Origin of the sequence: Nostoc sp. DedQUE08, from assembly GCF_034530895.1 — a bacterium.
Classification (GTDB): domain Bacteria; phylum Cyanobacteriota; class Cyanobacteriia; order Cyanobacteriales; family Nostocaceae; genus Nostoc.
This window is the reverse complement of the sequence record NZ_JAVRCD010000059.1, coordinates 1-51,491: the sequence shown is the minus strand read 5'-3', so window position 1 is coordinate 51,491 and position 51,491 is coordinate 1. Positions and strand designations below refer to the sequence as shown.

37 protein-coding genes, 2 pseudogenes and 2 CRISPR repeat arrays are annotated in these 51,491 nt (G+C 40.2%); of the genes and pseudogenes, 21 read left to right on the top strand and 18 right to left on the bottom strand.

All coding sequences use genetic code 11. The features are described 5' to 3' along the window. Both RMY64_RS29340 and RMY64_RS29335 read right to left on the bottom strand, forming a co-directional pair. Positions 1-623, bottom strand: a pseudogene (locus tag RMY64_RS29340) (hypothetical protein); the annotation flags it as partial. A gap of 360 nt (positions 624-983) precedes the next feature. Beyond that, positions 984-1,163: a hypothetical protein gene (locus tag RMY64_RS29335; RefSeq protein ID WP_322701847.1), complete on the bottom strand. Its 180-nt coding sequence runs from the start codon at positions 1,161-1,163 to the stop codon at positions 984-986. Positions 1,164-1,719: 556 nt separating this feature from the next. On the opposite strand from RMY64_RS29335, the gene RMY64_RS29330 reads away from it, so the two are divergent. The 5 genes from RMY64_RS29330 to RMY64_RS29310 all read left to right on the top strand — a co-directional run bounded on the left by RMY64_RS29330 (position 1,720) and on the right by RMY64_RS29310 (position 6,616). Then, positions 1,720-2,217, top strand: a complete 498-nt coding sequence (locus RMY64_RS29330; RefSeq protein WP_322701846.1) for a hypothetical protein — start codon at positions 1,720-1,722, stop codon at positions 2,215-2,217. Positions 2,218-2,541: 324 nt separating this feature from the next. Then, positions 2,542-4,992: a phenylalanine--tRNA ligase subunit beta gene (gene pheT / locus RMY64_RS29325; RefSeq protein ID WP_322701845.1), complete on the top strand. Its 2,451-nt coding sequence runs from the start codon at positions 2,542-2,544 to the stop codon at positions 4,990-4,992. A gap of 290 nt (positions 4,993-5,282) precedes the next feature. Beyond that, the gene (locus RMY64_RS29320) at positions 5,283-5,552 is read left to right on the top strand and encodes a YciI family protein (protein ID WP_289799149.1); all 270 of its coding nucleotides are present in this window, start codon (positions 5,283-5,285) and stop codon (positions 5,550-5,552) included. 28 nt (positions 5,553-5,580) lie between these two features. Then, positions 5,581-5,841 (top strand): hypothetical protein, encoded by a 261-nt coding sequence (locus RMY64_RS29315; RefSeq protein WP_322673793.1) that lies wholly within the window; start codon positions 5,581-5,583, stop codon positions 5,839-5,841. Then, positions 5,822-6,616 carry a Tab2/Atab2 family RNA-binding protein gene (locus RMY64_RS29310; RefSeq protein WP_322701844.1) on the top strand — a complete coding sequence of 265 codons (795 nt, stop codon included), beginning with the start codon at positions 5,822-5,824 and terminating at the stop codon, positions 6,614-6,616. The genes RMY64_RS29315 and RMY64_RS29310 overlap by 20 nt, the downstream gene beginning before the upstream one ends. A 102-nt stretch (positions 6,617-6,718) precedes the next feature. Here RMY64_RS29310 and RMY64_RS29305 read toward each other — a convergent pair whose 3' ends face one another. Then, complete coding sequence (locus RMY64_RS29305; protein ID WP_322673791.1) at positions 6,719-7,618, bottom strand: aspartoacylase; 900 nt, start codon at positions 7,616-7,618, stop codon at positions 6,719-6,721. 236 nt (positions 7,619-7,854) lie between these two features. Between RMY64_RS29305 and RMY64_RS29300 the strand changes: the two genes are divergently transcribed. Both RMY64_RS29300 and RMY64_RS29295 read left to right on the top strand, forming a co-directional pair. Then, entirely contained in the window at positions 7,855-9,057 is a 1,203-nt protein-coding gene (locus RMY64_RS29300; RefSeq protein ID WP_322673790.1) for an AGE family epimerase/isomerase, read from the top strand. A 107-nt stretch (positions 9,058-9,164) separates the two neighbouring features. Continuing rightward, the gene (locus RMY64_RS29295; RefSeq protein ID WP_322701843.1) at positions 9,165-10,562 is read left to right on the top strand and encodes a serine/threonine-protein kinase; all 1,398 of its coding nucleotides are present in this window, start codon (positions 9,165-9,167) and stop codon (positions 10,560-10,562) included. A gap of 1 nt (position 10,563) precedes the next feature. On the opposite strand, the gene RMY64_RS29290 is transcribed toward RMY64_RS29295, so the two are convergent. From RMY64_RS29290 to RMY64_RS29280, 3 genes are all read right to left on the bottom strand, one after another. Continuing rightward, on the bottom strand, positions 10,564-11,892 hold the full coding sequence (locus RMY64_RS29290) for an ATP-binding protein (RefSeq protein ID WP_322701842.1): 1,329 nt from the start codon (positions 11,890-11,892) through the stop codon (positions 10,564-10,566). A gap of 94 nt (positions 11,893-11,986) precedes the next feature. After that, a complete protein-coding gene (locus RMY64_RS29285) occupies positions 11,987-13,324 on the bottom strand; it encodes a tellurite resistance TerB C-terminal domain-containing protein (RefSeq protein ID WP_322701841.1) in 1,338 nt (445 codons plus the stop codon). A 290-nt stretch (positions 13,325-13,614) separates the two neighbouring features. Then, positions 13,615-14,994 (bottom strand): ATP-binding protein, encoded by a 1,380-nt coding sequence (locus tag RMY64_RS29280; RefSeq protein WP_322701840.1) that lies wholly within the window; start codon positions 14,992-14,994, stop codon positions 13,615-13,617. A gap of 87 nt (positions 14,995-15,081) precedes the next feature. On the opposite strand from RMY64_RS29280, the gene RMY64_RS29275 reads away from it, so the two are divergent. Next, positions 15,082-15,402 carry a TMEM14 family protein gene (locus RMY64_RS29275; RefSeq protein WP_322688837.1) on the top strand — a complete coding sequence of 107 codons (321 nt, stop codon included), beginning with the start codon at positions 15,082-15,084 and terminating at the stop codon, positions 15,400-15,402. A 642-nt stretch (positions 15,403-16,044) separates the two neighbouring features. Here RMY64_RS29275 and RMY64_RS29270 read toward each other — a convergent pair. Further along, positions 16,045-16,689 carry a hypothetical protein gene (locus RMY64_RS29270; RefSeq protein ID WP_322701839.1) on the bottom strand — a complete coding sequence of 215 codons (645 nt, stop codon included), beginning with the start codon at positions 16,687-16,689 and terminating at the stop codon, positions 16,045-16,047. 82 nt (positions 16,690-16,771) lie between these two features. Further along, positions 16,772-17,008: a DNA-directed RNA polymerase subunit omega gene (locus tag RMY64_RS29265; RefSeq protein ID WP_094351515.1), complete on the bottom strand. Its 237-nt coding sequence runs from the start codon at positions 17,006-17,008 to the stop codon at positions 16,772-16,774. A 150-nt stretch (positions 17,009-17,158) separates the two neighbouring features. Here RMY64_RS29265 and RMY64_RS29260 point away from each other — a divergent pair, with 150 nt between their 5' ends. Continuing rightward, positions 17,159-17,578, top strand: a complete 420-nt coding sequence (locus RMY64_RS29260; protein WP_322683713.1) for a fasciclin domain-containing protein — start codon at positions 17,159-17,161, stop codon at positions 17,576-17,578. A 91-nt stretch (positions 17,579-17,669) separates the two neighbouring features. On the opposite strand, the gene RMY64_RS29255 is transcribed toward RMY64_RS29260, so the two are convergent. Next, entirely contained in the window at positions 17,670-19,133 is a 1,464-nt protein-coding gene (locus RMY64_RS29255; protein ID WP_322701838.1) for a glycoside hydrolase family 13 protein, read from the bottom strand. 632 nt (positions 19,134-19,765) lie between these two features. Between RMY64_RS29255 and RMY64_RS29250 the strand changes: the two genes are divergently transcribed. Together RMY64_RS29250 and RMY64_RS29245 are read left to right on the top strand one after the other, a co-directional pair. Further along, entirely contained in the window at positions 19,766-21,493 is a 1,728-nt protein-coding gene (locus tag RMY64_RS29250; RefSeq protein ID WP_322701837.1) for a S8 family peptidase, read from the top strand. Between the two features lie 114 nt (positions 21,494-21,607). Continuing rightward, positions 21,608-21,907 (top strand): hypothetical protein, encoded by a 300-nt coding sequence (locus RMY64_RS29245; RefSeq protein ID WP_322701836.1) that lies wholly within the window; start codon positions 21,608-21,610, stop codon positions 21,905-21,907. Positions 21,908-21,950: 43 nt separating this feature from the next. On the opposite strand, the gene RMY64_RS29240 is transcribed toward RMY64_RS29245, so the two are convergent. After that, positions 21,951-22,322: a CU044_2847 family protein gene (locus RMY64_RS29240; RefSeq protein WP_322701835.1), complete on the bottom strand. Its 372-nt coding sequence runs from the start codon at positions 22,320-22,322 to the stop codon at positions 21,951-21,953. 146 nt (positions 22,323-22,468) lie between these two features. Between RMY64_RS29240 and RMY64_RS29235 the strand changes: the two genes are divergently transcribed. From RMY64_RS29235 to RMY64_RS29215, 5 genes are all read left to right on the top strand, one after another. Next, complete coding sequence (locus tag RMY64_RS29235; RefSeq protein WP_322701834.1) at positions 22,469-25,912, top strand: caspase family protein; 3,444 nt, start codon at positions 22,469-22,471, stop codon at positions 25,910-25,912. A gap of 251 nt (positions 25,913-26,163) precedes the next feature. Next, positions 26,164-26,361, top strand: a complete 198-nt coding sequence (locus RMY64_RS29230) for a hypothetical protein (RefSeq protein WP_322701833.1) — start codon at positions 26,164-26,166, stop codon at positions 26,359-26,361. A 450-nt stretch (positions 26,362-26,811) separates the two neighbouring features. Next, the gene (locus tag RMY64_RS29225; protein WP_322688831.1) at positions 26,812-28,101 is read left to right on the top strand and encodes a glucose-1-phosphate adenylyltransferase; all 1,290 of its coding nucleotides are present in this window, start codon (positions 26,812-26,814) and stop codon (positions 28,099-28,101) included. Between the two features lie 71 nt (positions 28,102-28,172). Further along, positions 28,173-28,742 (top strand): AAA family ATPase, encoded by a 570-nt coding sequence (locus RMY64_RS29220; RefSeq protein ID WP_322673775.1) that lies wholly within the window; start codon positions 28,173-28,175, stop codon positions 28,740-28,742. Between the two features lie 120 nt (positions 28,743-28,862). Continuing rightward, positions 28,863-29,876, top strand: a complete 1,014-nt coding sequence (locus RMY64_RS29215; RefSeq protein ID WP_322688830.1) for a DnaJ C-terminal domain-containing protein — start codon at positions 28,863-28,865, stop codon at positions 29,874-29,876. A 767-nt stretch (positions 29,877-30,643) separates the two neighbouring features. On the opposite strand, the pseudogene RMY64_RS29210 reads toward RMY64_RS29215, so the two are convergent. Beyond that, positions 30,644-31,147 (bottom strand): annotated as a pseudogene (locus tag RMY64_RS29210) (DNA-processing protein DprA); the annotation flags it as partial. Positions 31,148-31,366: 219 nt separating this feature from the next. Here RMY64_RS29210 and RMY64_RS29205 point away from each other — a divergent pair. The 3 genes from RMY64_RS29205 (at position 31,367) to RMY64_RS29195 (ending at position 35,007) form a co-directional block, all read left to right on the top strand. Further along, positions 31,367-33,457, top strand: coding sequence for a transposase family protein (locus RMY64_RS29205; RefSeq protein WP_322701832.1), 2,091 nt, complete (start codon positions 31,367-31,369; stop codon positions 33,455-33,457). Positions 33,458-33,463: 6 nt separating this feature from the next. Beyond that, positions 33,464-34,429 (top strand): ATP-binding protein, encoded by a 966-nt coding sequence (locus RMY64_RS29200; protein WP_322701831.1) that lies wholly within the window; start codon positions 33,464-33,466, stop codon positions 34,427-34,429. A 65-nt stretch (positions 34,430-34,494) separates the two neighbouring features. Continuing rightward, positions 34,495-35,007 (top strand): TniQ family protein, encoded by a 513-nt coding sequence (locus RMY64_RS29195; protein WP_322701830.1) that lies wholly within the window; start codon positions 34,495-34,497, stop codon positions 35,005-35,007. Positions 35,008-35,167: 160 nt separating this feature from the next. On the opposite strand, the gene RMY64_RS29190 is transcribed toward RMY64_RS29195, so the two are convergent. Then, positions 35,168-37,363, bottom strand: coding sequence for an ATP-binding domain-containing protein (locus RMY64_RS29190; RefSeq protein ID WP_322701829.1), 2,196 nt, complete (start codon positions 37,361-37,363; stop codon positions 35,168-35,170). 243 nt (positions 37,364-37,606) lie between these two features. On the opposite strand from RMY64_RS29190, the gene RMY64_RS29185 reads away from it, so the two are divergent. Next, positions 37,607-37,972: a hypothetical protein gene (locus tag RMY64_RS29185; protein WP_322699952.1), complete on the top strand. Its 366-nt coding sequence runs from the start codon at positions 37,607-37,609 to the stop codon at positions 37,970-37,972. Between the two features lie 2,375 nt (positions 37,973-40,347). On the opposite strand, the gene RMY64_RS29180 is transcribed toward RMY64_RS29185, so the two are convergent. From RMY64_RS29180 to RMY64_RS29155, 6 genes are read right to left on the bottom strand one after another with little or no spacing between them, the layout of a single operon-like run. After that, positions 40,348-41,886, bottom strand: coding sequence for a hypothetical protein (locus tag RMY64_RS29180; protein WP_322701828.1), 1,539 nt, complete (start codon positions 41,884-41,886; stop codon positions 40,348-40,350). A gap of 2 nt (positions 41,887-41,888) precedes the next feature. Beyond that, positions 41,889-43,496, bottom strand: coding sequence for a hypothetical protein (locus tag RMY64_RS29175; protein ID WP_322701827.1), 1,608 nt, complete (start codon positions 43,494-43,496; stop codon positions 41,889-41,891). Further along, complete coding sequence (locus tag RMY64_RS29170) at positions 43,489-43,899, bottom strand: hypothetical protein (protein WP_322701826.1); 411 nt, start codon at positions 43,897-43,899, stop codon at positions 43,489-43,491. The genes RMY64_RS29175 and RMY64_RS29170 overlap by 8 nt, the downstream gene beginning before the upstream one ends. A 4-nt stretch (positions 43,900-43,903) precedes the next feature. Next, positions 43,904-44,740, bottom strand: coding sequence for a type III-B CRISPR module RAMP protein Cmr4 (cmr4, locus tag RMY64_RS29165; RefSeq protein ID WP_322701825.1), 837 nt, complete (start codon positions 44,738-44,740; stop codon positions 43,904-43,906). Between the two features lies 1 nt (position 44,741). Beyond that, positions 44,742-45,734 (bottom strand): type III-B CRISPR module-associated Cmr3 family protein, encoded by a 993-nt coding sequence (locus RMY64_RS29160; RefSeq protein WP_322701824.1) that lies wholly within the window; start codon positions 45,732-45,734, stop codon positions 44,742-44,744. Continuing rightward, positions 45,719-47,284 (bottom strand): Cas10/Cmr2 second palm domain-containing protein, encoded by a 1,566-nt coding sequence (locus tag RMY64_RS29155; protein ID WP_322701823.1) that lies wholly within the window; start codon positions 47,282-47,284, stop codon positions 45,719-45,721. The genes RMY64_RS29160 and RMY64_RS29155 overlap by 16 nt, the downstream gene beginning before the upstream one ends. Positions 47,285-47,920: 636 nt before the next feature. Next, positions 47,921-48,316: a CRISPR direct-repeat array (repeat unit 36 nt; unit sequence CCCTACCGATTGGGTTAAATCGGAATTAATGGAAAC). 216 nt (positions 48,317-48,532) lie between these two features. On the opposite strand from RMY64_RS29155, the gene RMY64_RS29150 reads away from it, so the two are divergent. Then, positions 48,533-50,608 carry a WYL domain-containing protein gene (locus tag RMY64_RS29150; RefSeq protein ID WP_322701822.1) on the top strand — a complete coding sequence of 692 codons (2,076 nt, stop codon included), beginning with the start codon at positions 48,533-48,535 and terminating at the stop codon, positions 50,606-50,608. 140 nt (positions 50,609-50,748) lie between these two features. Further along, positions 50,749-51,446: a CRISPR direct-repeat array (repeat unit 36 nt; unit sequence GTTTCCATTAATTCCACTTCTCCGAAGAGAAGCGAC). Positions 51,447-51,491 lie beyond the last annotated feature (45 nt).

Genomic DNA, 51,491 nt, shown 5'->3' with positions numbered 1-51,491 from the left:
CCAGTAAAGGGGTTGCCGCTACCACCAGATGCATTACCACTAGATGCGCCACCAGCAAAGGAGTTGCCGCTACCACCAGATGCATTACCACCAGATGCGCCACCAGCAGATGCATTACCACCAGATGCGTTCCCACCAGATGCGCCACCAGCAAAGGGGTTGTCGCTACCACCACCTAATGCACTAATATCACCGCCAAGGACTCCGATGAGTTGATTGAACGGATTATTGGTATCAGTTAAAGCCCGCTCGTCAAGTGGTCGCTCGTAATTATATTTGTACTTTCCATCTTCACTGGTTGTGGATGAGTTACCACCACCGATGAAGGAAGTGAAAGGATTACTACCGCTAGCAGCACCACCAAAGCCATCGCTACCAGAGCCACCGCCACCAGAGACACTGCTACCGGAGGCACTGCCACCAAAGCCACCGCTACCGGGGCCACCGCCACCAGAGACACTGCTACCGGAGGCACTGCTACCGGAGCCACCGCTACCATCTAAACTGCTGCCATCGCTGGACTGCCATTTGCCATCACTGAAAGAAAAATTGCTATTACCAGTTAAATTGTTACTAGTACTTTGTGACCCAGTTGTTTGATTGCTATTGCCAGAAGTTGCCATTAGAATTAAACTCCTATTACTCAAACTGAAATACCTCTATCAAGAGGAAGATTAACGACATGAATGAAAGCATTTTTTTTACTTTTATTTTCAATAAAAATTACTAATAAAAACAGCAATCACCACATTTAGTAAAAGTATATAAAATCAGATTTACATTTAAAATGAACAAAATTTCGATTGGATTGCCTATTCTTTAGATTGGATTGTCTATTCTTTCGATATTGTTGAGATAAATTTCAGCAAATTGTCCGATAATCCTGATAGTGAATGCTTTAGAGGCAGTTTGTACAGTAATTTGTTCGGCTCAAAGAGGGGCAAATTTATCTCTTTGGAGTTCGACAACACAATGCAATATAATTACACTACAAAAAAGAGAAAAGTGTAATTTTTGTAGTCTATTGAGTGAGAAAATATTACTTGTGAGGTTTTATCGAGTTTTAAAGATTCAAGTTCTGCGATCGCTCTAGCGATCGCATCTAAATTACTCGCGATCGCAACCAATGTTAAGAACCAACGAGAAAAATCAGCATTTCTCATTTGATTTATTTTCCAAGTCTCAAAGCCATATCTCCGATGGGCTACGCCTTGTGAAATCGCGATCGTTGCTCATTTCAATAAGCTGGGCTTGTTGAGAATAGAGAAAAAATAATGTCCCTTTTACATAATGTAATAATTGCTAAACTATGCACTAATAGTGCTAGAAAGTAAAACTAGAGTGAATTCTCAAGATAAATTAAGCAACGAATTGTTGAAAAGCGCTGTTGAAGTTTTTGAAATCAGAAAAAAGCTTGTGTATTTAGATTGCTCGATTTATGGTATTTTAGCTCAAGCGTGAGAAACCAAATGGTTCTCAATCGTAATGGTTATCCAAGAAGCAATGTCTAGACGGGCGCTTCCTGAGCGCACCCGTATCCCTCCGGGGAAGCAAGCTAGCAAGAGCGTCTACGATAGGAGAAGGGCTGCGCCTACGCACAAAAGTTAGCTAATTGCGTTTTATCTTTTAAAGCTTCACTCTAGCAGAACATAGAACAATTTATCAGCCTGCTTTCTGGCTCAACTAATAATAAAATTTCCTAATTATGGAGTATAAAAAATGAAAAGTGTAGTAAGCGCAGCAGTTATATTAACATTGATTGGTGGAGCAAATTGTCTTCCTAGCTATGGAATATTATCAAATATCAAGCCTTCAAGCATAGAAGTTAAATCAATTGCTCAAGGTAATCATCAACAATTGATGGCTAGAGTTGGAACTACTTTAAATACTCCATTTTATCTGAGATATGGAAGGACAGCTTACCTCCCCACTGACAATATTGAAATCAAATTTTCAAAAGTTATCCAGGATTCTCGGTGTCCTTCTGATGTAACTTGTATTTGGCAAGGGCAAGTTATTATTGGATTAGACATCATAAAAAATGGTCAGCAAGTTTCAACATTAACGCTAACTCTTGTCCCAGGTCGTGATGCTTTACCAATTCAATTTTTAGATAAGTATTCGGTGAGATTGATAGGGGTTTCCCCGTACCCAAATAGCAAAAAGGCGATCGCGCTCAAAGACTACATTGCTAAAATTGTTGTTAGTAAAAATTAGATGACTAAATAATTCGTAATTCGTAATTCGTAATTCGTAATACTCGCCTTTGGCGAGAAGCAAGCTACGTAATTCGTAATTCGTAATTAAAAAAGTTAGATTTAATCTGGATTTTCAGCTTTACATCTATAGCCTGATTTTGGATAATCGGTATTTCTTGCCTGCGTAGATAGATTCTCAGTATTTACTTATTTTTACATTGCCTGTCTAACGTAGTAGGATTGTTCAAGTGAAAGGGTGTGCCTTGCGGGGCGAGTAGCCATCGATCGCTAGCAGGCATCCTAAAATAAGAGCAAAAGACGATTCCTAAAACAAGCACACTCCATGCGTATTTCTCTAAATTGGCTGCGCGAACTAGTAGAGATAAAACTTAGTCCAGAAGAATTAGCCGAAACCCTGACAATGGCGGGGTTTGAGGTTGAAGAGATTGAAGACCGCCGCACTTGGGCAAATGGCGTAGTGATTGGCAAAGTGCTTGAGCGTCAACCCCATCCCAACGCCGATAAATTGAGTGTTTGCCAAGTGGATATCGGTACAGGTGAAACTTTAAATATTGTCTGTGGCGCTGCCAATGTGAAGGCAGATATCTATGTACCTGTGGCAACTACGGGTACTTACTTACCCAAAATAGATTTAAAAATTAAACCTGCAAAACTACGTGGTGTCCCATCTCAGGGCATGATTTGTTCTTTAAAGGAACTTGGTTTGCCTACCGATGTAGACGGAATCCACATTTTTACCCAGGAAAATTTACCATTGGGTAGTGATGTGCGGCCGTTGTTGGGTTTAGATGATGTAATTTTAGACCTGACGGCAACTGCAAATCGCGCTGATGCTCTGAGTATGGTAGGTGTAGCCAGAGAAGTAGCAGCTTTAACGGGTGGAAAGTTGAGCATTCCTGAACCTGCTGAAGTATCTATTCCCAAAAATGCCGGAAATTTAGCTTTAAAAATTGCCGATACCCAAGCTTGTCCTGCATACATCGGTACGGTAATTGAACAGGTGAAAATTGCTCCATCTCCCGAATGGCTGCAACAGCGTTTGCGGGCGGCTGGGGTACGTCCTATCAGTAATGTGGTGGACATTACTAACTACGTTTTGTTGGAATGGGGACAACCACTGCACGCCTTTGATGGCGATCGCCTAAAATCTATTGCAAGTAGTGAAAATTTAACCATCGGCGTTCGCTTCGCCAATAATGGAGAATCGCTCAAAACCCTGGATGGACAAACTCGCACCCTGATAACCCAAAATTTGTTAATCACCGCTAACGACAGGCCCGTTGCCCTGGCGGGAGTCATGGGTGGAGAAGAAACAGAAGTCCATCAAGGTACTCAAAGCCTAGTTTTAGAAGCAGCTTTATTTGATTCTGTGGCAATTCGCCGTTCTTCCCGGAGTGTGGGGTTAAGAAGTGAGGCTTCTGGCAGATACGAACGGGGAGTTAATCGGGCTGAGTTGGAAATAGCTAATCGCCGCGCCTTATCCTTAATTAGCGAATTAGCGAGTGGAATTATAGTCCAGCAAGAAATTGCCGACACCCGCCCCGATCCGTCTACCTGGAGTCGTTCTATCGCCCTGCGTTTAGAGCGAGTTAATCAGATATTGGGGCCGATAGATTTAGGAGAAGATACAGGCGAACTGCAAAAACAAGATGTTGAGCGCATCCTAACTGCATTGGGGTGTCAGTTGACTTCTTCAGGAGAAGATAGCAGCCATCAACCTAGATGGTCAGTTTCCGTACCGCCCTATCGTTACCGCGACTTAGAGCGCGAAATTGATTTAATTGAAGAAATCGCTCGTCTTTATGGTTACAACAAATTCTGCGATACCTTACCAGAAAAAGCGGAAGCTGGCTATCTGCCTTTAGATGAAGAAGTGATTCGCAAATTACGAGCTTTCCTCCGGGCTGAAGGATTGACAGAATTAATCCACTATTCTTTAGTCAAACCAGGAGAAGACAGAAATATAGTACTGTCCAATCCCTTATTTGTCGAATATTCAGCGCTGCGAACCGATTTGATCTCTGGATTAATTGATGCCTTTCAATACAATTTAGAGCAGGGTAATGGTGCCCTTAACGGTTTTGAAATCGGGCAAATTTTCTGGCAAGAAGAAGACGGTTTGCAAGAAACAGAAGCGCTGGCGGGAATTATCGGAGGCGATCGCACCCTTGGCAAATGGTCAAAAAGTGGACGCGAAGAACCTATCACCTGGTTTGAAGCCAAAGGCATTTTAGAAAGTGTATTTCGGCAACTTAGCTTGCAAATCGAATTTCAACCCGATCGCCGCGACGATCGCTTACATCCAGGACGCACCGCTTCCCTGTGGATTCGGGGTAACAGACTAGGGATTTTTGGGCAACTCCATCCCCAACTGCGACGAGAAAAAGGTTTACCAGATTCCGTTTACGTTTTTCAGTTGGATCTAGATGTACTTTTAGATTCTCTGGGAGAAGATGAAGTTCTCGTCCCTACATTCCAGCCTTATTCTACATATCCAGCTAGCGATCGCGACATCGCCTTTTTCGCACCCGTGAAAATCTCAGTTGTCGAAATTGAAAAAGTAATTACCAAAGCTGGTAAAGATTTACTCGAATCGGTGGAATTATTTGATGAATATCGCGGCGAAAACGTCCCCGAAGGACAACGGAGTTTAGCATTCCGCTTAATTTATCGGGCTAGCGATCGTACTCTGACTGAGGCTGAAGTCGAACCAGTACATAATAAAGTCCGCGAAGCTTTGGTGGAAAAATTCGGTGTTAACTTGAGAAGTTAGTCATTTGTCATTTGCTAGGAGTGAGAAATTAATAATATCAAGTCCGGGTAATTAGTTTGATTTCCACAATTATTACACCCCACCCCCAACCCCTCCCCGCAGGCGGGGAGGGGAGACAAAGCGTAGCTTTGGCGGGGTGGGGTTCTTGAAGTTTAATAAGTAACCAAGCGAACATGATATAATTCCTCACTCCCCGATGCACTGGCTGCAAAATCTAAAATCCAAAATCCAAAACTTGTACTGAGCGAAGTCGAAGTATCCAAAATCCAAAATCCAAAATAGTCTTAACCATGCCTAAATATGTACTCTGGGGAACTTACTGCGAAGACGTTATCGAAAAACGCGCCCCCTATCGTCAAGCTCATTTAGACGGATTAGCAAAACAGAAAGAATCCGGTGTGCTGATTACTATCGGCCCCACCAAGGATGTTACAAAAGTTTTTGGGATTTACGAAGCCGAAGACGAAGCCACTGTGCGCCAGTTAATTGAAAACGATCCTTACTGGAAAAATGGCATCTGGACTGAATATTCAGTCAAAGAATGGATTCAGGCTTTATAAATTGGTGTTGGGCATTGGGCATGGGAAGATGAGCTTGAATGTTGAACCTTTGAACTCGGAAGTTGAACCTCTGAACTCGGAAATTATACCTTTGAACTCGGAAGTTGTACCTCTGAACTCGGAAGTTGCACCTTTGAACTCGGAAGTTGCACCTTTGAACTCGGAAGTTGAACCTCTGAACTCGGAAGTTGAACCTCTGAACTTAAAACTTTCAGCTATTTCTCCCATCTCCCCATGCCCAATGCCCCATGCCCCATCCCCCCATAATTATGAAAACTTGGCAGGTTGATTTTTATCGTCGTCCCTCACAAGATACGTCTGGACAAATTTTATGGGAATTGTTGATTTGTGACGCAACTCGCAGCTTTGAATATGAAGCCACCTGTCTCCAGTCAGCAGCAAATTCTAATTGGGTTGCGACTCAACTTGAGCTAGCTGCTGGTGAAAAATTGCCAGATGTAATTCAGGTGTTTCGTCCTCAGTCTCTAAACTTAATTGAGGCGGCTGGACGCAATTTAAGTATAAATGTCGAACCTACCCGCCACACCTTGGCGTTAAAGCAGTGGTTAGAAGAAAAGCAATATCCCTCAACCCTGGATAAACCACCCCCAACACCATTACCAGAAAACCTTTGGGGAGAACAATGGCGTTTTGCAAGTTTAGCTGCTAGTGATGTAGAAACGAGATTTAGCGATCGCCCCATTCCCATTTTGCACATTCCAGAACATTTCAAACCCATCAATTTAGGTTTGGCATCAACAGTCCCCGTTCCTGGTGTCGTAATTTATGGAGGACGGCAATCAATGCGCCTAGCACGGTGGTTGCAGCAAGCCCGTGCCGTCAGCTTGAACTACATTTCTGGCGCACCGAATGGCTTAATATTAGAAGCTAGCTTGGTAGATAGGTGGATTGTTGCCACATTTGAAGATCCAGAAGTTACAACAGCAGCCCAAGCATTTGAACAACGCAAAAAACATTGCCGAGGATTGCATTTTTTGTTAGTTCAACCCGATGATTCTGGTATGACTTATAGCGGCTTTTGGTTATTGCAGACAGAAAATTGATATTAATTGCCAAAAATATTTGTCTGTAGTTCTGGGATTTGTGGTTTAGAGGTGTTAGAGAATAAAAATAGAGATAAAAGTGAGACAAAGGCAATGAACAACTTAAACTATTTCTTCCTGCTTTTGACTTAAATACATCGCAATTCCTTTCTCGTAGTAAGCTGCTTCATTAATAAAAATAGGATAAACAGTAGACGCTCCCTCATAGAAAATATCTTTTCCTTCAAAAGTCAGAAACATTGGATCGCCTGGATGCAAAGGTTCATAATCCCTAAACTGAAGCTGGGGGTGAATCATGGCTTGAATTTCCCCGCGTAGGCGCAGCCCACCGTAGGCATCGCTTCTCGGATAATCGATAGTCTGAATGTATTTATAAAGTGTAAGGTGATTGCTTGTCTGCGGAATATTACCCTGATTGCACCTTTCAAAATAATCTAAAACTGCATAAATAAGCTGTTCTGTCTCCTGAAATAATTTAGCGTTTAAAACATTTTGAGCTACAGCACCAACTTCTATAACAAAACCCAATTCGCACAAAGAACGGAGAAAACCATTTTCTTTGGATTCCTGATTAATAAAGACTTTCACCAAAGGATTGATAGAACTTAAATAAGCGCCTAACCGGAGCAAGAAAGGATGCATATCACAAAAAATCAGACTTAACCCCATATTGGCAGTTGTGCTGTGCAAATCAACAATTACATCTACAAACGGCTGATTTTGCGGTTGCAATATCTGTTGAATTGCTTTTGCCCGCATATCTTCATAACTTGAGAGTTGGGGATTTTGTAAACCTTGATTAGTGAAACAACGATTTAAATCTTTTTCAATGTATCGTTTGCCTTCTTCAATAGCTTTGAGATTGCCAAGTAATGCCAGAGTTTCAAAACTTGCCCTGTTAATTAAATTAGGATATTGCTGAAACTTTTTGACTAAATGTACTCCTGTTAACTCATTACCGTGGTTTCCTCCAACGATCGCAACTCGTTCAATCTGACTCATAACAACCTCACTGGCTCCCCTACGGTTATTGAGAATGGTGCAAGATACAAGATAGAAGTATAACTGCTGCTGACTAAATCTTGTAAAAGTCTGACGCGATGTCTACGACGGGCGGTTCCTGAGCGCAGCCGTAGGCGTAGCCTCTCGTAGAGAAGGGCTACGCCTACGCTACAAGTTCAAGCCAAAATGTGATAACTGTTAAGCTGTTGGTTTTAGCACAAAAGGGGAGGAAATTTATGGAGTATAATTTTCAAGCGATGCCTTCGGCGGGCTACGCCTACGCTGAACTTTACAAAAACGCTCTCCTCAACGACGTACTCCCCTTTTGGGAAAAATATTCTCTTGATTGGAAGCAAGGCGGCTATTTCACCTGCCTCGATCGCGAAGGCAAAATTTATGATACAGACAAATTCATTTGGCTGCAAAACCGCCAAGTATGGACTTTTTCCATGCTTTACAACCAGCTAGAAAAGCGCGAAAATTGGCTAAAAATTGCCAGCAACGGCGCTAATTTTCTCGCCCAACATGGTAGAGATAGCGATGGTAACTGGTACTTTGCCCTCACCCGTGAAGGGAAACCATTGGTTCACCCCTACAACATCTTTTCTGATTGCTTTGCAGCGATGGCATTTAGTCAATATGCACTTACTGGCGGCGAAGAATGGGCAAAGGATGTGGCGATGCAGGCTTATAACAACGTATTACGCCGCAAAGACAACCCGAAGGGCAAATATAATAAAACCTATCCCGGCACACGCCCGATGAAATCATTGGCTGTACCGATGATTTTAGCCAACCTGACTCTAGAAATGGAATGGTTGCTACCAAAAGAAGCACTAGAGAATGTCCTAGCTGAGACAGTCCGCGAAGTGATGACCGATTTTCTCGACCAAGAACGGGGACTAATGTACGAAAACGTTGCCCCTGACGGTTCCTACATCGATAGTTTTGAGGGAAGGCTGATTAATCCAGGTCACGGGATCGAAGCGATGTGGTTTATCATGGACATCGCACGTCGGAAAAACGACACCAAAACTATTAACCAAGCCGTCGATGTGGTGTTAAATATTCTGAATTTTGCTTGGGATAGCGAGTACAGCGGACTGTATTACTTTATGGATGCAGATGGTCATCCCCCACAACAATTGGAATGGGATCAAAAGCTGTGGTGGGTTCACCTAGAGTCTTTGGTTGCATTAGCGATGGGCTATCGCTTGACAGGGCGTGAGGTGTGTTGGGAATGGTATCAAAAGATGCACGATTACGCCTGGTCGCATTTTGCTGATTCAGAATACGGTGAGTGGTTTGGCTACCTGAATCGGCGTGGAGAAGTATTGTTAAACCTCAAAGGTGGCAAATGGAAAGGATGTTTTCACGTACCGCGTGCATTGTATCTTTGTTGGCAGCAATTTGAGGCGATCGCTACTCCTTTGCAATAAACTTCTTACATTTCTCTAAGGCTTGTTGCTGACTTAAGTAATCTTACAGTGGGGTAGTAACAAACAGGAAAGCTATAAAAGCGACAAAGCTTTGGAGTCACGAGCAAATGACAAGTCGAGAATTACCAGATTCTAACCAAGAAATCCTGTTGGAAAGGTATCAAGTGCAACAGGAACTAGGCAAAAAAGCCGGACGGCGATCGCTGCTAGCTCGTGACTTACAAACTCTAGAATTAGTAGTGGTCAAAATACTATCCTTTGGTAATGAATTTGAATGGAACGACCTCAAATTATTTGAGCGGGAAGCTGAAACTCTCAAAGCACTATCCCACCCAGCTATTCCTCGCTACCTTAACTACTTTGAGCTAGATTCACCCAACAGTAAAGGATTTGCACTCGTACAAAGTTATATCCCAGCCCAATCTCTAGAAGCACAACTAAAAGCTGGGCGTAGTTTCAGTGAAGAAGAAGTTAAGGAACTAGCAAAAGCCATTCTAGAAATTCTCAAATATCTGCATGGTCGTCAACCGCCCGTGATTCATCGTGATATCAAACCAAGTAATATTCTATTAACAAATCGCTCTGGTAATAGTGTTGGTGAAGTGTACTTAGTAGATTTTGGTTCAGTACAAACCATCGCCAGAAGAAGCAGCACAATTATAGTAATGGGAACTTACGGCTATGTACCACCAGAACAATTTAATGGTAGAGCTATTCCTGGTTCTGACCTTTACAGTTTGGGAGCAACTTTAATTTATTTAGTAACAGGTCAGCATCCAGCCGATTTACCACAAACTGACTTGCGGCTTGAATTTGAACAGGTAGCTAATATTAATCCTACTTTCAGCAGTTGGTTAAGGAAAATGACAGAACCGATTGCGAATCAACGTTTGACTTCTGCTGAAGACGCTTTGCAAGCTTTAAACAAACCAGGAAATACATCTCAGATTCCCAGGATACAAAGTAATTTACCCCCTAGAAAACCTCCTGGTAGTAAAATTGTCTTGATTAAGAATGCTAACTCTTTAGAAATTTTCATTTCACCTAGAGGTTTCTTTAGCCAAAGAACTATTATGACCTTAATTATATTTCTACTAATTCTTTTATTTATTCCTGTTTTACCAATTTTTTATGCTGGGATAAACATTTTCACATTAGCATCTTTAATATTATTTTCATCAATTGTAATTTTATTATTTATTTATACTTTTATAGGTATTTTTGGTAAAAAGAAGCTTTGTATTAATCGTCAAAAAATTGCCTTGATTTATGAATTGTTTGGAATTAAACGTCTTCACCCATCTCCAAGTTCTAGACAAGATATTCTACGTCTAGAACGAAGTAAGGATACTTATAATCAACCTTGCTTGACAATTTGGGCAGCAACTAAAAAGTATGACATCTTAACTGGTGAATTGCATTTTTTTCCTGCCACTCCTCCAGAACTTGACTGGTTAGCTTATGAACTTAGTGATTGGCTAGGCTTACCAATTACAAAAGAATAAACTACAAACTAAATTCTGCTGCGCCATCTTCATCCACATCTGCATCTCCACCTGCACCAGTAGGTTTAAATTTAGAGCCATGAATTAATTCACCAAACACAATTCCTGGATTTTGGTGAAGAATATTCAGCACACTCATAAAATCTCGCACAATTTCTCCTGGTGTCAGTAATGCTTCTGCACCCAAGCGACTAATAATTTCTTGTACAAACTCCTTCAACTCACGATTTGTCAAAGTCTGTTCATACCCAAAATTTACTGCATGAATCTCGGCTAAACGTTGCAAAAGCGTCAATATTTCTGCTTCACTTAACGGATTTAGCCGAATCACTGGCCCTAAATGTTCTTGAACATTAGCTTGTGCAACAAAACGACTTTCTTTGGTGCGTCTTTGCCAAGCTTGGTCTGCAAAAAGTCCTCGTTTGGGGTCTTCTAAAAACTTGGTTGTTCCACCAACGACAATGCCAAGATGTTCTGCTTTACACTGCATAGTATCATTAAACATTGCGAGGAGTCGATTATAATTTTTTTCCCGCGTGACTGTAGTAGATATTTGATATAAATGTACAGCTTCATCAACTAAAATTAACAGTCCTTTATAACCAATCTCAGCGACAAATTTCGCAAACAGTTTTATATAGTCATACCAACTATCATCATCAATAATTACCCGCACTCCTAAAGCTGCTTTCGCCTCAACTTTAGTAGTAAATTCTCCCCGCAACCAGCGCATTGCCGCATTTTTTAAATTATCATCATCCAATCGGTAGCCACGCCAATAAGCGATAATCACGCTACCAAAATCAAAACCGTGAACTAAATCTTCAATATACTGAACTACTTCTCTAATTTTCGCTTCAACTTGGTCATCAAAACCATCGTCATTCGGACGCATTTCAGTTTCTTTGACTACTTCTTGTTGAATTTTATTAATCCATCCTTCTAAAATCGAGACTAAAGCACCACCATCAGGACGAGTTTTTGTAGCTAGGTGGCTCATTAATTCTCGATAGGTGGCTACACCTTCATGATTGCTTCCTGCTAATCGGCGTTCAGGGGATAAATCAGCATCAGCTACTACAAAACCTTGCTCCATAGCGCGGTTGCGAATTAGTTGTAATAAAAAACTTTTCCCAGAACCGTAGTTACCAATTATGAAGCGGAATGCTGCGACACCTTCTGCAATATCATCGAGATTTTGTAATAGGCTTGTTAGTTCTTTTTCTCGACCTACTGCGATATATTCAACTCCCACTCTTGGTACTACCCCCGCACCAAGGGAATTGATTAAAGCAGTGGAGATTTTCTTCGAGATTTTGAACTTTGCCATGTATTACACTTCACTTGATTCTAAACGCAGAAGCACGCGGTAAGTAAGTAAGGGATATCATCTTACTACTAAATCTTACGACGGCAATAATAATTTAATTTGACGAAGTATGTCTGGTCATGAGACCTTCATACATCGCAATCATTTTTTTGACATCTGTTATATGCTCCTGATAAACTTTTGGACTTTCGGAATCAAAATTGATTATTAATTCCCCAATAGTATCATTTGCACGTTCATTTATAGAATCGATTAATAAATTTGGCATAGTGATATTTGCTTCAGCAATTTTTTTAATAGCACTATTGGGATTATCTTGTTCAACTATAGCTTTTAATACTTGTAACTCATATCCCGGAAGATTTCTGAGAAAATTAGTCCATTCTTCAGAGATATTTTCCGATGTCTCAACTTCTGATTTTTCAATAATATCAGAAGATTCAATTATTTCGGAAAATGGAAACAACTCAATATCATCTTCTTGGGAATTATCCGACAAAGGCTCTGGATTCAAGGTTTCTACTTGTTGTAGTAATTCCCATACTTGATTTTGTAATGAGTCTCGTTCTTCTTGCAATAATGAAACTTGGCCTTGTAATTGCTGTAATTCGGCTTTGTGTTCTGCGAGTTGGGTTTGTGAATAATTAAGAATAGCTTGGATATTTTCTCTTTCGGTTTTGGTTGCTACCAGCAATTGATTACTTTGGGTTGTCTCAACTTCTAGCTCTTGAATTGCAATTCGCAGTTCGTATAATTTTTCTTCTAATTGGGGTTTGAGTCTGCCTAAAAGAGTTAAATTACTTTCAATTTCTTGTTTCTCGTGTTGTAGCTCGGAAATTTGACTTTGCAACTGAGCGATTTCAGCGCGAGATACATTACAATTTGACTCTAAACGGCGCTTTTCTGCGGTGAGAATAGAAAAAGCATTGTTCAATTCAGTTTGATTATTCTGCAAATTATTAATTTCAAGTTGCAGGCTATTAACTTCTGTTTCTAATTGCTTCTTTTGTCCGGCAAATGCTCTTAATTCTCGATGTAAACTATCTCTTTGGCTACGACTTTCTATAACTTGATTTTGCAGCTGTTGTGATTCAGCATATAGTAAATTATGATGTTCTTCAATTTGATTTATTTCTCTGACAACACGAGCCTTTAATTCCTCCATATCTTTAATTCGCTTGCGGAGCGAACCTAAAACAAACATTTCATAATTTCTACGCCGCTTGTCTATGAATAATGCTGTTGTATGGATAGTAACGGCAGTAATTACACCTGTGAGAAAGGCTTTATTAAAATCCCAGCTTGGGACAAGGCTAAGACCAAAACTCACACTAAAGGCAACTATCACTAGTATAAATCTATTGCCGATCGTTACTGATTGCATATTGCTGGTTTTTAGCGTAGTTAAATTATCTGAATAAGTAGCTTTCATAGTAATTTATAATTCGTAATGAAGCTCTCTACGAGACGCTAAAAGCGTAGCTTGCTTCTCTGAAAGAGTACGTGGACTCGCTACCGCTACGCTAACGTAACTCGTAATTAAACAACACATATACATAAAATACTTAATGTAAGTGGTTTGTAATTTATTGTTCTGTTTGTTAGTCAAGATATTTTTCCCAGATTTGGGATCGTAATTGTTATGAAATCTTTAATTTTAGTTAATATTGCATAACATTGTTCTGTAATTTACAAAAAAGCGCAATCATTAATGAAATAATTTTAATGTGAAGTGTTGGATATGTTTTTATTTGCATGAAAAAGTGTTAAATCTGCTTTTAAAAAATCAACAAACTGCCGTGCTGTACGTCCAGAACGACCATTATGACGAGTTGCCCATTGTAATGCCTGAAATTCCAAATCTTCTTGGGTGATATTAATTTCAGCTTGTGCCACTAGATGTTGTACAATTTCTAAATAAGTTTTCTGATTGGCTGGTTCAAAAGTTAAGGTTAAACCAAAGCGATCGCTAAACGAAAGCTTCTCCTGCATCGTATCCCAGGCATGGATTTCCTCGTTATCCTTGGGGGTAGGTCTATCCACAAAATACTCCCGAATCAAGTGGCGGCGATTGGAAGTAGCATACACAACTACATTTTGAGGCCGTGCCGTTAAATTACCTTCTAAAACTACCTTGAGGGCTTTAAAGGCATCATCATCTTCTTCAAATGAAAGGTCATCGACAAAGATAATAAATTTTTGTGACACACCCCGTAAATGTTCCACGATTTCTGGTAGGTCTTTTAAATCAGATTTTGCCACTTCTAATAAGCGGAGGCTGCGTTGGGCTTTGCCCTTGCCGGAGGCATCGCTATATTCATTCAACAAAGATTTCACTAAAGAAGATTTGCCAGAACCGCGACTACCGTAAAGTAATACATGCAGTGCCATCTCTCCTGACAATAAAAACTCTGTATTTTTCAGCAAAGCATCTTTTTGAGATTCGTAACCGACAAGCGCACTCAGTTTAACCGGGTCAGAATATCTAATACCGATAAACTGCCCAGATTGCCATCGTAAAGCGCGATATTCTGCAAATAAACCAGAGCCACATTGCCGATAATAAGCTGCTAACTCTTCTACAGCATCACCCCAATTATCTAACTCTTGTAGATATGTAATGAATTTTGTCTCTACTCCTAGCAATTCTTGCTCTTTATACCACACTACTGGTGAAATCGGCATGTGAGCTACGTTTTGTACCCACTCGCTCAAAGAAGCGCTGCTACACTCATAGAGGCTTTGCAATACTTGTAAATCATGCTGAACTGCTGTTATTAAAGCTGGGGGCAAATCTTCAAATTCTTGCACTCCCGCCAGCCTTGTAAAAGGATTCTCACAAAAGAGAATTTGAGTAATTAAATAGTCTTCCCAGTTTTGATTTCTAGCAGCCAAAGCGTAAAAGTAATTGCCGTAAGCTTGGAGACAACCCCGTGCATCGGTGTCAGTGTAACGTATAGCTTGCAACAGTTCCAGAAATGCTATCCCGACTTCGCCTTGCAGAACAGATTGGTACAGTAAAAGTGAGGCTGCTTGGCGCTGGAGATATTGAATCTTTGTATATGAAGAAGTACTTGCCATTGGCATCGCTTGATTATCCATAAATCAACTGTGTGGTATAGCTAGATAGCTATGGTAAATTGTCTGCTGACCCTGGCAGTAAAGTCAAAGTCTACATAGGTTTTAACAATGAATTTAAGTATAATTGCTGCTTTTGCCTACGGTATATTAGCGATTGTTGGTGGGGTTATTGGCTACATTCAAGCTACAAGTAAGGTTTCACTTTTAAGCGGTAGCATTAGCGGTTTATTACTAATACTTGCCGCTTACTTTCAACTCCAAGGACAAACTTGGGGTGCGATTTTAGCAGTGTTAGTTACTGCTGTTTTAGTAGTTTTCTTTGCATTGAGACTGGCAAAAACACGCAAGTTTATGCCTGCGGGATTAATGACAATTTTGGGTATGTTGGCATTGGCGGTGATGGTGAATCAATTTGTGGCTTTAAGGTAGCATTAGTCTCTCAGCAATAACCACCCTCCTGTTTTTTTTGGTGTGGCATGAGTTTCTCTGCTTTGAATTATATTAGTACATTTATATTACTGTGACTTGTTACCTTTGCCTAATAACTTCTAGCATTCTCAATGAGTTATAGCGATTTCTGTCTAAATAAACGTGAATTCGACGGCTTATATAGTGTCCTTTAATTCGCTCAATCAAAAAGACCTCTCCCTGATTTTACTTGGCAAAATCGTCCCTCTCCGACTCGGAGAGGGACAGCCTTGAACTTTAGGTCAAGGCAGGGAGAGGTTTATCGAACTCACGTTAAATAAGGTAAACGGGTAGAGGCGCACAGTACCTTTATCAAGGTGAGTCAAATTGTTGGCAAATATAGCTGAGTGCTGAATGAAAAGGGTGTAGGGGATAGGGTGTGGGGTGTGGGGAACCCCATACTTAAAAGCAGGGGTTTCAAAACGGACGCTGTATATTTTGCACATACGTGTCACTACATACATCTTTTGATTTTTTCCATATTTAAAAACAGGGGCTTGTACCCGTTGGGTGCGGGAGAACGTTCTTTATCTAATACCTGCAACCCCACACCCCACACCCTTCTCGGTCAAAACCGAGTTGTTTCAAAACAAGGAAAATTTCTCATTTTAGGAGTTCGGCACCTCCTCGTTGTGGTGGCTGTGGGGTAGTTGATGTAGTCGGACTGGGTGCGGTATTGGAATTAGGAGATAGGGTATTTTGGGAAGCAGGATTAAATATATTGACTAAGACTTGTACTAGGGCATCTCGTTGGCTGCGGGTGAGACTTTTGATAGCTTTGCGATCGCCTTCTATCGGATTTTCCCGTAGTGAGTCATTCCCTGGATAGGTAGTATCATACATAATTTCGTTCACACCCAGGTAATCAGCTAAAGTCAACTTCCAATCTAAGCGATAAATGGGGGCCCGCCCTTTGGTATAAATGTGATATCTAATTAGGCGATTTGCTAAAGTGTTGTTTTCGGCAACTTTCCCATTTTCTTTACTGATATACTTATTTTCCCGTGGGAAATCTGGCAATTGTTGATACACCAGCTGCCAAACATCGCTAGGCGTGATTCTCTGGGCAGAAGCAGGTTGGATACTAAATATTCTATGTATTGATTTATCCGCTCCTGAACCTAAAACAATTACACTCACTAGTATTAAGGTAAGTAGTAGTAGTGTTAGCGGTAGCTCGGCGTTTCGCTTGTGCTGAGTTGTGAGTTTTGAGAAAATTGATTTAAATAGAAATTTTTTCTTTTTCATAGAACAATATTTTGGGCGTTGCTGAGTGAAAAGATGAATTTGCCTGATTCAGAATTCAGCACTTACCACTCAGCACTCAATCTTATAGTTCGCCGATAATTTCTGGTTGAGTCAACTCATCGGACATTTCGATTATTGCCCTTAGCACCGGCTTCATCATCGCATCTTCGTTACTTTCAAAGTCTTCGTAACGCCGACGTTTAGCACGATTTGCTACCTGAACCGTAATGCGGTATCGATTTGAGGCTGCACTAATCAGATCCTCAGCACGGTGCATAATCTGAGATTGAGTTGTCTCGAACTTAGAACGCTTTAGCATAATCAGTGGTTCTTGGGGTCATTCTCCAGTGTAACAGTACTAAATCAGTCTACTGCTGTCTGTTAAATCGCCAGCAACCTCTCTATTGATAGAGGCTAAGATATTTTAGTCACTTTATAAGTAACTTGTAGTATTAAATAACGCACCCTCATGGCTGACCTTGTGGAAACTGCGATCGCAGCAGGTAATTTCAATACTCTAATAAAAGCTGCTGAAGCTGGAAATTTCATAGAAACTTTGAAAAGCCCTGGTTCTTTCACGCTCTTTGCACCGACTGACGAAGCTTTTGCTAATCTGCCAGAGGGAACTTTAGACTCGCTACTACAAGATATCCCCAAGCTCCAGAAAATTGTGGCGTATCATATCGCTAGTGGGGATGTCAGGTCTGATGATTTGGTACAGATTAATGAGGCAGAGACGCTTGAAGGGTCAATTGTCGCCATTGAATCTGCCGACGGTAAATTTAAGGTAAATAACGCCAATGTCTTGAAAACAGATATTCTGGCAGACAATGGCGTGATCCACGTTATCGATGCAGTGTTGGTGCCTGCAATGGTGGCGGGAAGGTAATGTAATTGGGCATGGGGCATGGCGCATCGGGCATTGGGGCAGAGGAAAAAAACTTACTGCAACTTCTCCCCAGTTCCCCAGTCCCCAATACCTAATCCCCAGTCCCCAAAATGCACCCACTGCGTGCGGGAACAGTCAATGACAACTGCCGATCTCCTTTACTATTCCACTCAACTTCAGCAGTGCCATATAAAGGCTTGTTGGGTTGAGTACGCAAAGTAGCGACATCTGCATTCGCTGTTGCCGAACTTGTGCCAGCGTTGATGGCAATTATTAATTCCTCTGTCCCCAAAGTTCGCGCAAAGATATAAAGTTGTCCTTGAGCATAGAGAACTTGGTAATCACCAGTACGCAAGGCTGGGTAAGTGTGGCGGAGGGCAATTAACTGGTGGTGAGTATTAAAAATTTCTTGATTCCAGTTACTCTCTAAAGGAAAGCCACGGCGTGAGTCGGGATCTATTGCACCAGGTAAACCAACTTCATCACCATAGTAGATGCTGGGCGCGCCGGGAAAGGTGAGTAACAGTAGAGTTGACAATTCTATACTGGCTATATCGCCGCCTGCAATGGTCATCAATCGGGCTGTATCGTGACTTGCAAGCAAATTGAGTTGAGTTAGCTGAATTTCCCAAGGGTAAAGTTGCAGTACTTCTTGGATTTTGGTGGCGTACTCGGCAGCAAATAAGGGTGGGTAGGGTTGATAGTCGCGGCTTTGGACTTGTTCTAAGACTACGCGATCGCCTGCTGCAAAGGCAATTGTTGGCCCAGCAAATAGATAATTCATCACGCCGTCAAATTGCGTTCCATCCAACCACTCGCGGGAATCTCCCCAGACTTCGCCCACAATATAAGCTTCAGGATTGATGGCTTTGACGCGATCGCGAAATTCCTGCCAAAAACCAGGAGTTTTTATTTCAAATGGTACATCCAATCGCCAACCATCAATGCCGAATTTAATCCAATATTCGGCAATTTCCATAATGTATTCTCGTACTTCTGGATTATCGTGGTTAAATTCTGGCAAGGCGCGATTTCCCGCCCAGCCTACGTAGTTGGCAGGAAATTCGCCATTGTATGCTGAAAGCGGCCAGCCTTCTATTTTGAACCAATTTACCCAAGGCGAATGGGGGCCATTTTCTAAAACGTCGTGGAAAAAGAAAAAGCCCCGACTGGAATGGTTAAATACCCCATCCAGAACGACTTTGATATTCCGTTGATGGGCTGCATCGAGCAATTCCTTAAAAGCTTCGTTGCCCCCCAGCATTGGGTCAACTTGATAATAATCGTGGGTATGATAGCGATGATTACTGGCGGATTGAAAAATGGGTGTGAAGTAAATCGCGTTAATCCCTAAATTCTGGATGTAGTCTAAATCCTCCATAATCCCCCATAAATCGCCGCCTTTATAGCCCTGGAGAGTTGGCATAGAGTCCCAATCTTCCCAACGGGCTTCCTGCAATAACCGTTTGCGCGGCTGTTTGCTTCTGGCAAAACGATCTGGGAAGATTTGGTAGAAAACAGCGTGCTTCACCCAGTCTGGTGTTTGAATTTGCATGAATAACTTTTTGTATGTTTAGAAGCGATCGTTGCAAATATTAGCTTCTTTATGACTCTTACTTATGATAGAGAATCTGTCATTTCTCAGTAGTCATTAGCGATTTAGCCTTTTTGATGCTGTTTTATACGCAAATGTTATCAGTCTTAATTGGATGAACATCGGGGTTTGATTAGGAGCAGCACCAGAACCCATTCAAAAAGGTGAACGCAGAGATTTATTAAATTTATCTTTTTTACTTATTCCTTAATTCTTCTTAATTTTATTTTATTTACCTTGTCCGTAATGATTTCAGGAGAAACTGGATTAGTTTAATAGCTTCATAAAATTTCCTAGTGACTCCAGTCTTGGGTAAATCTGAGATGCGGCTGCTCAAAAATGTATCACGAGCCACAGAAAATTACGATCGGGGAGACAGAATTCAAAAATATGAGTTATGAATTAGCAATTGTCTTAGGAAGAACTTACCATTTCCTAAGCTTATTTGATGTTATCTATAAAAAAATAGATAACTATAGTCGCATCAAATAATCAAGGCTAAAAAAATACATAGACTGCATTAATGTGAGAGCGACTTATCCTACTAAAATCACTACTTAGTTGACAGCAAATAAATTGAGTTTGAGGTAACAATGAGACACGAAAAACTTTCCCCTGGGCTACTTTTGGCATATCAAGACTATCAAAATGAAGGAGATCGAGCTTTAGTTACACACAAGCGATCGCTTGGCATCATTGCGCACAAAAGCCCGGTTAAGCCTACTAAGAGCGTCGTTTTTATCTACTGCGACCCTGATGCAGACTTAAGTTATCTATCACAATATAATATTGAAGTCAATCAAAACTCCGGGAGTGTGCGGACGGCTTTCTTACCCATAGATAGTTTAGATGTCTTATCTGAAGAAGATGTGATTGTGCGGATTAAGCCATCACGCAAACTTCATTTGAGGATGGACACTGCAATGGGAACAGTCAAACTGCCGGAATTTAAGAATCAAACCGGATTGACTGGTAAAGGAGTAATCATCGGCATTATAGACAGTGGCATCGATCCGAAACACCCCGCCTTTGCTGGACGAATTTTACACATTTGGGATCAAACACTACCAGGGCCAGGAGTCACAGAGGGCGGCTATGGGGCTGAATTTACGGGAGCGCAACTAACAGTTTCTCAGGATACTGGCGGTCATGGTACTCACGTTGCTGGCATTGCCGCCGGTGCTGATGCTAGTTATGGCGGTGTCGCACCAGAAGCGGAATTAGTTGTTGTCAGGTCAGACTTACAGGATGCCCACATTGCAGATGGTGTGCGTTATATTTTCCGAGTTGCTAGGGAGTTGGGACGCCCAGCAGTGGTGAATCTCAGCTTGGGCGGACACGCTGATGCTCATGATGGTAGCGATTCCTTATCTAAAGTTATCGATGCCGAAACTGGGCCAGGAAGAATTGTTTGTTGTGCTGCGGGTAACGAAGGAAACGATAATATTCATGGACAAGCAATCATACCCAGTGGACGCACTCGTGGTATGCGCTTCAATGTTCCTTTGAATCAAGTAGGCATAGTTTGGTTAAACGCTTGGTATGCCAAAGACAGCGAATTGGAAGTATCTGTGCGGAGTCCTAACGGTTTTGTTACTCCCTTCCAAAAAATCATTACTGAAGGTAATGCCGCCCAAGATTACCAGTTACCAGATGCACGGGTGCAATTAGCGACACCAGCACCAGACCAAGCCAACGGCGACCATAATTTCTTTGTGCAAATACGCGGTATTGACCCCTCGCAAGTCATGGGAGGTATTTGGCAGCTGCGAGTCCGCAACACTTCTTCAACTGACACATGTTTAAATGTGTGGACGCTAGATGATAGTTCATCAGTGTTTTTCACAGGTAAAAGTGTGAAAGATGCCTTAAAAATTGGTTCGCCGGGAGCCGCCAGCAGTGCAATTACAGTTGCCGCCTATACTACTAAAACCAAGTACACAGATATTGATGGCCAAGTGCGAGAAATGGGCTTAGAATTGGACACTATTTCGGAATTCAGTAGTGAAGGCCCTCTACGCAATGATGGGCAGAAGCCGGATGTAGCAGCACCAGGAGCAATGATTGTTTCGACGCTTTCCGCCGATGCTAATTTTGACCGCTCATCGATGATTAATTCCAAGTTTGTGGTGCAGGCTGGTACGAGTATGGCGACACCGTTTGTAAGTGGGTTAGTAGCACTGCTGTTGCAGCGAGATCCTAAACTCGATCCGGTTGCTGTGAAAGACTTACTACGTAAAAATAGTGCAATTCCCGGCAAACCCGCAGGCACATTTGATGATAAATGGGGTTATGGAGTAATTAACGCTTTGAATCTGTAATTAGACTGAGACTGATGGATATTATTTCTGTACAAGGGTAGGTAACAACAACCGATAAATTTGATAGGTTAGGGTAGACAATTATTGCCTACCCTGTTTACCAAGGAGTTGCTGGTGAATTATCAGAAACTAGATGCCGCTCTTGCGACAGTGCTAAATGATGTTAAAGATTCAGAAGAAACTAGTTTGGCAGTTTTTATCCATACTGAACCAATTTTAAACTCTGCTGCAACTGCTATTTTAGAAAGCTTTGGTGTCAGTGGTGTTAGCAGTGGCAAAGATATTTTCACAGCAACACTTTCACCAAATGCCATTTCCCAGTTGTCAGAGCAACCTTGGGTGAAGTATTTGAAGCGATCGCAGCAATTAGGTTTGGTTAATAGGAGAATAAATACACCGAAGTTGGGCGTTTAATGGGCATTGCCTACCCTTGCACTGTGCAGATAGTTTGTTGCTGTTACTGTGAGTCAGGTTTTGGTTTTTCTGGAAACTTACACTTCACTTGAATTTCCAGATTACTTTCAGCAGAGCCTTCGCTAATATAAGGAATGCCAGCCTTCCCACCCAGCTTAATGCCAAATTTAAGACTTACCTCCTCAATATCCGCAGTATTGAAGTCTTTAAAAGCACTAAGAGCATAAATAGTATAAGAGCGAATCATTTGCCGAGCTTGTTGCATCCGAGCGATCGCATCTGTTCGTACATCCTTGTATTCTATGCCATCATCGTCCTCCTCAATTTCCGAAGTTATTTCGGTGGCTGTGACGTTAATCTCAATCTGCTCAATCTCTCCATCTGCTTGGAAAAATATTTGCTGTACTTCTGACATAAGCTACCTCGATTAAAGTTTTGTAACGTATCTGAATAAATTTCAGTTTGCTTGCGGAAAAATAACAGATGGTGTTGTTGTTAGCAACACAGCCATCATTGTGTCTGTCAAGATTATCCCGCATTTACCAACCCAAGGTGTGTTAAATGGCACGATACGCGCTTGTTATTGGCATCGCCGAGTATGTCAGCCCATCATTATCGCGTTTGTCGAAGACTACAAATGATGCTGAGGCTATAGCACAACTCCTAGAGCAGTATGGTGATTTCCAGTCTGTGCAAAGACTACCTCAGCGCTGGAATAAAGAGAAAAATGGCTATGAAATGGCAGCGTCAAAAGTTACTGGCGCTCAACTTGGGCAAGATTTGAGAACTTTTTTACTAGAGCAAGCTGATAATAATGAAGCGCTGATTTATTTTAGCGGACACGGTTTTACTATTTCTGACAATTTAGGGCAACAAAAGGGATATTTGGCAAGTTCCGATTGTCAGATTGAATTTAAGGATAACGAAAATGTTGAACAAAAATATGGTATTCCTCTGGATAGCCTCAACGATTTAATTCAAGAGTCGCAATTGAGTAGTTTAGTGATGCTACTCGATTGCTGTCATAGCGGCTATTTCTTAGAAAGACAATTAATAGAAAGAACTCTTAACGCTTTCAGTTCGCAAAAAGATTATTACTTAATTACAGCTTGTCGTGGCTTTGAACGCGCCGGAGTAATTAAGAGTGAAGAATATAGTATTTTCACAAGCGCAGTTGTTAAGGGATTGGCAATAGAAAATGCAAGTAGTAATAGTAGGCGAATTAGTGGCGATCGCTTGTTTGATTTTGTCAGCAACGAACTTAAAGGTTCCGTACAGGAACCTATTCGTATGGGTTGGGGACGTTCCATTACTCTGGTTACTTATCCCCAATTAGATATTCCTACAGGAGAAAAAATTGCTTTCAATCAGGAAAATCCTTATCGGGGACTTTATGCTTTTGAATCAGAACAAGCGCAATATTTTTGTGGACGAGATGAAGCGGTTCGCACACTAATTTTGCGTTTAGCAGAGAGTCGATTTTTGGCTGTAATTGGCTACTCAGGTAGTGGTAAATCTTCTTTAGTAAAAGCCGGTTTGTTGCCGCAACTAAAAGGCGATCGCCTCCCAGGAAGCAGTCAATGGGCGATCGCATCTTTTACACCAGGAGAGCATCCTTTAGGTAAATTGGTTGATATTTTAGCTCAACAACAGCAGCAAAATCAACCCCAATTATTGTTTATCGATCAATTTGAAGAAATATTTACCCTTTGCCAAGACGATGAAGAACGCAAAGCTTTTATCCGCTTAATAGTAGAAGAAGTCAAGACGGCTGAGAGACAAACACGCATAATTTTGACTATTCGCGGTGATTTTTTAAATAAATGCGCTGACTATGTAGAAATTATTACTCTCATTAATAGTTTCCCTCCGACATCATTCATCGTGCCAATAATGTCTTTTACTGAGTTAGAAGAAGCAATTGAAAAACCAGCAAAATTGCATGGTGTAACATTTGAGCATGGTTTAGTTTCACAAATTTTCGCTGATGTAGTCAACCGTCCAGGTGCATTACCCATACTACAATATGCGCTTAAAGAATTGTGGCGAGTTTGTATTGAAGAACCTGAATCGCCAAAACCACTTTTAACTCATGAAGGCTATGAGGAAATTGGCGGCGTTAAAGGAGCTTTAGACAAACGAGCGACAATTTTGTATCAAAGTTTAACAACTATAGATCAAGCCTTTGCGCGTTGCTTATTTATGGAATTAGTACAGTTAGGTGAAGCTGGAGAAGTGACGCGACGGCGTGCTAGCTGGGATAGATTAGAAGCAATTTCAGATTCTCCCCAACAATTACAACGGGTTGTAGGATTACTGGCAGGTTCTCAACAACGTTTGATTATCACCGATCGAGATACTGTAGAAGTTGCTCATGAAGCACTTTTATCTGAGTGGAAATTATTAAACACTTGGATTGATGAAAATCTAGAGAATATTCGTCTGAGTCGTTCTTTAGAGGAAGATTGCCAGGAATGGGTACAAAGATTTAATAAATCGGATGAAGCACTGTTAGCGGGTGCAAAATTGGCTGTAATTTCTGAGTGGGTAAATAAGACTCAGCCCAGACTTACGCCATTGGAATCAGGATTTTTGCATAAGAGTTTGGAGAGACGCGATAGAGAAATTCAAGCAGAATTAGAGCAAGCAAAAAAACTCCAACAGCAAGCAGAAGCCAAAGCCAAAGCTGAATCACAAATAACTCGGTTTGCGATTGCTTCTGCAACACTTGTAGCCTTATGTGGTGGACTGGGATTTTTTGTATGGCAACTTGGAATCCAAAATAGATATAAGGATTATCTCATTTCTGTATCGGTTATCTCAACACCTAAGCTACTTTTTGATAGTGGAAGCCAGCTGGAAGCTATGATAGCAAGTGTACAAGCACTCAAGCTGTTGCAAAATGTAGGTGGAGGAAACGCTAATACCCTCAATCCACTTAAATCAGTAATTGATCAAGTACAAGAGCGTAATCGCCTAGAGGGACACACCAAAAGCGTTAACGGTATAAGTTATAGTCTTACAGATCCATTAATTGTTTCTGCAAGTTCAGATAAAACTTTAAGACTTTGGAAAATTGATGGTACTCCAGTGCAAACTACTCAGCCTATGACACATGATGATCAAGTCTATACTGTGAATTTTAGTCCTAATGGTGAGTATATAGCCTCTGCAAGTGCTGATAAAACAGTCAAGCTTTGGGAAAAAGACGGTACTTATATTACTACTCTTAAAGGTCACGAGCAAGGAGTCACATCTGTAAATTTTAGTCCTGATAGTAATACTGTTATCTCTGCTAGCGAAGATGGAACAATAAGACTTTGGAACATAGTAAATGTTTTTCTAAAGAAAGCGATACAACCCACTATTATTAAAGGACATAACGGTACAGTTTGGTATGCAGAATTTAGTCCTAATAGTCAGCTAATCGCCTCTGCTGCTAATAATGGAATTGAGATTTGGAATAAAGATGGTATTTTGATTACTAATCTTAAAAGGCAAGGACATACTGCGGCAGTAAAATATGTGACTTTTGGGCGTGATAATAAAACTATTATTTCTACAAGTGAAGATAGAACTATTCAAATTTGGAAGTGGCAGATTGACCCAAAAAAGATTGAAACAAAACTTTTTACTGAGAAAGGAAACAAATCTTACATCGGAAAGTTCAGTCCAAATTATAAATTTTTTGCTACTGCAAATCCAGATGGAAGAATAAATATTTGGCAAGCTGACAATGGTAATAAAATAGCTACTCTAGAACGGCATAAAGACGAAGTTTTTGATTTAAGCTTTAGTCGTGATAGCAAAGAAATTGCTACTGTCAGTGCTGATAAAACTATCAAGATATGGAGTTTAGATTTTCTTGAAAAAAATGTAAATAACAATAAAAATAGCAATTCTGATTTAATCAAGAGAGGTTGTACTTGGATTGCTGATTATTTAAATAATAATAAAAATGCTCATGAGCAATATCAAGATATTAAACAAATATGTCATAAATAATATTAACATTTTTAGATTTACTAAGAAAAAAGTTTAGTTTATAATAATTGGTAAAAAAATGTTTTAAAACTCCTGGAAGGTATAATTTTGCAGTAATAACTTAGGTTAACTCTGACGAAGAATCAAGGTTTCAGTCATGTAATGAGATACTTTGCAGTGCTCAATCTGAGAGCAAAAGACCCTTTTAAAACATCCTCTAACGATTACAATTCACCAAGACCACAGTAATTAACTCTAAGGAGAAATTAAAAGTGAATAAAGATAAATTGCTCAACGATACAACCTCTATAAAAAGTCAAAATATTCCAAAAAAACTAGCCAATGCCAGCCCCAACTCTGATGCAGGCACTCAACCTAGCCCTAAAAGTGATAATTCTCCTGAAGATAAATCTAAAAATGATGAAGGAAAAGGGGGGAAGATTAAAGGGGAAAGGAAACCCCATATTTAAAAACAGGGGTTTCAAGTATGGACGCTGATGTTTATCGCATTGTGTGCCTCAAAAATCTTCTTTGAACTTCAATGCATATTTAATAACAGGGGCTTTGTACCATATAGGGAAAAGTTCTTTCTTCTTCTTCCTTTACCCCTTTCACCTTTTTTAGTAAATAGGCAAATATAAGCAAAAGTTGGGAAGCGATCACTAGAGGTTCAATTAATCTAAGGTTCACTGTCATAATCTTTGATAGTTGACAGTTTGTCAGAGCAGTCTAGCGATCGCACCCCATTCCTCATCCAAATTAATACAAATGTTCTATCTTTTCTCCTTATCAGCCGCACTATCCATTACTAGTAGCATTCTGTAAAATTCATCCCAAAGAATCAGACGATCCCCCTTACCTGTGGTGGCAGACAGTCCTAAACTGAGAGTGAGAGTTGAAAGGCAGTCAGGAGAAATTTTGTGAAGAAAGTATTATCAATCATTCTTGGTGGTGGCGCGGGTACTCGACTTTACCCACTAACCAAACTCCGCGCTAAACCAGCAGTACCAGTGGCGGGGAAGTATCGCTTAATCGATATCCCTGTTAGTAACTGCATAAATTCCGAAATATTCAAAATCTACGTCCTGACACAATTCAACTCAGCTTCCCTGAATCGTCACATCGCCCGTACCTACAACTTTACTGGCTTCAATGAAGGGTTTGTGGAAGTTCTAGCTGCACAACAAACACCAGAAAACCCCAACTGGTTCCAAGGTACAGCCGATGCTGTACGTCAGTATCTGTGGTTAATGGAAGAATGGGATGTAGAAGAATATCTAATCCTCTCAGGCGATCACCTCTACCGTATGGATTATCGCCAGTTTATCCAGCGCCATCGGGAAACGGGGGCTGATATTACTCTCTCAGTCATCCCCATTGATGAGCGTCGCGCCTCAGATTTTGGCTTGATGAAAATTGATGATTCTGGTAGAGTCATCGATTTTAGCGAAAAACCCAAAGGTGAAGCGTTACACCAAATGCAAGTTGATACAAGCGTACTGGGATTATCAAAAGAACAAGCCCAGCAACAGCCTTACATCGCCTCAATGGGGATTTATGTCTTTAAAAAAGAGGTTTTGTTCAAGTTGTTGAGAGAAGGTGTAGAAAGGACTGATTTCGGCAAAGAAATTATTCCTGATGCCTCTAAAGATTACAACGTTCAAGCTTACCTTTTTGATGACTACTGGGAAGATATTGGAACAATCGAAGCATTTTATCATGCCAATTTAGCTCTAACTCAGCAGCCCCAGCCACCCTTTAGTTTCTACGATGAAGAAGCGCCAATTTATACCCGTGCTCGCTACTTACCTCCAAGTAAACTTTTAGAATGCCAAATCACAGAATCAATTATTGGCGAAGGTTGCATTTTGAAAAATTGCCGCATTCAACATTCAGTGTTGGGAGTGCGATCGCGAATTGAATCTGGTTGTGTGATCGAAGAGTCCCTACTCATGGGTGCAGATTTTTATCAAGCTTTTGTAGAACGCCAATGTAACGTAGAAAAAGGTGACATTCCTGTAGGTATTGGTACTGACTCGATTATTCGCGGTGCTATCATTGATAAAAATGCCAGTATCGGTCACGATGTCAAAATCATCAATAAAGATAACGTGCAAGAAGCTGACCGAGAAAGTCAAGGTTTCTACATCCGTAGTGGCATCGTTGTCGTACTGAAAAATGCTGTAATTCCTGATGGAACTATCATTTGATAGTTAAGAGTTAGGAGTTAGGAGTTATGAGTTAATGACTAAAAATTTTGATAGTTAGGAGTTATGAGTTAATGACTAAAAATTCTGATTACTCCTCACTCATCACTTTTAATTCCTCACTTCTAACTTCTCACTCCTCACTTTTTTTACTGATTGGTCTTCCAGGTAGCGGGAAGTCAACTTTGGCAAAACAATTACTGACAGAATCCCCTGAAATGGCGCTAATTTCTACCGATGCCATTCGGGGGAAATTGTTCGGTTCCCAAGCTGTTCAAGGGCCGTGGCTACTGATTTGGCGCGAAATTGAACGGCAATTTCAGCAAGCTATTTCCACAACTAATACAGCTATTTTTGATGCCACCAATGCCCAGCGCCGCAATCGTCGTGAAGTCATTGCTTTAGCACGTAACTTGGGCTTTACCGACATTGGGGGAATTTGGGTGGATACACCAGTTTGGCTGTGTTTAGCACGGAATAAAAAGCGATCGCGCCAAGTTCCAGAAGAAATTATTTTGCGGATGCACCGTCAACTCCGGGATGCTCCCCCAAGTCGAGGAGAAGGATTAGACAGCCTGAGCCGCTTATCAGAAAAATCGGAGTACGGGAATTGCGATTCCTTGGTGAGCGAGAACCACACTTGATTTTCTATATTTTTTGTTAATTTAAAATCATATTCTTTTGTTTGGCACTATACCAGGCAAATTAAATATCTCATTTTCAAAAATAAACATAACGGGAATTTCTAATTAGGAGGCTGGTAGATGGCTGCAACCGACTTCAAGGACTATTACGCTATTTTGGGAGTCAGCAAGACTGCCAGTTCAGAAGAAATTAAACAAGCCTTTCGTAAACTAGCCCGCAAATATCACCCTGATGTCAACCCAAACAACAAACAGGCAGAAGCACGCTTCAAAGAAGTTAGCGAAGCCTACGAAGTTGTGTCAGACCCAGATAAACGCAAAAAGTACGACCAATTCGGTCAATATTGGAAACAAGCTGGTGAAGGTTTCCCATCTGGTGGTGCTGCTCCCGATATGGGTAACTTTGACTTCAGTCAATATGGCAATTTTGATGAGTTCATTAATGAGTTGCTAGGACGCTTTGGTGGCCCTCCCCCTCGTGGTGGGGCGCGCCAAAGTCAGGCACGAAGTCACTCTTACCGCACTTCTCCAGGTACCTCAACTCATTTTAGCAGCAGCTTTAACGATTTTGGGTTTCAAGATGGAGGTGCGGGTACTGGGCAGGATAGCGAAGCTGCGATCGCTCTAACTTTTGCTGAAGCATTTAATGGTGTGAAAAAGCGCTTCAGTTTAGGTAATGAAACAATAGATGTCAACATCCCATCTGGGGCTAAAACTGGTACTCGTCTACGGGTGCGAGGCAAAGGTCAGATTAACCCCATGACTCAACAACGGGGAGATTTATACTTAAAAGTCGAACTTCAGCCGCACACCTTCTTCCAAATGGAAGGCGATAACTTGGTATGCGAAGTGCCAATCACACCAGATGAAGCGACTCTGGGAGCGTCTATTGATGTACCCACTCCCGATGGTTCAGTTAATGTCAAACTACCAGCAGGAGTGCGTTCTGGTCAATCTCTACGTTTACGTGGCAAAGGTTGGCCCCTCTCCAAAGGTGGACGCGGCGATCAGTTGGTGAAAGTGGCGATCGTTCCACCAAAAGACCTCAGCCAACAAGAGCGGGAATATTATGAAAAAATCCGGGCTATACGTACTTATAATCCCCGTAGTCATTTGAACCAATTTAGGCTTTAACAAGCAAAAAGAGAATCCCCATAATTGAAAATCTCGTCATTACTCACATTTTGGTGACAGTTAAAGTATTATGCTAAACCATATCTTGTCTAAAACTTAAGTTCTGTGGCTTTGAGCTACTGTTCACTCAAGTGGACTTAAATCATGTTCGGATAAGTGTTTAACCGAACTTGAGGTGAATTGTTGTTTAGTCCAGTTAAGAGAACTTGAACTATTAGCCTCGGAATTGTATTTCGAGGCACAATAGCAACTAAGCTAAAGATAAAAAGATGTGGGTAACGACAAATAATAAGAATTAAGGGATTTTTTTGCGATCGCCAAAACAAGTAAAATGCAGAAACGCGAAATTAAGGCATCTCTATTCTATATATATTGGCTAGCAATGTAATTTTTTGTTACTTTGCGATCGACAGTAGACATCTTGTAAAAGTAACTTTTGCTTTCCGGTTGGGGTGCATGTTAAAGGTTAAAGGGTAAGGGGAAATTCCATACTTTTACCCTCGCCCCTTATCCCCAGAGTGGACTCAACCTTCCTATTTTCCCCACTTCTGCAATTTTTTTTATATAAAAAAATAAAATTTTTATATTGTTAGGACTTACGCAAGTGTCACAAAACAATCGGATTTGTAGTTTGTAGTAAGCGGTACCCCTTATTTTGAGGACTAAAGTCCTCTCTGCCAGACGCTACGCGAACACTACGAACTGTTATAAATCTGATGATTAAATTGCGAAAAATAAATCTAAATAATGTTGTTATCTTTTAATTCTTAACTTTTTTGATACCGCATACCTGGTAGTTGCGAAATAAAACCCATAAGTTCCAACTGTAACAAAGCACTGGAAACTGAGCCAGCAGCCATACCGGTTTGTTGGACAATAAAATCGAAGGGTAAAGCATCACTTGCGATCGCATTCATTACTGTTTGCAATTCTGGCGATAAAGTTGGCATTAACTGTTCTGGTGCTGTAGAAGCTTCAATCGCATCAATTTGTGGTATTGCTCCTAGCATTGTTAACAGTTCGTCTAGTTCTTTAAGAATGAAAGTTGCTCCCTGACTCAGTAACTTTAAGCATCCTTGGGATGGATAATCGTCAAGTCTTCCAGGTAATGCATAGACATCTCTACCAAATTCATTTGCGTAGGTAGCAGTAATTAAGGCACCAGATTTTAAAGGCGCTTCCATTACCAGAATGGCGCGGCTTAAGCCTGCAATAATGCGGTTGCGACGGGGAAAGTGAGTCCGGTCGGGTGGAGTTTTTGTCGGGTACTGTACATTAAACAGATATTTGTCAGTTTTAGACACTTAATGTCACTCAGTTTATTTGAGGGTAAAGCCTTATTGCATAGGCTTTTTAGGCATTTTCATGGTCTTTCTACTCTTACATCCGATTTAAACAGCTATTTGCCTTTTTCCCAAAAATCTATAAAATTTCTTTAAACAGATAAATGCCTTTTCTCCAACTAACTCAAAAAACTATTAGTTTAACTTATGGAAGCAGATATTTCGGTCAGTGAATTATCTTTACCTTCTCAAGATGTTGAAATACCTCAAATACAGGATGAAGAACCAAAAACTAAGGAATACAAAATCCTGATTGAGTTGATCGAAGATTTGGATAAAAAAAAGGAGGTAATGCTTAAAGTTGAGGCGATCGAGGATATTCTTCAAGCTTCAGACGAAGTTAAGGAGGAAAGAATTCAATCATGGGCCGAAAAACTCGAAAAGCATCCTAGAACAATTAAGCGATGGCTAGCAAAGGTAGAGAAAGAGGGTTTGGCTGCCATAGCTAGAGCTGTTCGTTCCGATGCAGGTCAATTCCAAAGCTTTAAGCACTGGAAGAATGATGTTAACTATTGGGTGGAATTTATCCAAAATTGTTATAAGAAGGCTAAAAAAGCAGGCTTAGGAATAACTCCAAACCTTGTTTATAACCAAGTCTGCTCCCACGCTGAACTAAAATTAGGGCTAAAAAAACGAGAATACCCTTCACATATGTTTGTGTACAAGGTTTTAAACCCTATTATCGAAAAGAAAAATCAAAAAGTTCGCAATCCAGGGCAAGGGCCAGGCATTATCATCAAAGTTACTGATTGCAAAAAAAAAGATGGCAAATCAGTAGAGGAAGATATAGTTGTTATACGCAGCAATCAGGTTTGGCAAATTGACCATACCCCGTTGGATAATTTACTAGTAGATGCGAATGGACTACTAGCTGGTTGTGTTTGGATTACTGCGGTTATCGATACCTGGTCGAGTTGTGTGATGGGCTATCACATAGGCTTTGAATCTCCAGGTTCCTATCAAGTTGCCTTAGCACTCCGGCACGCAATTTGGCACAAACACTATGGCCCAGAATATAATCTCAAAGAACATTGGAAAGCTTGTGGACTACCTGAATATATTGTTACTGATAGAGCGAAGGAATTCAAGTCTGCACATTTAACACATATTGCCACTGATTTAGGGGGCATTAAACTGCGTCTTCGTCGCTATACGCAACAAGGCGGGGTGATAGAGAGATTGTTTTTGCAACTGAAGACTGAATTCGCAGCACTAATAATTGGCTACAAGGGAGGTAACTTGCAGGAGCGTCCAAAGAATGCTGAAAAAAAAGCTTGTGTTTCATTTGAAGAGTATGAGAAGCTATTGGTTCAACATTTTCTTGCTCACAGCACTCAACATTTTTATAAAGGAACTAGTCAAGTACTCATAGATAGATGGTTAACAGGGTTGCCTAATTATAAGCCAAAATTACCTGATAACGAGCGAGAACTTGATATCTGTTTAATGAAACAGACAAAGCGAAAAGTGCAAGAATATGGAACTATAGAGTTTAATGGACTAAAATATACAGCTAGTTTAATCAAAGATGATGATGGACATTGGCGATTTGATCAAAAAGCAAATTTTTTAAAGCCTTACGAAGGAAAGGAAGTGGCACTAAGATATAATCCAAGCAATATCGTTTATCTTCTCATATATACAAGGGAGAAGAACGGACAACCATCAAAGTATTTAGGTACTATCAGGGCTAGAGACTTGGATAAAGAGCGGCTGTCTTTAAAAGAGTTGCAAGACCGCAAGAATCAAATCCGGGAAGACTGTAAAAAAGTTGATCAGACTTCAATCCTGGCACAACAACGGGATTTACTAGCATTTTCACTTGATAAGGCAAAGACTCTTAGAGGAAGACGAAAAACCGAGCAATTCCGTATTACAAGTGAATCTAATCACGGTAATGTTGTACAGATGCATCCTGAAAATTCTGATAAAAAAATTGAAGAAAGCAGAAAGCAGGAGGCAGAGAACAGAAGAAACGAGCTACAAGAGGATGCGGCTCCTCCTGATTTAAAGCCAGTGAATTCAATAGGGGTCTTAAACCCTTCCTCCTTTAGTTTGCAGCAGGAGACAGAGGACAACAGTATTCCTTCTACCTCTCTTAATAAAACTATTTCACCTGCGCTCGATTCATCATCCCCAAAAGTTGTAGAGTCTAAATATAAACAAAACGAGATTTCAGTGAAACCTGCATTATTTGTTGTTTCTGACTGGGATGAGTTCATGGAAAACAACTGGTAATCATAAATGAGCCAATCTAGCGAACCCATTAAAGAACCAGAAGAACTGCGCCGCTCGTCTAAGCAACAGCCAGAGACTAAGCAAAGCGATAATGCTGAACCGAAACCAACCACGCAGGAGTCTGGACAGCAACAAAGCCAATCATCTCTCCAAGCAGAAATTGAGCGAATTGGCAGAATTGATCCGTATATAGGGCTGCAACGGGATACTGATTTGTTCACTAGCTTGGATAAGTGGCGTGATTTAAGAATCTGTAGTCGTGTTACATCGGTTGACCGATTGGGTTTATCCAAAGCATTAGACTATTACACAAAGCAACGTATTAAACGTCGAGGCGGTTTATTGCAGGTTCCTGCCCCAGTTGTATATATCGAAGTTGAACAACATTGCAGACCTACTGATTTATTTCTTTTAATCTTGAGCTTTCTTTCCAATCCGCTTGATTTTGGGCCTTTGCGAGATTTGCGTTCACGGACTTGGGGAACATTTAAAGCATATGGAGTCAAAATACTAATTGTCAATAATGCAGAGTGGCTTTCGTTAGCAGCCTTGAACGAACTTGTACGAATTTTTGAAAAAACAAAAATTTCAGTTATTTTAACTGGTTCCCTTTATCTAAACGATAATTTTAATCCGAACTCTCTCAAAAAGAAAAAATATATCAACATTCATAATACATTTTTAAAATATTACGAATTTAGTTTATTGTCTCAGCCGGATACGGCAACTGTAATTCAAGAGTGGGAGATATCAGGATTACGATGGTCAAAGCCATTGAACTTAGCAATGGATACTGACATAGTTAAAGTTCTACACGACGCTTCTCAAGGGCAACTTAGACCACTGTATGAAAATCTTCGTGAGATCGCGGCTTGGAAACTTAACAACAGTAGAGTTCAAATTAATCCTCAAAATATCTCTAAAGCGTTAGGCATTTGTTCTAAGCCAATCTCAAAATATACAGACATTTAATTCATAGATGCTGATTAAATTCAAATTACAGTTTAATATAGATTCTAAATTTTAAAACACAAATTATGGATAGAGAAGAAATACAAGCTACACCTTGGTATCTGGAACCTTATGAAGGAGAAAGCATCAGTCATTACTTTGGTCGATTTCGCCGTCATGAATTAGTTTGTATATCTTCTCCTGCTAATTTGAGTAAAGCCGCAGGGATTGGGCCAGTGTTGGCAAGGTGGGAAAAATTTAGGTTTAATCCATTTCCAACTCAGGAACAATTGGCAGCGATTGGCAAACTAATCGGTTTAGAGGCAGACAGGTTAACTGAAATGCTGCCGCCCAAAGGTGAAAAAATGAAGCTTGAGCCAATCCGATTGTGTGCGGCTTGCTATACAGATCAACCGTATCATCGAATCGAGTGGCAATTTCAATCAACAGCTGGGTGCAAACGCCACAAACTGCGCTTGTTATCGAAATGTCCAGGTTGTCAAGAAACTTTTGTCATCCCTGCTTTGTGGGAAAAGGGAGAATGCCAAAGATGCTATATGCCGTTTAAAACAATGGTAAAGCGTCAAAAGGTCTATTGAGTATATTTATAACTTTTGAGATCAGAAATATAGAATAATGTATTACTAAAATAAAACTGTTAAATAACGTTTATACGGTTAACCGTATAAATATATGCCTTATGGCTTGTCTCTGTGATGAAGAAATTTATCCCTCTTACTTCCTGGTAATTGAACAAACTTATTCGCTCACATCACGCTTAGGACGTTGGAACGTGAAGGTAAAAGTGCTGTCACTTTGTATAACCTGACGAATCTCTTGGTACATAGGATAGTTACCAATCCCACTTAAATAAAGCCAACCACGAGTTCTGGTCATCGCAGTAAAAAGTTGGTTGCGTGCAGTAATATTGCTTTCATTCTGGGCAATGTAATCTAAGCCAACAACATAAACTACGCTTGCTTCATTACCCTTAGCACGATGAATTCCTGCTATTGTCACGCTATCTGAATTCCAAAAACGGTTTGGAAAAACATTGTGCTTATTATCCGGAAAACAATTAATTGTTGGTGCAGTCGGAATATAATAATTAATTCCCGCATCCAAAAGATGATTGGCAGTTTGTTCTTGGAGCTTTTTGGTTTCAAAACTATTCCCCAATACAACTACTAAAATATCCTGGCTAGGATTTAGCTTTTCATCTTCAATATTATGCTTAATGCAATTAGCCAAAGCTTTAAGTTCGGCTTGTCGAGAACTGTAAGATTGAAACGATATCAGTTCTTTATCCCAAAGCGTTTGTATAGGATTGGGTGAATTTTCCTGGGGTCTTGTTAAAGTAACAGTTGCTCCAGGAATGCGAAAATCTCCTTGGGTTACTTGATAGCCAATCCGCTCCCAATCCTTTTTGTTGGTAATTCCTGCCAACATTCCGTTGGGTCGCAGTAACCCCATACCCAAGGCTTGGGCAGCAGCGAGAATACACCTGGGAGTGCGATACGAACGTTTTAGAACGTGAGCTTTTCTAATCTTGCCAAGATAGAATCCCCCACTACTACCACCGATGATTTGACTGAGTTCGCTTCCCAAAACTTGCTTTGAAGTAGGAATTACTAAGCTGTTTAGACTTTGTGCTTCATCATAAGCCCAAATTAACCGTCGCAATTCTGGCTGGTTTGCTTCTGGCGATCGTAAGGCTTGATACGCCATCCAATAAAATGGTTGTTTGCCTTCAAATTTTAGTGTATCGTCATCAATAATTAAGTCTTGTCCTTCATCAATTAAAATGGCATCAAATTGTGGTGGTATTGTTGTCACTTCAAGCAAATCTCGACACGCAGCAGCTAGAGCAGCTTGTGGATTTAAATTAGAATAATGATTAACATTAGGTTGCACGCCAGAAGCTTTACAAATCGTACTGTACAGTCCTGCTTGGTTTATTCCACCCCAAGCGTGCAATACTTTTAGTTTTGAACCTTTCGCGTTGTAGCAAACCTCTCCACCACTAAAGTAGCGTAACCACTGATCTACGAGTTCGATAATTAAGTTATAAAGACTGCGGGTAAAAAATACTAAAGCAATATCCCAATCCGGATGACGTAAATGCATCCGCGCTGCCTTCTGGCATAGCAAAAGCGTTTTACCTGAACCTGCCGTACCTCGAATGCGCTGTGGCCCTGGAGGTATTTGCATTCCAATTTCGGTTTGCTGCCAGTCAACGTCGCTAATCCACTCATGCAGGTGAACGATAGCTTGACTACGCGGTGACGGTGTAGTGTTTTGGATGACTGGAGGCGTTTTCGTTGGTATCGGAGAGACAACTTCTTTAAGTAAATGCTGCCATTGCTGGTCGTTCAAAGTTGAAGCAGCATGACGAATAACCGTAGCATTATTAACAATGTAATAGAGTAAATCTGGTTGCCGTTCTAAATCATCTTTGAAGATAATTGGTGGGCAGGCTAGATGGTTATCGTCAAATCCTTTACCTCTCCAAGCACGGCGTGTAATTTTCGGAAGAGCTACAATAACTCTTGCTGCAACCTTCTCGTAAAGGAACGGATTTCTGTCGCAGCGATTTATGATACTAAACGCTTGTTTTTCAGCTTGCTCGATCGGAGCGAGGTATTTCTTGTGAAAACTAGTTATCATTTTCCATCGGTTAGCCTCAACATTCTCGATATCATTGATAGCGATAGATTTCACTTCGATGATGACTAGCCCCAAATCCTTGCTAACAAGTAAAATATCCATTTCACGCCGAGTTTGTTCCTCGTGGGAGAAAGCGCGGTAGCCCCATATTGCAACCCCTTCTCCTTGCATCAAGTTCTGACGAAGTGTGTCCCAAACAATTCGTTCACCTTGATAACCTGCTCCACCAGTTGACTCAGTTTCAATAAACTTCCAAGCAACAACTTGGTTATTGGTAGCTGCAACCATAAATATAATTATTTAATGATTTATATGAAATACTGCTGAGATTGCAATTTAATCATCAGCTATAAACTTTGTGTTGAAACGTTTATACAACAATAAATTATTTTTAACTGTTAAATTCTAAAACGTCCAGACTAAAACAGTTAATTAAATATTTATAGATATTCGATACACCATCTCAATTATTGGGAAGACTAAAATTACCCTTCTCCCACCATAAATATATTTAATGGGTGTCTCTGGATAATGAACAGTCTTTTGAAAATCCCGTCCTTACTGCTAGGACTGATAAAGCCAAAATCTAATAAGCTTGAAATCGAATGCTACGGTCAAGGTGATAGTGCGATTGAGATGCAACAAATTCAGCAGATTATAGAGTGGCTCTTTGCTAGTCTAATGAATGCAGGATACCAAGGTATGTCGCATCTGATTTGGGATTTAGGCGAACAGGACTGGAAACAAGTGGCACTGACAGGACTTCTGAGAGATGAGCCAGTATTTTTATATCGTTGTAATGACAGACCTTCTTTACCACCAGAACACTGCTACTGGCGCTTAATGACAGAATATTCATCTTTGAGAATTTATCAGTTAGAAGTATTGGAGCGGTAAATTCTCATTTTATTATTTAGTTGTTATTTTAGTGACGGCGCAAACTTGAAGAGAAAGAACGGAGAAATAAAAAGGGAAGCTTCGCATTTGTAGTTTTTATTGATTCGTCTCCACTAATTATGTGGAGACGATTTGTGGATTTCAGTTTATCGAGTAGGTTAATAAGTTTCCATTAATTTGCCTCCATATAGTTATTGGAGACCACACGATGATAAGCTACCACGCTAACAACGACTTATTTCCATTAATTCGTCTCCATACAGTTAGTGGATACTACTGGCACTGTCCCCGCGGATGTTCAGACTGCGGTAGATAAGTTTCCATTAATTCGCCTCCACATAGTTAGTGGAGACTGAGCCACCAGACTTCGACGACTACCCATCAAAAGAAGTTTCCATTAATTCGCCTCCACATAGTTAGTGGAGACGAATTTAATTCTGTCGCTCCAGAATCTTTAAGAGAGTTTCCATTAATTCGCCTCCACATAGTTAGTGGAGACTCATGCTGAAAATGGCAACGTTCGTAGAGTTAAAAGTTATGTTTCCATTAATTCGCCTCCACATAGTTAGTGGAGACCAGGAATCAGGTCATACGATCGGCTACCGGAAGAGTTTCCATTAATTCGCCTCCACATAGTTAGTGGAGACTCTACAAGCGGTTACAGTACCGTGCGCTTCCGCCAGGATTTTCCATTAATTCGCCTCCGCATAGTTAGTGGAGACTACCGAGAAATGAAGGCAGTTACACAGCGGTTACATTTTCCATTAATTCGCCTCCGCATAGTTAGTGGAGACGCCAATTAAGCAAACTGCAACTATAGAAACTAATGTTACATTTTCCATTAATTCGCCTCCGCATAGTTAGTGGAGACTGCTGGGGGCTAGAAGCCATAAAGTAAAGGACTTACAGCGCCCATTTTCGTGAACCTGATCCAAAATTACTGTTTCAGCCATTGCCTGTCAAGTTTCCTTTTGAACAAAAATGCTTTAAACATCCCTAGTGTAAGCTTTTCAGGTTGTGCGCGAACCTCCTTTGGGTTTGTAATAGCTCAAGAATAGTTGCAGTAGGGGTTTGAGGCTCGAAAATTAGCATCTTTAAAAAAACAGCTAGGGGTTCGCGGATTTTCCTACGGTCAGCTACGGTCAAATAGGCGATGGCACTACATTATTTCCATTAATTCCACTTCTCCGAAGAGAAGCGACAGAGCAGCAACTTCAATCCAAGAAACTCGCTGACCTTAAGCTTCCATTAATTCCACTTTTCATTGGAGAAGCGACTGATGAGTGTAAGTATGTATGCAATCTACTTAAGTTAGTTTCCATTAATTCCACTTCTCATTGGAGAAGCGACAAGGATAAAGGACTTTTTAACCCCTTTGGTGTAAGCATTTATTTACAGGTTTCCATTAATTCCACTTCTCTTTGGAGAAGCGACTTTATCAGAAGATTTGGCTATCCATTACAAGGCTGGGCGGTTTCCATTAATTCCACTTCTCCGAAGAGAAGCGACATAACAAGTGTGAGAAGGGTTATGCTTGTGGCTCAACTTGTATGTTTCCATTAATTCCACTTCTCCGAAGAGAAGCGACCAGAAGGAAACGTAGTATGAAACTCTATAATATCTACTATGTTATAAAGTTTCCATTAATTCCACTTCTCTGAAGAGAAGCGACCTTATCATCCTTTGTTGCAAATGTAGCAAGATTATTGTTTCCATTAATTCCACTTCTCTGAAGAGAAGCGACATAAACTATTTAAAACGGCACAACGAAAAGCCAAAATAGGCGTTTCCATTAATTCCACTTCTCTGAAGAGAAGCGACCTCAAGTTTCTCGCATACTAGTATTTCTCAATAGTTTCCATTAATTCCACTTCTCTGAAGAGAAGCGACATAGAAATAACAAGTAGATATGGATTTGCATATACTGTTTCCATTAATTCCACTTCTCTGAAGAGAAGCGACTAACGTTAAACAATTATTTAGATAAGTAGTTAAAAGATTTTTCCATTAATTCCACTTCTCTGAAGAGAAGCGACTAACCCCTTTTATTTAAACCCTTATGGTGCTTGATGTCCAGATGCCATTTGCGACGGGGTATAGGTCTACAGCTAAATTCAACCATATTACACAAACATAAAAACCCTGAAACCCTTAAACAGCAGGACATCGGCGGGGTCTACGAGATAATAAGCATTACCCGCTTTTGCTGACCCCGCCGCAAGAGCTTCCACTCTAGAAAGCAAAAAGTAGATCCTTGACCATAGCAAAGATTATTCAATCACCAAAATACCTACAGAAATTCCAAATAATAGCGATATCGCATTCCAAGTTTCCGGCTATTTCTACACTCTTAATTTTATTTATAGCTTTAGCTATTAAATAAGAGAGTCTGCTACTTCTTGAAGTTTCTTATTCAACTTCTCTCTTTTATAAGGAAGTTTAAAATAGTTGATCGCCTCTAAGAATGGGCGTTTAACATAATTTACATAAGCAGTCATTACATCAGGTGCTTGATGGTTTTCGTATCCTAAAAGATAGCTTATCACTTCCCGATCTTCTACACCACGCAAATTGTGCATTAGTTGATTACGAAGATCATCATTAGCATTCCTGTTTTTATAACAATACCATCTGAGTAAAGGCCAATCATGAAAATTATTATCTATATTTTTTAACCAATCAATGAGCAAATCATTTTTATTAGTTACTCCAAAGTTATTATTGATTTTCTCAACTGGAAATTTAAGAATTCGTAGAATATCGATTTTAAAAGTATTGGTCTCATTTTTGATAGATTTAGATAAATGTAACCCTAGTGGAACCCATTCAATTAATTCGGAGACATTTCGAGTATCTCCATTTGATAAATTAATAGTTTGATTAATCATTGCTACTTGTGATACAATTGCAACTTTCAAAAAAGTTTCTTGAGCAGCAGCAAGTAGAGTAATACCTTGGAGATAATTTTTCTGATTAAAGAAAAAACTTATCAGATCAAGACTGTCAACAATTCGTTGAGTAGCTTGGGGAATCTCAAAATCTTGTCCACTAGTTATTAAAGTACTATGGAGATTAAAAAAATCAACAATCTTCTCTAAGCTAGCTATAGCGGCTTTGTCTATTCTATCTATATCTTCTAAAATTTTGAGCGCAGCGCCAGGGAAGCCTCCTATAATTAACTGCTTTGCTTTTTGAATCTGCATTCCCCGCCAATAATTAGAGCTTTCAATAGCTTCTGATTTAGATTTCTGTTCAGAATTTTCATCAAAATATTCATTACTAACTAAAAACTTAACTTTCTGAAATCTGCCTAAGCTAACGAATTGTACAGCAGAAGATATCGCTGGTGTTCCAGCTTGATGACTAACATAAACAGATTTTAGTGGATTAAAGTCTAACTTGCGGAATGCTTCTTCTACCAAATAAAGAGTTTCATTCCAATTATCTATACCTTTATCATCAGTTTTTGGTGCAAGATATAAAAATTCTAATTGACAGTCAAATTTTCCTTGCAAATACCACTCTAATAGAGGCTTAAGTGTACAAGTATCTTGCCAGTAGGGGCATTTCTCATAAATTAATTTGTCTTGATTGAATATTTGATATTGGTCTGTGAGCAGAATTATAATTCTTTCCGGCTTGATACTTTGCTCTACGAAATATTGATAATAAGTATCAAGCAGTGGAAACTTTAAATCTAACTCGTAATAATCAGGCTGATTTTCATATACTAGACCTAAAACCCTAGCAGGTATTGTATATCCAGCCTCTTTATTATAGGGGTCTTTTTGGGTAGGTGAAGCAAACTCTGTACACTCCAAATCATATCTGACTTCATCATATAAATTTCCCCAACTTTTATTATGCTTGAGGAGGACATCGCTATTACCCGTTGTGATAATCCAAATACTCATATTTACTCCCCCCAAAGTTTGGTAAATCCGCTGGTTGCTAAGAAAGCTAAAAATTCTTTTGTTCTCTCATCTTCTTTATCAGGAAAAATGGTGAATAACTCTACATACCTTCTTCCCTGACGTTTCATCTCTCCGTCTCTGATTTTGTAATGCGGATACATGCGATGCCAAATTCTACCAATCTGACTCATCTTACCTGTGAGGCTTGAGCCTTTAATTGATTTGCTTCCTTGGTAATTACCGTGAAACCATCTCACAGCTAAACTATCATCTTCATCTTGTGCAAGGCGTCCCCAGACTTGAACTTTCTGTGGATGGAATGATTCGCGCCAAGAAGTTAATTTATTACTTGGGGTTTTATCTTTTAATTTCAGCCAGTTATTTACAGTCTTATGAATATCATTCAGAATATTAGTAATGTGACTGAGGCTGTTTACTGGGAAGTAGTATTGATTTGATTGCTTGGGGAATTCCCAATGACAACCTATCATGGGTTTACCATTTAAATACTCTGGAAAGAATAGGCGATGGTCAATTCGTCGCCAAGATTTACCAAAGCCACCAAGCAGCATAGCAAATCTTAAAATTTGTGTTGCTAATGTTTTTAATTCTTTTTTATATTCTTTTGAGGTATTACCCATGCTAAGAATATTTAAAGTTCCTGCATTTAATTCATAAATAGGCATGGTTACATTCCCATACCGATATACATCCATTTCTAAATCAACAGCATTAAAAGCAATTCCTAACTGCCCGACAACAGCACCATTTCTCCCTGCAAATCCGCCCCAAAGTTCTCTAGTTAATTCTTCGGCTGTATTTTCATCAGTAATGCCACTAAATAACCGCAGGGTGTGACCACGTAAAGCAGCTTTAAAAATATTGGGACGAAACTCGCCTGTTTTATCAATTAATTGTGAGGCTAATCCTTGTCCACGCAGATTAACAGAGACTAATTTAGTTTCTGGGTGATTTATCGGTTGACCATAACCAGCACTAACTCTAGAACCAATACCTCGTTCAATAGCTTTATCCCAAATACTCCAGATAATCTCCCATTCACTAGCTTCTAGTGCTTCGGTGCTAGAAATGCCAAATATTAAGGTAGGTTGATAGAGAGATATCTGAATAAATGCTGAGTGGCTACCGTTATTTTTAATTTGCCAATCTTGTTGAGGATGAACTACATCAATTAATGGTTCTTCAGCCCACGTTGCATCTTTAGGATAACCCCCATGAAAGCGAAGAATTCCTGGTATGGCATCGTTGCTAGTTAGTTTACCACCGCAATACCTTACACCCTGTTCTGAGGTACAAGCACGTAAAAAAGCACCTTTCATGCTTGCGCCTGGGTAAAATGGAAATCCTTTAGCGGCGATGACTGGCCGAATTATATCTTCGTCTTGCCCACTGTTAGAAACAAAGCGCCAAGTTATCTTATATTCTTTTATTTTAACATTGGTGTTAAATGTGGGAGGGTCGATTGCAGAACCTTCTACCCATTCATCAACCCATCTCTCAGACTGTTCGGGATTTCTGATATATTGAATCTGCCCGCGCCCTGAGATTTGCGCTTGAAACATTAACGGAACTTCATTACTATTATTCATCTGCAAATCCTGATTTTTTGTAGCGCTGAGTCCACCAAACCAAACTGTCACAGAATTGAGTAAGCACAGCTAAACAAATTCTTTGGTCTTCAATCGGAAGTTCCCATAATTTGGCGGCGAATTGCTGAATTTTTTGGGTGTCATTATTGCTGACATCTTCTTGAGGAAGCTTAATTCCAGCCAGTTGCATGATTTTGACAAAGCTTTTCCATGTATCGCGCCAATATTCGCCTTTGGCTTTTTCTTTGTCTAAAAGCCGCAATTGTTCTCCCCAAAACCTCTCTAAGCCGTAAGCTACAGTTATTCGCATTTTGTGAGATTGACCAATAACACCTTTTTGGTCGCGGTGTTTGAGGACTAGGCGTTGTGCTTCTTGGTCTAAGTCGTAAGATTTCCAAGTCATATATTCACACCCCATTTAAAGTTAAACTACAGTGACCAAAACCAATGGATTCTAAACCACCAAGATAAATATCTGTGCTTTGAGTACCATTTAAGGGTTCCCATTGTTTACCTGATTTATCATCTTTGATGGCGATGGGAAAGACTAAAATAGTTCCTTCTGGTAAAGCTTCAGTGTTAAAGAAGCCACCACCATCGACAACCTTTTGGTCAGGTTTTAAGCGCACGCGACTTTGACGATATAAAGCCATGTCATGAATCATGGAAATATCACTATCGTCTACTATTACTGCTGGCTTTTCTTTTCCTGATGGGAACCAAGGGGATAAATCTACGATTTTGTTGATAGTCAAAAATCCTAAATTGAAAAACAAAGTCTTTTTACCTTGGGATTCTCGTGCTTTTAAGTTCTTGGAGCCTGTATAGGGGTCTGGTATATCTATTTCTTTGAGAGATTTACCATTAAATTTGACAGTATCGCCAGCAATTCTTTGGTAGCGTTGGAGTAAACGTGGACTAGTTACCCACACAATTGGTTGACCGGGACAAAAGACTGGTAGCCAAAGAATAGAAGCGTATTCAAATTTGATAATAGACTCGTTATTAATTTCTGATTGTTCTGAACCTGCTTCATTGCCATACCAATAATTTGCTACTTGTTCTCCATCTAGCAGGCGCATTTCTGAACGCAGGCGACCGCGAATCGAACTACCGGGAAGAATACCTGTTTGAGTAAATTGGTCGCGGAAGATGAGGTTTAAATTACCGCTTTCTTCTCCAGCAGTTGCACCGACGTGCAGAGGTGCTAAAGTTTCAATAACTCCATAAGCTTTTTTGTACATTTTAGGCAACTCCTTTAATTTCTGTTGGCAAACATAAACCGCATCCTACACGTTTAAGGCTGTAACCTTCTTTGGGAAACCATGCTTCATCCCATGACCACCAAGGTTTATTTAAAGGTTCTGCAAGCACATAAACACTACCAGCCGGAACCGCGTAACGTCCCCTTCCTAAATTCCCTTTGGCGCGGTAACGGTAGGGTACTGGTTTATCTGTTAGCATTTCTACGGTTTCAGGGAAGCTTTCATGTTGAGGATGGCGGTGAGAGAAACGGTTAGAACCCCATGTAGCTGGTGTAATTAAGGCAAAGGTGCGTTCTATTGGCTGATTTAATAGATTTAAAAATTTCTTATTTTTGATTGACTCACATTCTATTTCGACAACATGATTTTCACCACCAAAACGATACCAGCCGTTTTCTATAGGATACGTTGATAGATAAACTAAACAGGTATCGTCTGCCATTTGGACAGAATTTTCTAGAAAAAGTCCATCGGAGTTTTCTACACACCGTTCAGTTGATTTAATTTTGGGATGCAAAAAAGAAACGTATTTCCAAGGATTATCAGCAACAGATTTATATTCATTAGTCCTGATTGCTTTAGCTGGGGTTCCCCAAGAATCGATTGTTTGCCAACGATAATCTGGTTCTAGTTTCTCACTCTTATTTTCTAGCTCCCATTTACCATCCTTTAATTGCCACTCATCAACGGCTTTTTTGGCAATTATTTTATGCCAAGGGATAGGAATATAAAAATTTTGTCTTTCGTTGTATTTCGCCCAAAATGGGCCTGCAACGCATAGATTAGTACTCAACTCACTTTGAGGAAACTTTTCTGTTGTCTTATTAACGCTAAACATTAAGCCTGAGAGTGTCGCAGCTTCTGGCGGGAATTTAGCACCAGAACGACCCACTAGATTTTCTGGTGAAAGAAATGCACCTGCACTTCCATACATTAATCCCAAGGGACGAATAGTGATTAGGTATTTGAACATAAATGCCAGCCTACTTTAATTAAATTGCTAATCCAATCAATTGTGGCTTTTGCTCTGTCATAAGGAGCATCTTCATCATCAAAACCCACAAGATGTTTAGCACGTTCATAATTTAGTAATTCTTTGCCTTCACCTGGAAAGTAAATGTCAAAGAATTCAATAGCGAATTTTTCGACAAAGCTCTTTTTATCAAGATTAAAAGCACGTCGGGATTCTAATTGAGCTAAATCTTGATAAATGTGACTCCAGTTGGCTTTTTTCTCTCTGTCTTGATACTTGGTCAGAATATTTAAATAATCCCAAGGACAAGTCCATTGCACATATTGACCACTGTTAAAGACAATTCGGATGGTGACTCGCCCACGCCCTGAAGATTTAGCTAGCTTTTCTGCCTCACGACAATGTTGTAAAATATCTCTTTGAGGGACGCTAGAACCTGCCCAAACAAATCCGACGCTTAAGCCTATCTTTTGGTCATGTCTTTCCCAAATTTGGGGTAATGTGATTAACCATGCAAAAGCTTGCTGGGCTGTAATCGGTTCTTGATCTTTGTCTCGATAAATTACGCCTAAAAAATCGTCTCCACCTGCATAAACCACCCGACCGATTTCTTGGGGGAAGTCTCTGCTAAAGTCTTTCCCCCAGTGACGCATCGCTTGACTAAAATTTTTCAGTTCGTCATCACCATTTTCTAAGTCTGCTAATTCCTTTAGGTGTTTTCCAACTTCATCGCCATCACCCATAAACCAACCTGTCCAGCGTCCTTTACCTTGCTCATTTTTGGCTTCGGGGCCTCGATAAATTTCGCTGAAGCTTTCTAGTTTAGACATCCCTAAATTGTTGGCAATTTCTGGCAGGGTGACTAAACGTTTCACTAATTCAGGAACACTTAATTTTTCATTGAGTGCAAAAAACTTACCCTCTGGTTCTGCATCTTGAGAACGATTTTCTAATACACAAGCAAGGCGTTTATAGAAGGTTTTAATATCGTCTTTTTCTATAGTCCACTGGCGATTTTTAGGATTTCGCGCTTCTCCACCTAATCCGGGAAATGCAATTCCATCCGTACCTGTTAAACTAGAACTCTCCCCAATCCAGTTGACGGCAGTCCACCCACGGGAAAGTTTACGGGTTTCTAAATCATCCATCGCCGCTTGAATACTATCGCCTTCTCCCCAAAAAATTTCCCAGGCGTGGTTTCCCCAGTTTGCCCACTCCCTCTCCCAGTGGTATTTATAGTCAGGTAATTTCTCCTCTATCCAGCATCGACATTCCTTCAACATTCCCTTCCACACGGATAATAAGGTTTTTTCTACCTCTGATTTTGAAAATTCTCCCTTAATAAGAATGCGATTTGGCATTCCTTTTTGGAGGTTAGGGATTGCTGGGGAAATGACTGTTGTAGTTTTTTCAGCTTCTTTTACTAGCTGCTGGCTAAGATAGGAGAGAATCAGAGATGCACCATACAAGTCTCGGAGTTTACGAGATTTCTCGATAAACCCTTGCACCGGAGCAAAGGTTATTGCTGTATATTTGGCCACGTTTACCATAGTTACTGGATGCGGTCTTGTCTAAATTACAGTAAGAAATTGAACTTGTACTCAGTAGTTATACTTTGTAATAATTCTTGTTTTGTCAATTAATCGCTTAATTTTCAGAGGTAAGCTAGGAATAAAATAAGCCAATTAAGCACATATAGTATTTAAGGTTTTGTGCAAGTTTGGAGTTATGTAGCACTAGGGGAATTACTGTGACATTTACATCTTCTCGGAAAAATCGAGAATGTAAATACCTTTTCATGCGAATGACGAAATATTTTTTGGATGTCTGAGCAAGATTTAATTGTGTACCCTGTTAAGGTATTGCATTTTTGTGAGATGATTTATGTCACGCGGAGGTGCAGACGCGCAGAGAGTATGAGGAGTTTTAGATTTCAATACATTAATTGCATCGCTTGTTTATGCAACGCCACTATTAACTCTTAACGGGAAGTTTGAGATGTTCATCTACACACCTCGCCGAATCGCCGAAACCCTATATTTTTCGTTGAGGTGTGTCGATGCCTTACATAACAAGGGTTTGAGGTGTGTATTTTACTTAATTTCACATAAGATATATACTCTTTTTCAGAGGTGTGTCGATTTGTTGGCTGAAAGCCTTACGGGGCAAAGCCTCCTAGACGAACTCCCTACCGATTGGGTTAAATCGGAATTAATGGAAACACGATAATAAAAATCGTGAAAATAAACATGTCCAAACCCTACCGATTGGGTTAAATCGGAATTAATGGAAACCTCAAGAGAGGGGGCTCCACAAGCTGTTAAGAAAGACCCTACCGATTGGGTTAAATCGGAATTAATGGAAACGTTCAGAATGTTATCGATTTCAACAGCTACAGACTGACCCTACCGATTGGGTTAAATCGGAATTAATGGAAACGTCTATATCAGTAATATACATGATTAAACTCCAAACCCTACCGATTGGGTTAAATCGGAATTAATGGAAACCTGTGATTACATTCACAAGCTAACTTGTTACAAACGCCCTACCGATTGGGTTAAATCGGAATTAATGGAAACTGGCCAGAACCAGGGTGGGATTTCAAGAAGGGTTTTACCCTTTCGATTGGGTGAAATTGGAATTAAAAACAATCCGATTACTTACCCTTCTCTCTTTCAGAAGCTAAGTTAATTAAACCCTTGATTAATACCGTCGTCATTCGCTTGAAAAGCCTAGACAACAAACAAATAACAGTTAAAAGTTAAAGTAGACAAACTTTTATCCTTGAACTCTTGATGATCTGTCACTTCCTCATCGGCATCCCCGGTAGTGGGAAAACCACATTCGCGGTCGAGTTAGCAAAACTAGGGAATTATCGTATTATCTCCACTGATGCAATTCGCCAAAAACTCTATGGCGATGCAAGTATCCAGGGTGAGTGGAGTCAGATAGAAGAAAAAGTAATTTTTGAGATTGCTGATGCAATTGCTCAAGGTGATTCGGTAATCTATGATGCTACCAATGCCAAGCGTGTGTGGCGGATGGATTTGCTAATAAAGCTAAATTCATCTGTTGCTTGCCTTGCAGAGCATGGGGAAGAGGTTTTGTGGATGGGGTGGTATTTGCAAACTCCTTTGGCAACTTGCAAAGCTTGGAATCAACAGCGCACCCGACAAGTTCCAGACACGATCATTGAGAATATGTACAAATCTCTGCAAGACTTTCCTCCAGTAGCAGCAGAGGGATTTGCATCTGTCAAAGAAATCGATGTCACCTCTTCCAAGTTCGACATTCAACAAATTCCAACCCAAATCCAACAGCTTCCTCGTACCCTTACTAACCGCGCTAATCGTAATCGCCACATTACTTTACACGGTTATAGTAAGCTGCTGGATTTTGAGCGCTTAATGCATTTAATTTCTCTAATTATTCGCTATCCAGGAATTGGAAATCTGCAAACTACTAACCACAGTTTGCTGGAAAGCATTTTGGGTAATGTTCCTCTGTTTGCAAGTTCTTTAGAGGAAGTTACCGCTTTCATGGATAAATTATGCGGTGCGATTTATGCTAATAAAAATGCCATCGAATCTGATTTACACTGGCTACAACAAAATTCCCTTATTGGAGCCAATAGTATTGCCCCTTCTTCTGGCATTACCGTATCACCCGATCGCTCAATTACTCTATCGACTTTTGTAACTCATGCTTATTCTAACTGCGACAGCTTTCGGAGATTGATACAAATCATTCGCTTGATTCTCCACCACCCATTTTTGCAAGATACAGGAAAGGGAAGCCTACAAACGCTCGTGTCTGCACTCAAGGAAAATGGGATTATCGATGGCGATGGTTTAGATATTGTCCGCAAGGACATAGAAAAGGTTCTCAAGCCTTATAAAATATTGCCAGAATTTCCCTTGAGAGATGGGTATTTTGCAGGGACAGCGATTTTATCAACACATGAATTAACTAAAGTGTTTGATGTTCTCCAGTCTCAGGCTAAAAGCCTTGATGATCCTGTAGCACTGGAGATTTATGAAACATTTGCCACGCGGATGCTAAAAAGTAAGTTAGGGGTAAATCATGTGTATCCTGTCAGGGCGATTGCTAATCGTAGTATGATTGACCCAAAGTTTTTACCAACCGATGCTCTGTCTAGGAATTTAGAGCAATTGGAAGAGGCAATAGCTAAAGGGCAATTACTGGAATTAAATCGCTTTTCTGGCGGCGGTAAGTTTGTTCTTGATGAAGAAAGTTTTTTTTTAGCATTTCCTTTGCAAATCGTTTTTTGTAACCAAGCGTGGTATTTAGGTTTTGAGTGTGAAAGTGGAAAGTATGCAGGACTGTTCCGGTTTGAGCGTTTGGATAGATTGTTCATAGGTCAATTTCAAGGAAGATTCCGTTCTAAAGAGGAACAGGAAAAATCATTACAGAAATTACAGAAGCTTTCTGCTGCTAGTGCGGGTATTTTTTTGGGATATAGTGCGAGTGACCAACGTCAGTTTCTCAGCCACGATAAACAAGAACGTTCTCAGGCTTGTGTGACAGTAGAACTGTGGTTTAACGACGCTATGTTCAGATTTATCGCTGAAGGCACTAAGAGATTCCCTGCAAGACAAATGAATATGTCTCCACCTGTTGAGGGCGGAAGATTAATGTTACCTAAGTCAATTTTCTGTCTGAAAAAAACCACAAGTAAACAGTTTCCCAATCGCTTCCGAGTGGTACTACCTACATGGTACTTGGATGATGTGGAGTTTCTGCGGTGGATTGTCGGTTTTGGCGGTAATGTTAAGGTAGTGCAACCAGAGGAATTGCTGGCTAAGGTTAAGGAAATGGGTGAGGCGATTGTTAGGGTTTATGAGCAGTAAAAAATAAAATATATATTTCAAGATACTTTTAAAGGTCGGGATATTTACATCTCGACCTTTTATTTGGAGAAATTCCACTTCTCCGAACGAGAAACGACTAAGCTATTTACAGCGCTTTTCAATTACTACAAAGATGATGAGTTTCCATTAATTCCACTTCTCCGAAGAGAAGCGACGAAATAAAAGTAGACCAAACTCCACTAGACTTGGCGGCGTTTCCATTAATTCCACTTCTCCGAAGAGAAGCGACTTCCTGAGTTGTATAAAGTGCTTTTGGATGAAGTCAGCAAAAAGTTTCCATTAATTCCACTTCTCCGAAGAGAAGCGACTAGAAGCTTTTATCCCGGCACTTGATGATACATTAAGTTTCCATTAATTCCACTTCTCCGAAGAGAAGCGACCCTGCATCACATCTTACTTAACCTTGACTTTTCCTAGTTTCCATTAATTCCACTTCTCCGAAGAGAAGCGACGTCGATTGCCTAAATACCAAATCCTTTGAATTCTGGAGTTTCCATTAATTCCACTTCTCCGAAGAGAAGCGACGAGACCATCTTCCGCCTCTAGTTTCAGCCATTATGGGTTTCCATTAATTCCACTTCTCCGAAGAGAAGCGACAGTTAATTAATACTAACTTAAATAGCAAACAATTAGTGTTTCCATTAATTCCACTTCTCCGAAGAGAAGCGACAAGATTGATAAGCAGGCACAAGCAAGTCAGGAAAGGCTGTTTCCATTAATTCCACTTCTCCGAAGAGAAGCGACTACAAAATAATGTTTATCTTTTCTACCTGCATATCTCGTTTCCATTAATTCCACTTCTCCGAAGAGAAGCGACCCCTCTTATTTAAACCCTTATGGTGTCTGATGTCCAGATGCCCTT

Coding starts and splice junctions, on each gene's coding strand:
- RMY64_RS29295 (WP_322701843.1), top strand. CDS start 9,165: ATGACAAGTCGAGAATTACCAGATTCTAACCAAGAAATCCTGTTGGAA.
- RMY64_RS29265 (WP_094351515.1), bottom strand. CDS start 17,008: ATGCTAAAGCGTTCTAAGTTCGAGACAACTCAATCTCAGATTATGCAC.
- RMY64_RS29160 (WP_322701824.1), bottom strand. CDS start 45,734: ATGTTCAAATACCTAATCACTATTCGTCCCTTGGGATTAATGTATGGA.
- RMY64_RS29215 (WP_322688830.1), top strand. CDS start 28,863: ATGGCTGCAACCGACTTCAAGGACTATTACGCTATTTTGGGAGTCAGC.
- RMY64_RS29285 (WP_322701841.1), bottom strand. CDS start 13,324: ATGAAAGCTACTTATTCAGATAATTTAACTACGCTAAAAACCAGCAAT.
- RMY64_RS29175 (WP_322701827.1), bottom strand. CDS start 43,496: ATGAATAATAGTAATGAAGTTCCGTTAATGTTTCAAGCGCAAATCTCA.
- RMY64_RS29315 (WP_322673793.1), top strand. CDS start 5,581: ATGAGCTTGAATGTTGAACCTTTGAACTCGGAAGTTGAACCTCTGAAC.
- RMY64_RS29305 (WP_322673791.1), bottom strand. CDS start 7,618: ATGAGTCAGATTGAACGAGTTGCGATCGTTGGAGGAAACCACGGTAAT.
- RMY64_RS29150 (WP_322701822.1), top strand. CDS start 48,533: ATGATCTGTCACTTCCTCATCGGCATCCCCGGTAGTGGGAAAACCACA.
- RMY64_RS29235 (WP_322701834.1), top strand. CDS start 22,469: ATGGCACGATACGCGCTTGTTATTGGCATCGCCGAGTATGTCAGCCCA.
- RMY64_RS29200 (WP_322701831.1), top strand. CDS start 33,464: ATGAGCCAATCTAGCGAACCCATTAAAGAACCAGAAGAACTGCGCCGC.
- RMY64_RS29290 (WP_322701842.1), bottom strand. CDS start 11,892: ATGGCAAAGTTCAAAATCTCGAAGAAAATCTCCACTGCTTTAATCAAT.
- RMY64_RS29280 (WP_322701840.1), bottom strand. CDS start 14,994: ATGGATAATCAAGCGATGCCAATGGCAAGTACTTCTTCATATACAAAG.
- RMY64_RS29240 (WP_322701835.1), bottom strand. CDS start 22,322: ATGTCAGAAGTACAGCAAATATTTTTCCAAGCAGATGGAGAGATTGAG.
- RMY64_RS29155 (WP_322701823.1), bottom strand. CDS start 47,284: ATGGTAAACGTGGCCAAATATACAGCAATAACCTTTGCTCCGGTGCAA.
- RMY64_RS29320 (WP_289799149.1), top strand. CDS start 5,283: ATGCCTAAATATGTACTCTGGGGAACTTACTGCGAAGACGTTATCGAA.
- cmr4 (WP_322701825.1), bottom strand. CDS start 44,740: ATGTACAAAAAAGCTTATGGAGTTATTGAAACTTTAGCACCTCTGCAC.
- RMY64_RS29205 (WP_322701832.1), top strand. CDS start 31,367: ATGGAAGCAGATATTTCGGTCAGTGAATTATCTTTACCTTCTCAAGAT.
- RMY64_RS29300 (WP_322673790.1), top strand. CDS start 7,855: ATGGAGTATAATTTTCAAGCGATGCCTTCGGCGGGCTACGCCTACGCT.
- RMY64_RS29190 (WP_322701829.1), bottom strand. CDS start 37,363: ATGGTTGCAGCTACCAATAACCAAGTTGTTGCTTGGAAGTTTATTGAA.
- RMY64_RS29260 (WP_322683713.1), top strand. CDS start 17,159: ATGGCTGACCTTGTGGAAACTGCGATCGCAGCAGGTAATTTCAATACT.
- RMY64_RS29250 (WP_322701837.1), top strand. CDS start 19,766: ATGAGACACGAAAAACTTTCCCCTGGGCTACTTTTGGCATATCAAGAC.
- RMY64_RS29255 (WP_322701838.1), bottom strand. CDS start 19,133: ATGCAAATTCAAACACCAGACTGGGTGAAGCACGCTGTTTTCTACCAA.
- pheT (WP_322701845.1), top strand. CDS start 2,542: ATGCGTATTTCTCTAAATTGGCTGCGCGAACTAGTAGAGATAAAACTT.
- RMY64_RS29275 (WP_322688837.1), top strand. CDS start 15,082: ATGAATTTAAGTATAATTGCTGCTTTTGCCTACGGTATATTAGCGATT.
- RMY64_RS29310 (WP_322701844.1), top strand. CDS start 5,822: ATGAAAACTTGGCAGGTTGATTTTTATCGTCGTCCCTCACAAGATACG.
- RMY64_RS29185 (WP_322699952.1), top strand. CDS start 37,607: ATGAACAGTCTTTTGAAAATCCCGTCCTTACTGCTAGGACTGATAAAG.
- RMY64_RS29270 (WP_322701839.1), bottom strand. CDS start 16,689: ATGAAAAAGAAAAAATTTCTATTTAAATCAATTTTCTCAAAACTCACA.
- RMY64_RS29335 (WP_322701847.1), bottom strand. CDS start 1,163: ATGAGAAATGCTGATTTTTCTCGTTGGTTCTTAACATTGGTTGCGATC.
- RMY64_RS29330 (WP_322701846.1), top strand. CDS start 1,720: ATGAAAAGTGTAGTAAGCGCAGCAGTTATATTAACATTGATTGGTGGA.
- RMY64_RS29180 (WP_322701828.1), bottom strand. CDS start 41,886: ATGAGTATTTGGATTATCACAACGGGTAATAGCGATGTCCTCCTCAAG.
- RMY64_RS29220 (WP_322673775.1), top strand. CDS start 28,173: ATGACTAAAAATTCTGATTACTCCTCACTCATCACTTTTAATTCCTCA.
- RMY64_RS29195 (WP_322701830.1), top strand. CDS start 34,495: ATGGATAGAGAAGAAATACAAGCTACACCTTGGTATCTGGAACCTTAT.
- RMY64_RS29170 (WP_322701826.1), bottom strand. CDS start 43,899: ATGACTTGGAAATCTTACGACTTAGACCAAGAAGCACAACGCCTAGTC.